57 protein-coding genes (1 of these 57 cut by a window edge) are annotated in these 54,409 nt (G+C 63.7%); 32 read left to right on the top strand and 25 right to left on the bottom strand.

The window, feature by feature from the left end:
• The 4 genes from addB to NKJ35_RS25830 all read left to right on the top strand — a co-directional run.
• A protein-coding gene (addB, locus tag NKJ35_RS25845; RefSeq protein WP_352650197.1) for a double-strand break repair protein AddB crosses the window boundary here: on the top strand, positions 1–2,087 show its 3' portion. 1,051 nt of this gene lie to the left of the window's left edge; only the last 2,087 of its 3,138 coding nucleotides appear in the window; the start codon falls outside the window, past its left edge; its stop codon occupies positions 2,085–2,087.
• Positions 2,084–5,596 (top strand): double-strand break repair helicase AddA, encoded by a 3,513-nt coding sequence (gene addA / locus NKJ35_RS25840; RefSeq protein WP_352650195.1) that lies wholly within the window; start codon positions 2,084–2,086, stop codon positions 5,594–5,596. The genes addB and addA overlap by 4 nt, the downstream gene beginning before the upstream one ends.
• A gap of 73 nt (positions 5,597–5,669) precedes the next feature.
• Positions 5,670–5,993 (top strand): thioredoxin, encoded by a 324-nt coding sequence (gene trxA / locus NKJ35_RS25835; RefSeq protein WP_352650194.1) that lies wholly within the window; start codon positions 5,670–5,672, stop codon positions 5,991–5,993.
• Positions 5,994–6,125: 132 nt separating this feature from the next.
• Positions 6,126–6,407, top strand: a complete 282-nt coding sequence (locus tag NKJ35_RS25830) for a cupin domain-containing protein (protein WP_023718287.1) — start codon at positions 6,126–6,128, stop codon at positions 6,405–6,407.
• 48 nt (positions 6,408–6,455) lie between these two features.
• On the opposite strand, the gene NKJ35_RS25825 is transcribed toward NKJ35_RS25830, so the two are convergent.
• From NKJ35_RS25825 to NKJ35_RS25800, 6 genes are all read right to left on the bottom strand, one after another.
• Entirely contained in the window at positions 6,456–6,875 is a 420-nt protein-coding gene (locus tag NKJ35_RS25825) for a VOC family protein (RefSeq protein ID WP_352650192.1), read from the bottom strand.
• A gap of 62 nt (positions 6,876–6,937) precedes the next feature.
• Positions 6,938–8,263 (bottom strand): bifunctional folylpolyglutamate synthase/dihydrofolate synthase, encoded by a 1,326-nt coding sequence (locus tag NKJ35_RS25820; RefSeq protein WP_352650190.1) that lies wholly within the window; start codon positions 8,261–8,263, stop codon positions 6,938–6,940.
• A gap of 62 nt (positions 8,264–8,325) precedes the next feature.
• Positions 8,326–9,252 (bottom strand): acetyl-CoA carboxylase, carboxyltransferase subunit beta, encoded by a 927-nt coding sequence (gene accD / locus NKJ35_RS25815; protein ID WP_352650188.1) that lies wholly within the window; start codon positions 9,250–9,252, stop codon positions 8,326–8,328.
• A 37-nt stretch (positions 9,253–9,289) separates the two neighbouring features.
• Entirely contained in the window at positions 9,290–10,129 is an 840-nt protein-coding gene (gene trpA / locus NKJ35_RS25810) for a tryptophan synthase subunit alpha (protein WP_352650186.1), read from the bottom strand.
• 2 nt (positions 10,130–10,131) lie between these two features.
• Complete coding sequence (gene trpB, locus NKJ35_RS25805; protein WP_254815954.1) at positions 10,132–11,382, bottom strand: tryptophan synthase subunit beta; 1,251 nt, start codon at positions 11,380–11,382, stop codon at positions 10,132–10,134.
• A 33-nt stretch (positions 11,383–11,415) separates the two neighbouring features.
• A complete protein-coding gene (locus NKJ35_RS25800; protein WP_352650220.1) occupies positions 11,416–12,075 on the bottom strand; it encodes a phosphoribosylanthranilate isomerase in 660 nt (219 codons plus the stop codon).
• Positions 12,076–12,239: 164 nt separating this feature from the next.
• Here NKJ35_RS25800 and NKJ35_RS25795 point away from each other — a divergent pair, with 164 nt between their 5' ends.
• Positions 12,240–12,458 carry a hypothetical protein gene (locus tag NKJ35_RS25795; RefSeq protein WP_254815955.1) on the top strand — a complete coding sequence of 73 codons (219 nt, stop codon included), beginning with the start codon at positions 12,240–12,242 and terminating at the stop codon, positions 12,456–12,458.
• A gap of 8 nt (positions 12,459–12,466) precedes the next feature.
• Here the strand turns inward: NKJ35_RS25795 and NKJ35_RS25790 are convergent, their stop codons facing one another.
• The 4 genes from NKJ35_RS25790 to NKJ35_RS25775 all read right to left on the bottom strand — a co-directional run bounded on the left by NKJ35_RS25790 (position 12,467) and on the right by NKJ35_RS25775 (position 15,830).
• The gene (locus NKJ35_RS25790) at positions 12,467–13,225 is read right to left on the bottom strand and encodes a M48 family metallopeptidase (RefSeq protein ID WP_352650183.1); all 759 of its coding nucleotides are present in this window, start codon (positions 13,223–13,225) and stop codon (positions 12,467–12,469) included.
• Between the two features lie 97 nt (positions 13,226–13,322).
• On the bottom strand, positions 13,323–13,799 hold the full coding sequence (locus NKJ35_RS25785) for a DUF2852 domain-containing protein (RefSeq protein ID WP_352650182.1): 477 nt from the start codon (positions 13,797–13,799) through the stop codon (positions 13,323–13,325).
• A gap of 116 nt (positions 13,800–13,915) precedes the next feature.
• On the bottom strand, positions 13,916–15,058 hold the full coding sequence (locus NKJ35_RS25780) for a benzoate/H(+) symporter BenE family transporter (RefSeq protein WP_352650180.1): 1,143 nt from the start codon (positions 15,056–15,058) through the stop codon (positions 13,916–13,918).
• Between the two features lie 4 nt (positions 15,059–15,062).
• On the bottom strand, positions 15,063–15,830 hold the full coding sequence (locus NKJ35_RS25775; protein WP_352650178.1) for an alpha/beta hydrolase: 768 nt from the start codon (positions 15,828–15,830) through the stop codon (positions 15,063–15,065).
• 214 nt (positions 15,831–16,044) lie between these two features.
• Between NKJ35_RS25775 and infC the strand changes: the two genes are divergently transcribed.
• From infC to NKJ35_RS25740, 7 genes are all read left to right on the top strand, one after another.
• Positions 16,045–16,581, top strand: a complete 537-nt coding sequence (infC, locus tag NKJ35_RS25770; protein WP_023677573.1) for a translation initiation factor IF-3 — start codon at positions 16,045–16,047, stop codon at positions 16,579–16,581.
• 202 nt (positions 16,582–16,783) lie between these two features.
• Positions 16,784–17,425, top strand: a complete 642-nt coding sequence (locus tag NKJ35_RS25765) for a methyltransferase family protein (RefSeq protein ID WP_254815960.1) — start codon at positions 16,784–16,786, stop codon at positions 17,423–17,425.
• A gap of 191 nt (positions 17,426–17,616) precedes the next feature.
• A complete protein-coding gene (rpmI, locus tag NKJ35_RS25760) occupies positions 17,617–17,820 on the top strand; it encodes a 50S ribosomal protein L35 (protein ID WP_006201248.1) in 204 nt (67 codons plus the stop codon).
• A gap of 37 nt (positions 17,821–17,857) precedes the next feature.
• Positions 17,858–18,259, top strand: coding sequence for a 50S ribosomal protein L20 (gene rplT / locus NKJ35_RS25755; protein ID WP_006201247.1), 402 nt, complete (start codon positions 17,858–17,860; stop codon positions 18,257–18,259).
• A gap of 96 nt (positions 18,260–18,355) precedes the next feature.
• Complete coding sequence (gene pheS / locus NKJ35_RS25750) at positions 18,356–19,441, top strand: phenylalanine--tRNA ligase subunit alpha (RefSeq protein WP_352650176.1); 1,086 nt, start codon at positions 18,356–18,358, stop codon at positions 19,439–19,441.
• A 142-nt stretch (positions 19,442–19,583) separates the two neighbouring features.
• Entirely contained in the window at positions 19,584–21,992 is a 2,409-nt protein-coding gene (pheT, locus tag NKJ35_RS25745) for a phenylalanine--tRNA ligase subunit beta (protein WP_352650174.1), read from the top strand.
• 39 nt (positions 21,993–22,031) lie between these two features.
• Complete coding sequence (locus tag NKJ35_RS25740) at positions 22,032–22,634, top strand: nucleotidyltransferase family protein (RefSeq protein WP_352650173.1); 603 nt, start codon at positions 22,032–22,034, stop codon at positions 22,632–22,634.
• A gap of 257 nt (positions 22,635–22,891) precedes the next feature.
• On the opposite strand, the gene NKJ35_RS25735 is transcribed toward NKJ35_RS25740, so the two are convergent.
• Positions 22,892–23,887, bottom strand: a complete 996-nt coding sequence (locus NKJ35_RS25735; RefSeq protein WP_352650172.1) for an aldo/keto reductase — start codon at positions 23,885–23,887, stop codon at positions 22,892–22,894.
• Between the two features lie 105 nt (positions 23,888–23,992).
• Here NKJ35_RS25735 and NKJ35_RS25730 point away from each other — a divergent pair, with 105 nt between their 5' ends.
• The 5 genes from NKJ35_RS25730 (at position 23,993) to NKJ35_RS25710 (ending at position 27,728) form a co-directional block, all read left to right on the top strand.
• Positions 23,993–24,883 carry a LysR family transcriptional regulator gene (locus NKJ35_RS25730; protein WP_352650171.1) on the top strand — a complete coding sequence of 297 codons (891 nt, stop codon included), beginning with the start codon at positions 23,993–23,995 and terminating at the stop codon, positions 24,881–24,883.
• 148 nt (positions 24,884–25,031) lie between these two features.
• The gene (locus tag NKJ35_RS25725; protein WP_352650169.1) at positions 25,032–25,610 is read left to right on the top strand and encodes a cytochrome b; all 579 of its coding nucleotides are present in this window, start codon (positions 25,032–25,034) and stop codon (positions 25,608–25,610) included.
• 68 nt (positions 25,611–25,678) lie between these two features.
• Entirely contained in the window at positions 25,679–26,254 is a 576-nt protein-coding gene (locus NKJ35_RS25720; protein WP_352650168.1) for a YceI family protein, read from the top strand.
• Positions 26,255–26,396: 142 nt separating this feature from the next.
• The gene (locus tag NKJ35_RS25715) at positions 26,397–27,383 is read left to right on the top strand and encodes a Gfo/Idh/MocA family protein (protein WP_352490432.1); all 987 of its coding nucleotides are present in this window, start codon (positions 26,397–26,399) and stop codon (positions 27,381–27,383) included.
• A gap of 54 nt (positions 27,384–27,437) precedes the next feature.
• A complete protein-coding gene (locus NKJ35_RS25710; protein ID WP_352650167.1) occupies positions 27,438–27,728 on the top strand; it encodes an FAD-dependent oxidoreductase in 291 nt (96 codons plus the stop codon).
• Between the two features lie 29 nt (positions 27,729–27,757).
• Here NKJ35_RS25710 and NKJ35_RS25705 read toward each other — a convergent pair whose 3' ends face one another.
• The gene (locus NKJ35_RS25705) at positions 27,758–28,504 is read right to left on the bottom strand and encodes a GntR family transcriptional regulator (RefSeq protein ID WP_352650165.1); all 747 of its coding nucleotides are present in this window, start codon (positions 28,502–28,504) and stop codon (positions 27,758–27,760) included.
• A 99-nt stretch (positions 28,505–28,603) separates the two neighbouring features.
• On the opposite strand from NKJ35_RS25705, the gene NKJ35_RS25700 reads away from it, so the two are divergent.
• From NKJ35_RS25700 to NKJ35_RS25690, 3 genes are all read left to right on the top strand, one after another.
• Positions 28,604–29,152 (top strand): autotransporter, encoded by a 549-nt coding sequence (locus tag NKJ35_RS25700; protein WP_254815970.1) that lies wholly within the window; start codon positions 28,604–28,606, stop codon positions 29,150–29,152.
• A 175-nt stretch (positions 29,153–29,327) separates the two neighbouring features.
• Complete coding sequence (locus tag NKJ35_RS25695) at positions 29,328–30,113, top strand: DUF899 domain-containing protein (protein WP_352480219.1); 786 nt, start codon at positions 29,328–29,330, stop codon at positions 30,111–30,113.
• An 89-nt stretch (positions 30,114–30,202) separates the two neighbouring features.
• Positions 30,203–30,475, top strand: coding sequence for a hypothetical protein (locus tag NKJ35_RS25690; RefSeq protein WP_502904673.1), 273 nt, complete (start codon positions 30,203–30,205; stop codon positions 30,473–30,475).
• 46 nt (positions 30,476–30,521) lie between these two features.
• On the opposite strand, the gene NKJ35_RS25685 is transcribed toward NKJ35_RS25690, so the two are convergent.
• The 7 genes from NKJ35_RS25685 to bcoG all read right to left on the bottom strand — a co-directional run bounded on the left by NKJ35_RS25685 (position 30,522) and on the right by bcoG (position 38,273).
• Positions 30,522–31,463: an alpha/beta hydrolase gene (locus NKJ35_RS25685; RefSeq protein ID WP_352480221.1), complete on the bottom strand. Its 942-nt coding sequence runs from the start codon at positions 31,461–31,463 to the stop codon at positions 30,522–30,524.
• Positions 31,464–31,548: 85 nt separating this feature from the next.
• Complete coding sequence (locus tag NKJ35_RS25680; RefSeq protein WP_352650162.1) at positions 31,549–32,331, bottom strand: carnitinyl-CoA dehydratase; 783 nt, start codon at positions 32,329–32,331, stop codon at positions 31,549–31,551.
• Positions 32,324–34,402, bottom strand: a complete 2,079-nt coding sequence (locus NKJ35_RS25675; RefSeq protein ID WP_352650161.1) for an acetate--CoA ligase family protein — start codon at positions 34,400–34,402, stop codon at positions 32,324–32,326. The genes NKJ35_RS25680 and NKJ35_RS25675 overlap by 8 nt, the downstream gene beginning before the upstream one ends.
• A gap of 63 nt (positions 34,403–34,465) precedes the next feature.
• Complete coding sequence (locus tag NKJ35_RS25670) at positions 34,466–35,629, bottom strand: acyl-CoA dehydrogenase family protein (RefSeq protein ID WP_352650159.1); 1,164 nt, start codon at positions 35,627–35,629, stop codon at positions 34,466–34,468.
• A gap of 4 nt (positions 35,630–35,633) precedes the next feature.
• Positions 35,634–36,707, bottom strand: a complete 1,074-nt coding sequence (locus NKJ35_RS25665) for a 3-hydroxyacyl-CoA dehydrogenase NAD-binding domain-containing protein (protein ID WP_352650157.1) — start codon at positions 36,705–36,707, stop codon at positions 35,634–35,636.
• Positions 36,704–37,333: an HD domain-containing protein gene (locus NKJ35_RS25660; RefSeq protein WP_352650155.1), complete on the bottom strand. Its 630-nt coding sequence runs from the start codon at positions 37,331–37,333 to the stop codon at positions 36,704–36,706. The genes NKJ35_RS25665 and NKJ35_RS25660 overlap by 4 nt, the downstream gene beginning before the upstream one ends.
• Positions 37,334–37,361: 28 nt before the next feature.
• Positions 37,362–38,273 carry a 3-dehydrocarnitine:acetyl-CoA trimethylamine transferase BcoG gene (bcoG, locus tag NKJ35_RS25655; RefSeq protein ID WP_352650153.1) on the bottom strand — a complete coding sequence of 304 codons (912 nt, stop codon included), beginning with the start codon at positions 38,271–38,273 and terminating at the stop codon, positions 37,362–37,364.
• A gap of 76 nt (positions 38,274–38,349) precedes the next feature.
• On the opposite strand from bcoG, the gene NKJ35_RS25650 reads away from it, so the two are divergent.
• On the top strand, positions 38,350–39,330 hold the full coding sequence (locus tag NKJ35_RS25650; protein ID WP_352650151.1) for a GlxA family transcriptional regulator: 981 nt from the start codon (positions 38,350–38,352) through the stop codon (positions 39,328–39,330).
• Positions 39,331–39,391: 61 nt separating this feature from the next.
• Here the strand turns inward: NKJ35_RS25650 and NKJ35_RS25645 are convergent, their stop codons facing one another.
• Positions 39,392–39,601, bottom strand: a complete 210-nt coding sequence (locus NKJ35_RS25645; protein WP_352650150.1) for a hypothetical protein — start codon at positions 39,599–39,601, stop codon at positions 39,392–39,394.
• Between the two features lie 165 nt (positions 39,602–39,766).
• Positions 39,767–40,423 carry an O-methyltransferase gene (locus tag NKJ35_RS25640; protein ID WP_352650149.1) on the bottom strand — a complete coding sequence of 219 codons (657 nt, stop codon included), beginning with the start codon at positions 40,421–40,423 and terminating at the stop codon, positions 39,767–39,769.
• Positions 40,424–40,516: 93 nt separating this feature from the next.
• Between NKJ35_RS25640 and NKJ35_RS25635 the strand changes: the two genes are divergently transcribed.
• Positions 40,517–41,149 (top strand): TetR/AcrR family transcriptional regulator, encoded by a 633-nt coding sequence (locus NKJ35_RS25635; protein WP_352650147.1) that lies wholly within the window; start codon positions 40,517–40,519, stop codon positions 41,147–41,149.
• Positions 41,150–41,279: 130 nt separating this feature from the next.
• Here the strand turns inward: NKJ35_RS25635 and xylA are convergent, their stop codons facing one another.
• The gene (gene xylA, locus NKJ35_RS25630) at positions 41,280–42,605 is read right to left on the bottom strand and encodes a xylose isomerase (protein WP_352650146.1); all 1,326 of its coding nucleotides are present in this window, start codon (positions 42,603–42,605) and stop codon (positions 41,280–41,282) included.
• Between the two features lie 110 nt (positions 42,606–42,715).
• Here xylA and NKJ35_RS25625 point away from each other — a divergent pair, with 110 nt between their 5' ends.
• Entirely contained in the window at positions 42,716–43,078 is a 363-nt protein-coding gene (locus tag NKJ35_RS25625; protein ID WP_352505928.1) for a nuclear transport factor 2 family protein, read from the top strand.
• Between the two features lie 38 nt (positions 43,079–43,116).
• On the opposite strand, the gene xylB is transcribed toward NKJ35_RS25625, so the two are convergent.
• The 3 genes from xylB to NKJ35_RS25610 form a co-directional block, all read right to left on the bottom strand.
• Positions 43,117–44,571, bottom strand: a complete 1,455-nt coding sequence (xylB, locus tag NKJ35_RS25620; protein WP_352650144.1) for a xylulokinase — start codon at positions 44,569–44,571, stop codon at positions 43,117–43,119.
• Positions 44,572–44,762: 191 nt separating this feature from the next.
• Positions 44,763–46,088 carry a tetratricopeptide repeat protein gene (locus NKJ35_RS25615; protein WP_352650141.1) on the bottom strand — a complete coding sequence of 442 codons (1,326 nt, stop codon included), beginning with the start codon at positions 46,086–46,088 and terminating at the stop codon, positions 44,763–44,765.
• A gap of 9 nt (positions 46,089–46,097) precedes the next feature.
• Positions 46,098–46,721 carry a LysE family translocator gene (locus NKJ35_RS25610; RefSeq protein WP_352480235.1) on the bottom strand — a complete coding sequence of 208 codons (624 nt, stop codon included), beginning with the start codon at positions 46,719–46,721 and terminating at the stop codon, positions 46,098–46,100.
• A 188-nt stretch (positions 46,722–46,909) separates the two neighbouring features.
• On the opposite strand from NKJ35_RS25610, the gene NKJ35_RS25605 reads away from it, so the two are divergent.
• The 9 genes from NKJ35_RS25605 to NKJ35_RS25565 all read left to right on the top strand — a co-directional run bounded on the left by NKJ35_RS25605 (position 46,910) and on the right by NKJ35_RS25565 (position 54,295).
• Positions 46,910–47,674 (top strand): L,D-transpeptidase, encoded by a 765-nt coding sequence (locus tag NKJ35_RS25605; RefSeq protein WP_352650139.1) that lies wholly within the window; start codon positions 46,910–46,912, stop codon positions 47,672–47,674.
• A gap of 95 nt (positions 47,675–47,769) precedes the next feature.
• Positions 47,770–48,936, top strand: coding sequence for a diphosphate--fructose-6-phosphate 1-phosphotransferase (locus tag NKJ35_RS25600; RefSeq protein WP_352650137.1), 1,167 nt, complete (start codon positions 47,770–47,772; stop codon positions 48,934–48,936).
• Positions 48,937–48,952: 16 nt separating this feature from the next.
• Entirely contained in the window at positions 48,953–49,678 is a 726-nt protein-coding gene (locus NKJ35_RS25595; protein ID WP_352650136.1) for an MBL fold metallo-hydrolase, read from the top strand.
• Between the two features lie 365 nt (positions 49,679–50,043).
• The gene (locus tag NKJ35_RS25590) at positions 50,044–51,582 is read left to right on the top strand and encodes a DegQ family serine endoprotease (protein WP_352650134.1); all 1,539 of its coding nucleotides are present in this window, start codon (positions 50,044–50,046) and stop codon (positions 51,580–51,582) included.
• A 128-nt stretch (positions 51,583–51,710) separates the two neighbouring features.
• Entirely contained in the window at positions 51,711–52,322 is a 612-nt protein-coding gene (locus NKJ35_RS25585; RefSeq protein WP_352480239.1) for a molybdopterin-dependent oxidoreductase, read from the top strand.
• Positions 52,319–53,065 carry an FAD-binding oxidoreductase gene (locus NKJ35_RS25580; protein ID WP_352480240.1) on the top strand — a complete coding sequence of 249 codons (747 nt, stop codon included), beginning with the start codon at positions 52,319–52,321 and terminating at the stop codon, positions 53,063–53,065. Before NKJ35_RS25585 ends, NKJ35_RS25580 begins: the two co-directional genes overlap by 4 nt.
• Positions 53,066–53,505: 440 nt before the next feature.
• A complete protein-coding gene (locus NKJ35_RS25575; RefSeq protein ID WP_352480241.1) occupies positions 53,506–53,709 on the top strand; it encodes a DUF680 domain-containing protein in 204 nt (67 codons plus the stop codon).
• 71 nt (positions 53,710–53,780) lie between these two features.
• Entirely contained in the window at positions 53,781–53,987 is a 207-nt protein-coding gene (locus NKJ35_RS25570) for a DUF680 domain-containing protein (RefSeq protein ID WP_352650132.1), read from the top strand.
• A gap of 68 nt (positions 53,988–54,055) precedes the next feature.
• On the top strand, positions 54,056–54,295 hold the full coding sequence (locus tag NKJ35_RS25565; protein ID WP_352480242.1) for a DUF680 domain-containing protein: 240 nt from the start codon (positions 54,056–54,058) through the stop codon (positions 54,293–54,295).
• Positions 54,296–54,409 lie beyond the last annotated feature (114 nt).

The following is a 54,409-nucleotide window of genomic DNA, read 5'->3' as shown; positions in this document are numbered from 1 at the left end:
CCGAGGCCTTCGCTGACGTGACGCTTCTCGAAGCCGCCAGCGAACGCGATGAGGCCGTGGCGATCGCCGTCGCGCTCAAACAGGCCGTCGAACGGCCCGGCCAGCGCGCCGCGCTGGTCACCGGCGATCGCGCGCTGGCGCGGCGCGTCTCGGTCGAGCTGTTGCGCTTCGGCGTCGCCGCCGACGATTCCGGGGGCACGCCGCTCATCAACCCGCCCGCCGCCCCCCTGCGCAGGCTGGCGCTTCAGGCAGCCTTCCGGCCGGGCGACCCGGTCGCCTTGCTGTCGCTGCTCAAGCATCCGCTGCTTGGCCTCGGCCGAGAGCGGGCAAGCGTGCGCCATGCGGCCGAAATCGTCGAACTCGTGGCGCTGCGCGGTGGCACCGGGCGTCCGGACGTCGCGTCGCTGCCGCAGCTCTTCGGCACGCGGCTCCTCGAATTCGACGGCGGCGGCAATCGCCGCCCGCCTTTCTGGCGATCGCGCCTCTCGGTCAGGCGCATCGAACAGGCGCGCGAGCTGCTGATCCGGCTAGCGGCTGCGCTGGCGCCGCTGGTTGCTTTTCGCGGCGAGGAAAATGCCGATCTTGCCACGCTTGTGCGTGCCAGCGTCGTTGCGCTCGAAAGCCTCGGACGCGCCGCCGACGGCAGCCTGAGCGAACTCTATGCCGGCGATGCCGGCGAAAAGCTTGCCGAGCTCTTGCGCGGGCTGGTCGCGGCCTCGGTGTCGTTCTCCTTCGCGGCTGACGAATGGCCTGACGTGATGGAGGCGCTGATCGCGCCCGAGATGGTCAAGCCGGCGCAAGGCACCGACAGGAACATCGCCATCTGGGGTGTGCTGGAAGCGCGGCTTCAGGATGTCGACACGCTGGTCGTCGGCGGGCTCAACGAAGGCGTGTGGCCGCGCAAGCCGGAGAGCGACCGCTTCATGTCGCGGCTGATGAAGACCGGCATCGATCTTGAACCGCCGGAGCGGCGCATCGGCCTTGCCGCCCATGATTTCCAGATGGCCATGGGCGCCAAGAAATTGGTGCTGGCCCGCTCCGCCCGTTCCGGCGACGCACCGTCGGTGCCCTCGCGCTGGCTGCAGCGTATCCTTACCTTCGTCGGCGAGGACCATGCTACGGGACTTCGCCGGCGCGGCGATGAACTGCTTGCCTGGGCGCGTGTGCTCGATGCCGGCGAAAAGCAGGACTTTGCGCCGCGGCCGCAGCCGAAACCGCCGCTCACCGTACGGCCGCACCACTTCTCGGTCACGGAGATCGAAACGCTGCGTCGCGATCCTTATGCGGTCTATGCCAGAAGGATACTCGGCCTGATGCCGCTCGATCCGGTCATTCGCGATCCGGGCGCTGCCGAGCGTGGCACGCTGTTTCACGCAATTCTGCACCTCTTCTCAGCGAGGGTGGCCGACCCGCGCGCGCCGGAGGCGCTGGACGGGCTTATCGCCGCAGGCCGCTCCTGCTTTGCCGAGGCTGCGCTGCCCGCCGATGTCGAGGCGGTGTGGTGGCCACGCTTCGAAAAGCTTGCCGCCGGCATCATCGAATGGGAGCGCGGCCGGGCCGCAGCCGTGGCACGGCGGCACGCCGAGGAACGCGCCGAAAAGACCGGGGTCGGCCGATCCGGCGTAACCCTGTCCGGCTATGCCGATCGCATCGATCTGCTGGCTGGCGGAATGGCCGACATCCTCGACTACAAGACCGGCTCGTCGCCATCCAAAGCACAGGCGCACACGCTGCTCGCGCCGCAACTGGCGCTGGAGGGCGCGCTGCTCAGGCGCGGCGCTTTCAAGGAGCTTGGCGCATGCGAGCCGTCGCAACTGGCCTTCGTGCGGCTGAGGCCGAATGGTGAAGTGTTCGAGGAATCCATCCTCGAATACAACCGCAAGCCGCGAACCGCCGCCGATCTCGCCGAAGAAGCGTGGGCGCGGCTGGAAAAACTGCTGATCCACTACGCCGACCCCGCGACCGGCTATCTGTCGCGGGCGCTGCCGTTCCGCGAGGGCGAGACCGACGGCGACTATGACCATCTCGCCCGCGTGCTCGAATGGTCCGCCGGCGGCGACGCCGACGACGAGGGAGGGGAGGCATGAAAAAGGCCTACCCCATTCCAAGCGACACTGCCGCGAGCCAGGCAAGCGCGTCCGACCCGCGCAATTCCGCCTGGGTGTCGGCCAACGCCGGATCCGGCAAGACCCATGTACTCGCCCAGCGCGTTATCCGGCTTTTGCTGCGTGGCACCGATCCGTCCAAGATCCTGTGCCTGACCTATACGCGTGCCGCAGCCGCCAACATGTCGAACCGTGTGTTTTCCACCCTGTCGCAATGGACGACCTTGGGCGATGCCGAGCTCTCGACACGGATAGAGGCGCTGGACGGCCGCCAGCCCGACCGCGAAACCATGCGCCGGGCGCGGCGGTTGTTTGCGGAGGCGCTGGAAACACCGGGCGGGCTGAAGATCCAGACCATCCACGCCTTCTGCGAATCGGTGCTGCATCAGTTCCCGCTGGAAGCCAATATCCCGGCGCATTTCGAAATGCTCGATCCGCAAATGGAGGCTTCGCTGTTCGCCGCCGCCCGCCGCGACATGATTTCGGGCGGCGTTGCAGGCGATGCGGCGTTGGCCGAGGCCTTCGCCACCGTGCTTGAGCGCGGCGGCGAACATGGGCTCGACGCACTGCTGGCCGAGATCGTGCGCAAGCGCGATGGTTTGCGTGCGTTCATCGCCGCGGCCGGCGGCGATGGTTTTCAGGCGCTGTTCGACGAGTTTCAGTTCCGCGCCGGCCAGACGCCCGAAGGCATAGCCGCCTCCGTCTGGCCGCTGCCCGGCTTCCTGCCGGATTATCTCGTCACCTTTTCGCGGGCGGCCGAGGCCGCCGATGCGCGCGTGGTGCTGAACAATATGCTGCCATACGCCCGTCTCGCCTTCGCCGAGGAGCATCCGGTCCGTCGCCTGAATTTGCTCTCCAAGGCTTTCCTGAGGGCCGACGGCGAGCCTTACGATCCGGCAAAGACGTTCAAAAGGGCATTGCTGGACCGGTTGCCCGATCTTGCTGAACGATATCTGGCGGCGGTCGACGCCATTCTCGAAATCTCCGACCGGCTGGCCTTGTTCAGGATGCTGGAGGGCACGCGTGCGGCGCTGACCATCGCCGACTGGCTGATCGCCCGCTACGAGCAATTGAAGCGCGCCCGCGGCTTCCTCGACTTCAACGACCTGATCACCCGCACGGTCCATCTACTGGCGCGGCCCGACGCCGGCCCATGGGTGCAATACAAGCTCGACCAGGGCATCGACCACATCCTCCTCGACGAGGCGCAAGACACCAGTCCCGACCAGTGGGAGGTGGTCAAGCGGCTGGCGGAGGAGTTCTTTGCCGGACTCGGCGCACGCGACGCCGTCCACCGCACCATCTTTGCGGTCGGCGACGAAAAGCAGTCGATCTATTCCTTCCAGGGAGCCGCCCCGGACTCCTTTGCCGACAGCCGGATTTTGTTTGCCGGCAAAGTCAGATCCGCCGCCGCCGCCTTCGCCGATCTCAAGCTGACCTGGTCGTTTCGCTCGACCGACGACGTGCTTGCGGCGGTGGATCGTGTCTTTGCCGACCCGGACGTGCGGCGCGGCATCAGCCACGATCCCGATCCGCTCGACCACAAGGCGATCCGCAACGATGCGCCGGGCTATGTCGAGGTCTGGCCCTCGCTCGGCGCCGACGCCGTCGACGAACCGGACGACTGGACGCAAGCGGTGGATCACGCCCACGCACCGGCGGTGCGCGTTGCCGAAAAGGTTGCAGCGACCATTGCCGGCTGGATCGGCGGCGGCGAGGTCATCGAAGGGCGTGGCAAGAGACTCCGGCCCGGCGACGTGCTGGTGCTGGTGCGCAAGCGCGACCGCTTCGTTCATGCCCTGACACGGGCGTTGAAGCGCCGCGGCATCCCGGTGGCCGGCGCCGACCGGCTCAGCCTGCCTGGCCATATCGCGGTGAAGGACCTGATCGCACTCGGTCATTTTCTCGTCCAGCCCGAGGACGATCTGTCGCTGGCCGCCGTGCTGCGCAGCCCGATCTTCGATGTCTCGGAAGAGCAGCTTTTCGCGCTTGCTGCGGAGAGGCCGTCGGGCGTCTCGCTGATCGCCTCGCTGCGCCGGCATGCCGGCGAAAGCGTGGCGTTGGCCGCCGTCGTCAGCCGGCTCGACACATGGTCGAACGAGGCCGCATTCAAGCCGGTGTTCGAATTCTATGCTGCAGCTCTCGCCCGCGATGGCCTGCGCAAGAAGATGATCGCGCGGCTCGGGCCGGAGGCCGGCGACATCCTCGACGAATTCCTGAATTTCTGCCTGGCCGAGGAGCGGACCGGCCTGCCGGGACTGGAATCCTTCCTGTCGACGTTGGAAAACGCCGGCCCCGAGATCAAGCGCGAAATGGACCAGACCCGCGACGAGGTTCGCGTCATGACCGTGCATGCCGCCAAAGGCCTGGAGGCGCCGGTGGTATTCCTTGTCGATGGCGGCTCCGCGCCGTTCAGCGACCAACATCTGCCGAGATTGATGCCGTTCGAAGGCTCGGGCGACTGCTGGGAGGGCAAGGGTTATCTCTGGCGTTCAGCCAGCGATGTCGCCAATGGATTTTCACGCGCCGCATCGGCCCGCGCCCGAGAGCTCGCCGACGATGAATATCGCCGGCTGCTCTATGTCGGCATGACCCGCGCCGAGGATCGACTGATCGTCTGCGGCTACCATGGCAAGCGGGCGCCGAATACCGGCACCTGGCATTCGATCGTCAGCCGCGCACTGGTCGGTGCCGCGGAGAGCGAAGCACGCCGGCATCCCGCCACCGGCGAGACCGTGCATCGTTTCCAGGCGACGAAACTGTCGCCCATGCCACTGGCGTCAGTGGATGAGGCACGACAGGCTGAACGCTTTGCGCCATTGCCGGAAACCCTGTTCCAGCCTCTGCCGCCCTTCGAGGAATTGCCGCGGCCGCTCTCGCCGTCCGGCGCCTCGGTGCTGATCGACGAGGCGCGGCAAGCGGTGGCCGACACGCGTTCGCCGGTGCTGGATGCCGACGCCGAGCCCGGCTTTGCCGTCGTGCGCGGGCTGGCGCTGCACAAATTGCTGCAGATGCTGCCCGGCATCGACGAGGGAAAACGCCGGGATGCCGCCGAACGCTATCTGGCAGGAGCCGGCGCGGCATGGCCCGACGACGAGCGCGACAAGGCACTGGCTGGCGTTTTCAGAATTCTTGCTGACAGCCGCTTCGCGCCGCTGTTTGCGCCAGACTCGCGCGCTGAAATCGCCATCATGGGCAGCCTGGAGGTGAGCGGCAAACTGCGCTCGATTTCCGGCAAGATCGACCGGCTGACAGTAACGCCGGACAAGGTTTCGATCGTCGACTACAAGACCAATCGGCCAGCGCCAGCTACGCTCGCCGAAGTCCCGCAAGCCTATGTTCTGCAGCTCGCACTCTATCGCGCGCTGCTTCAGCCGCTCTATCCGGGACGCGAGGTCTCGGCGGCGCTGCTGTTCACCGAGGCGCCGCGGCTGATCGAGCTGCCGGCAGCGGCCATGGACGACGCGCTTGCTAGACTCACGGGAGCGTGACACAACACTTGCTTGAAGACGGACGCGATCACCACCACATTTGGTGCGACGAACAAATCGAAAGGATCTCAGCATGGCCACCGTCAAGGTCGACAAGAGCAATTTCCAGGCCGACGTGCTCAATGCCAAGGAGCCGGTCGTGGTCGATTTCTGGGCGGAATGGTGCGGCCCGTGCAAGATGATCGCCCCGGCGCTCGAGGACATCGCCATCGAACTCGGCAGCAAGATAAAGGTCGCCAAGCTCAACATAGACGAGAATCCTGAGCTGGCCGCGCAGTTCGGCGTGCGCTCGATCCCGACGCTGATGATCTTCAAGGGCGGCGAAGTCGCCGACATGAAGGTCGGTGCTGCGCCGAAAACGGCATTGTCGCATTGGATCAACGGCAGCCTCGCCTGATCCGATCAGAATTTTGCAGAAAAGCCCGGCCTCGCGCCGGGCTTTCTTTTGCTGGCGTCATTGGTGGGGCGCTCTGGCACTCGCGGCTTGCCGCCCGGTATTCTTCTCTTCTGAATACAAAGGAGAAGCGACATGACCGGATCCGCCAAGGCCACCGTCTTCATCGACAATGAGCGCGTCATCGTCACCGAATACCGCTTCGCTCCCGGTGACAACACCGGCTGGCACCGCCACGGCCACGACTATGTGATCGTGCCGCTGACCGACGGCAAGGTGAAGCTCCTGACCAAGGATGGCGAATCCTTCGCCGAGATGAAGAAGGGCGCGCCGTATTTCCGCAACGAGGGCGTCGAACATGACGTTATCAGCGCAAACGATGGCGAATTCGCCTTCATCGAGGTCGAACTGAAGTAGTCCACCAACCACCGGCTGCGCCGCTACAATTGTCCGGCGCGGCGCTATTCACCAATCCGCGATACGATCGCCGCCGACGAATTGTGCGCTTTTCTCAGTGTATTCGAACAGTTCGATCTTCACACCGTTGGGGTCGCGGATCCAAGCTTGGTAGGTGTCATCGCACGCGCGTTTCTTGGAAGTGACATCGACCCCCTTTGACCTCAGATGGGCGATCGCGGCGTCGATGTTTTCCACTTCGAGGCAGAAGTGGTTGATCTGGTTCAAGTCGCTATAGCTTGCGCCGTCTTTCTGGAACACCTCGACGTGGCTACGGCTGCCGCAATTGAGGTAGAAGCCGAAAATCTTCGCCTCGCGCAGGAAATTGAACTGAGTGTCCATGCCGAGAACGTCCCGATAGAAGCTTCGCGTCATCTCCAGGTCATTCGCGAAAATGCAAACGTGTGCGAGCTGCTTTACCTTGATCATGACTGGCTCCTCGCGGTGATCTGACAGGTGTGGCGCCATCGCGGCCCGGGCGAACGCACGCCTCAGGTTGGCGGCGTGCCGTTTTCGGCCAGTACCGCGCCGGCCAGGTAAAGCGATCCGCCGATCAGGATGCGCGGCGGCGGTCCGTCCCATGTGTCGCGCAGCAGCATCAGTGCGCTTACAACGGAACTAACCGGTTCGGCCGACAAGCCTGCCTCAATGGCGCGGGTCGCCAGTTCGTCGTTCGGCACGCCGGCGTCGCTCAGGCTCACCGGCACGGTGTAGACGTGCCGCACCAGCCCTTTGAAGGCCCGGAAATAGCCGCTCTGGTCCTTGGTGTTGATCATGCCCGAGATCAGGAACAGCGGCCGCGGGTTCTTTTCCTCCTGCTCGGCCAGCGCCTCAGCGACGACCACGCCGGCGCCGGGATTATGGCCGCCGTCGAGCCAGATGTCGGCGCCCTTCGGCGCCAGTTCGCTCAACCGGCCTTGCGGCAGCTTTTGCATGCGGCCCGGCCAGGCGACATTCGCCATCGCCTTCTCGGCAGCGCGGTGGCTGATCTCGAAGCCGGCCGCCTTGACCGCCGCGATCGCAGCCGCCGCGTTGGCGAATTGATGGCGCCCCGGCAGGCGCGGCGGCGGCAGATCCATCAATCCATCTTCGTCCTGATAGACCATGCGGCCGTTTTCCTCATAGGCAAGGAAATCCTGGCCATAGACGAAGGCGGGGCAGTCGAGCCGTTCGGCGGTTTCGATGAGCACCTGCTGGGCCGTCTCGCTTTCCTGCGCGCCGATGACGACCGGGCACCCGCGCTTGATGATGCCGGCCTTTTCGGCGGCGATCAGCTCGACGCGGTCGCCGAGATAGGCTTCGTGGTCGAGCGAGACCGGCATGATCACCGACACGGCCGGCTCGGCGATGACATTGGTGGCGTCGAAGCGGCCGCCAAGGCCGACCTCGAGGATGACGGCATCGGCCGGATGTTCGGAAAACAGCAGGAAGGTGACGGCGGTGAGGATTTCGAAGACGGTGATCTTCTGGCCTTGATTGGCCTCGGCGACCCGGGCGATGGCTTCGGCGAAGACCTTGTCGTCAACCAGCCTGCCGCCGCCATCGGCGGCCAGCCGGTAGCGCTCGTGCCAGTTCACTAAGTGTGGCGAAGTGTGGACGTGGACGCGGTAGTCGGCTGCTTCGAGCAGCGCCCGTGAAAAGGCGGCACAGGAGCCCTTGCCATTGGTGCCGGCGATGTGGATGACCGGCGGCAGCTGGTCCTGCGGATTGCCGAGGCGTTCGAGCAGCCGCGAAATGCGGTCGAGCGAAAGGTCGAAGCCCTTCGGATGAAGCGCCATCAGGCTCTCGATTTCGCGGTCGGCGGCAAGCGTGGTCATGGGAGAATCCTAGGCGCGTGCGCAACGGCACACAACAGCCGCTCGCGCCGCGTGATGTCGCGTCAGGCGTGCGGCCGGGCTTCGGCCGGAATCAACGACGGCGGCAGGATCTCCGGCTCCTGCGGTTTTTGCTCCTCCGGCAGCTTGAGCAGCATTCTCAGCAGCCGCGCAATCGTCTGGCGCATCTCCAGCCGTGACACCACCATGTCGACCATGCCGTGTTCCATCAGATATTCGGCGCGCTGGAAGCCTTCGGGCAGTTTTTCCCTGATCGTCTGCTCGATGACACGCGGTCCGGCAAAGCCGATCAGCGCGCCTGGTTCGGCAATGTGCACGTCGCCCAGCATGGCGTAGGAGGCGGTGACGCCACCGGTCGTCGGGTTGGTCAGGACGACGATGTAGGGCAGGCCGGCCTCCTTCAGCCTGTCGACGCCGACCGTGGTCCGCGGCAACTGCATCAGCGACAGGATGCCTTCCTGCATACGCGCGCCGCCGGAGGCCGCAAACAGGATCAGCGGCCGCTTGCGCTGCAAGGCGACCTCGAAACCATGCACGATGGCGTCACCGGCCGCCATGCCGAGCGAGCCGCCCATGAAGGCAAAATCCTGCACCGTCACCACCACCGGAACGCCTTCGACCGTGCCCAGCGCATTGATGATGGCGTCTTCCATGCCGGTCTTGGCCTTGGCATCCTTCAGCCGGTCTACGTAGCGCTTCTCGTCGCGGAACTTGAGCGGATCCTGAACGACCTTGGGGTTTTCCAGCGTCTCGTATTTGCCGTCGTCGAGGAAGAATTTCAGCCGTTCCTTAGCCGATATCTTCATATGGTGGCCGGAGGACGGGATGACGAACTGGTTCTGCTCCAGATCCTTATGGAACACCATTTCGCCGGTCTCGGGATCCTTGATCCACAAGTTTTCCGGCATGTCGGTGCGGCGGCCGAGCATCGAATTGATCTTCGGACGGACGTAATTGGTGATCCAGTTCATCGCTTCGGCTCCTGTCCCTTAAGAAGACGTAGGAAGATTATTCGGCGGCAGCAAGGCGAGCCGCGCGAACCCCTTGCGAAAGTCCGCTGACCAGCGTGGCGACGGCCTCGGCCGGATCGGCGGTCTTTTCGCCCTTCGGCCCGAGCACGTTGGCGACGGCATTGACAATCGCGGTGCCGACAACGACGCCATCGGCCGACGCGCCGATGATGCGCGCCTGCTCTGCTGTCTTGACGCCGAAGCCGACGCAGACCGGCAGGTCGGTATGGCTCTTGATGCGCTTGACAGCTGCCGCCACCTTGCCGGTGTCGGCCAGCGCCGAACCGGTGATACCGGTCATCGACACATAATAGACGAAGCCGGAGGTGTTCTGCAGCACCTTGGGCAGGCGCTTGTCGTCGGTGGTCGGCGTCGCCAGCCGGATGAAATTGACGCCGGCCTTGAGTGCCGGGATACAAAGTTCCTCATCCATCTCCGGCGGCAGGTCGACGACGATCAGCCCGTCTATGCCGCTGGCCAGCGCGTCGCTCAGGAAGCGCTCGACCCCGTAGATGTAGATCGGATTGTAATAGCCCATCAAGACGATCGGCGTTTCACTGTCGCCGGCGCGGAATTCCGAGGCCATCTTCAGTGTCTTGACCAGTGTCTGGCCGCCCTTCAGCGCCCGCAAGCCGGCCGCCTGGATCGCCGGGCCGTCGGCCATCGGATCGGAAAACGGCATGCCGAGCTCGATGATGTCGCTGCCGGCGCCGGGCAGCGCCTTCATGATCGAGAGCGACGTGTCGTAGTCAGGGTCGCCGCCCATGAAATAGGTTACGAGTGCCGGTCGGCCCTCGGCCTTCAGCTTTGCCATGCGGCGGTCGATACGGGTGGCCATGATCAGATCTCCATGCCCAGCATATTGGCCACCGTATGCACGTCTTTGTCGCCGCGGCCGGACAGGTTGACGATGACGATCTGGTCCTTGTCCATGTCAGGCACGATCTTCACCGCCTGTGCGATGGCATGGGCCGATTCAAGCGCAGGAATGATGCCCTCGACGCGTGTCGTCAACTGGAACGCCTCCAGCGCCTCGCTGTCGAGGATCGGCACGTAGTCGACGCGGCCGGAATCGCGCAGCCATGAGTGCTCCGGTCCGACGCCGGGATAGTCGAGGCCGGCCGAGATCGAGTGGCCGTCCATGATCTGACCGTCGGCGTTCTGCAGGAGGTAGGTACGGTTGCCATGCAGCACGCCGGGCGCGCCGGCACTCATCGAGGCGCAATGCTCGATGCCGTCGAGGCCGCGGCCTCCGGCTTCTACGCCGATGATGCGCACCCCACTGTCGTCGAGGAAGGGATGGAACAGGCCGATAGCGTTGGAACCGCCGCCGACGCAAGCGATGATGGTGTCAGGCAGCCGGCCTTCCTGCTCGAGGATCTGGGCGCGCGCCTCGGTGCCGATCACCGACTGGAAGTCGCGCACCAGCTCCGGATAGGGGTGCGGGCCGGCGGCGGTGCCGATCAGATAATAGGTATCCTCGACGTTGGTCACCCAGTCGCGCAGGGCCTCGTTCATGGCGTCCTTCAGCGTGCCGTGGCCGGCCGTCACCGGCCGCACCTCGGCGCCCAGAAGCTTCATGCGAAAGACGTTGGGGCTTTGCCGGGCGACGTCGGTCGCGCCCATATAGACGATACAAGGAAGCCCGAAGCGCGCCGCGACCGTGGCGGAAGCGACACCATGCTGGCCGGCACCGGTCTCTGCGATGATCCTCGTCTTGCCCATGCGCTTGGCGAGCAGGATCTGGCCGAGGCAGTTGTTGATCTTGTGCGAGCCGGTGTGGTTCAGGTCCTCGCGCTTGAAATAGACCTTCGCGCCGCCCCCGAGGCCCTTCGCCAAGGACACCTCACGAAGATGCCTGGTCAGGCCTTCGGCGAAATAGAGCTTCGACGGCCGCCCGGCGTAATGCGTCGAGAGATCGGTCAGTTCGGCCTTGAAATCCGGGTCATTCTTGACCTCGTTCCAGTGCCGCTCCAGTTCGAGGATCAGCGGCATCAGCGTTTCGGCAACGAAACGACCGCCAAAAATGCCGAACATGCCCTGCTCGTCGGGGCCGGTGCGGAAGGAATTCGGTATCGCCGGCTTGTCCATCGCCGATCTCCTGGTCTGAGGTTTGAAGCGTGGTCAGGCGGCGCGGTTGTCGCGTGCTGCCCCGACGGCGCGGAAAAATTGTTCGATCAGCGCCGGTTCCTTGACGCCCGGCGCGCTCTCCACGCCCGAGGAAACATCTATTCCGGGCGGGTTCGCCAGCCGAAAGGCGTCGCCGATATTGCCGGCATTGAGCCCACCGGAAAGCATGTAATCGACGCCGGCGTCAAGGCCAGCCAGAATGCGCCAGTCGAAGGCAAGACCGTTGCCGCCCGGCAATTCCGAACCCTTAGGCGGCTTGGCATCGAACAGGAAGCGGTCGGCAATGCCGATGAAGGGTTTGACCCGCGCGAGATCGGCAGCCTCGCTGACCGGCAGCGCCTTCATCACCGGCAAACCGTAGCGGGCCTTCACCTCTGCCACCCGCTCGGGGGGCTCGGCGCCGTGAAGCTGCAGCATGTCGGGCTGCATCTTTTCGACGATCTCGTCCAGGAACGCATCGCTGGCGTCGACCGTCACGGCAACCGCCTTAGCCTTGCCGCGCGCCGCTTCGCGCAGGCGGCCGGCTTCCGCCGGCTCGACATAGCGCGGGCTTTTGGCAAAGAAAATGAAGCCGACATGGCTGGCGCCGCCGGCCAATGCCGCAGCCAGTGCCTTGTCGGTCTTCAACCCGCATATCTTGATGTCGAGCGCCATGGCGCGGGATTGGCACGAAACGGCCAAAGAGTCGAGAAAAAGCATCCTGTTTGCCGCCAGCGTGGAACGCGCTACCTTGCTAATGTAAGAGCGGAACGCGCTACCTCGCTAATCTAAGAGCGCAACGCTACTTGCTCAGGCACAAAGGCGGGAGAACAAAGATCATGCCGGAAAAGACCGTCGCGGAACTCAGGCAAAAGCTGGCGCAGGCCCATGAGGTCATCGCTCATTTGATGGACAAGGCGGCTTTCAACGGCGCCGAGGCGCACCGGGCGCTGGCTTATTTCAGCAACGAGACCTTCGAGAAGGATTTTCTGCCCTGGCCCCGCCATGTCGATGAGGGGTTGCGGCCGGAGGAGTTGAACGCGGCGAATGACGATTGATCGGACAACTACTCGAACGCGATCGCCTGCAGCGCGCCGCCATTGCGCTTGAGCCAATCCTTGCAGCGCTCGGTATCCGGGCAGAGCTGCTCGCATAACTTCCAGAATTTGGGCCCGTGGTTCATCTCCTTGAGATGCGCCACCTCATGCGCGACGAGGTAGTTTATCACCGGCCGCGGCGCCATCATGATGCGCCAGGAAAACGACAGATTGCCGTCCGACGTGCAGGACCCCCAGCGGCTCGACGTATCCTTGAAGCGGATCGCCTTGGCCCGTTTGCCGATCGCCGCGCTGTGCTTGGTCACCAGCGCTTCGATCTCGCGCTTGGCTTCGCGCTTGAGGAAATCAGCGATGCGGCGCGGCAGATGCAGGCGCTCGCCATGCACGATCATCAGCGGCCCGCGCTCGTCGCGCGACAGCGTGACGGTGCCGCGTTTCGACGGTTCATGGACGATGCGATGCGGCACGCCGCGCACCGGTATCTTGATGCCGGGCCGCACCTGCGGCCGGTTGGGCACTTTGGCTAGCCTTTGCTCCAGCCAGTCCTGATGGCGGTCGAGGAATTTTTCCACCTCGCCGCGCCGCAGCCCCGGCGGCACGGTGATGCGCAAGCCGCGGCCGCCGGAATCGATGCGCAGTGTAAGGCGGCGGGCACGGTCGTTCTCGACGATCTTGAGCGGCAGCGTGCGGCCGGCAACGCAATGCTCGCGCTCCACGACGGGCGTGGGCTTGGGTTTCGTCGGGGTGCGAAAGAAGCCGAAGGACATTCCGGGACGATACGTGATTCGAGGGAAACGAATAGAACAAAAAAGAAACGGCGCCGCTGACGCGACGCCGTTGGATTATCTATCTGGGCACGGGACCTTACTCGTCAAGCAGGCCCGGCGTGGATTTGCCGCTGGGTTTGTTGTTCGTCGCCGACCCGGTCGTGGGCGACGTCGACTTGTTGCGGTTGGCCATGAAGCGGTCGAACTCTTCCTGGTCCTTGGCGCGGCGCAATTCGCGGGCATATTCGTCGAACTCGCTCAGCATCTCGTCGAGCTTGCGGCGTTCCTCGGCAAGCCGCTCGAGTTCCTTTTCGCGCCAGTCGTCGAACGCGACGTTGCCGGTGCGGGCGGAGCCATGACCCCAGCGCGCGGCCTTGTCGGAACCACGGCGGCAGCCGGCGAAGATGCCGTCGGTGGCGCGGTTGACGTCACGCTTGAAGCCGTCGAGCCGGTCGCCCCAGATGATGTAGGCGAGCATGGCCAAGCCGAGCGGCCAGAACACCATGAACCCGATCACCATCAACGCGATGGTCGCCGGCGTCCAGGCCGGACGGATCAATGCAGATGTGTTCATTTCTCCCAATCCTTCAGTTGGAGACAGCCAAATCCGGCTGCGTCGAATCGAAATGGGATGGAGAAAACGGCGATTCAAGACAGCGATCGCCAAAACCGGACAAGCGGCTGAAATGATTATCGCTTTTTAAGATTTTCGAGGAAAAGCACGACTAATCCGGCAATCAGCCCCCAGAACGCCGCGCCGACGCCGAACAGCGTCAGCCCCGATGCGGTGACGGCGAAGGTGACCGTGGCGGCCATCCGCTCGTCCTCGTCTTTCAAGGCGATCGACAATGCATTGGCGAGCGGCGCCATCAGCGCCAGGCCGGCGACCAGCGCGATCAGGCTCTGCGGCAATACGGCGAAGATCGCCACCAGCGAGGCGCCGAACAGGGCAAAGACGAGATAGGCCAACGCATAGAACGGCGCGGTCTTCCAGCGCTCGGCCGGATCGGGATGCACGTCGGGCCCGGTGCAGATCGCCGCCGAGATTGCCGCCAGATTGGTAGTCGAGGCGCCGAACGGCGCCGTCAGCAGCGAAAACAGGCCGGTGACGCCGATCAGCGGCCCGGGTTCGGGATGATAGCCGGCTGCCCTCAGCACGGCGAGGCCGGACAGGTTCTGCGAGGCCATGGTGACGAGGTAGAGCGGCAAGGCGAGGCCGATGATTGCAGTGGCGGTGAACCGCGGCATCACCAGCATCAAGCTCGAGAGTTCCGGTGCCGGCAGACCGCCGACCCGGCCGGTGAGGAAGGCGGCGAGACCGCCGCCGATCAGCACCAGCAGCACCGACAGCGCCGGGTTGAACAGGCGGATGACGAAGAACGCCGCAACCAGCGGCAGGATCAGCCAGGGGTCGACGGGAACGGTCTTCACCGCATTGATGGCGAAGGTGACGACGATGCCGGCCAGCATTCCGGATGCGACGGACGCCGGTATTCTGGCGATCAGCTTGGTCAAGGGCCTGAACAGGCCTGTGGCGATCAGCAGGACCGCGGTGACGACGAAGGCGCCAACCGCCTCACCCATCGAAAAGCCGGTCGACGCGGCGATCAGCGCCACGCCTGGCGTCGACCATGCGGTAATGACCGGCATTTTTGTGCGCCAGGACAGCCACAGGCTCTCGATCGCCATCGCCAGGCAAAGCGCCGTCACCCAGCTTGCGGTCTCGACCTGCGTTGCGCCGACCGCCTTGGCGGCGGCAATGACGATGGCCAGCGTACCGCCGAAGCCGACGATCGCCGCGACGAAGGCGGACACCGGAATGGAAATGCGCATGCCTCTATCCCGCCTGCCGCACCATAGCGTCCACCGCCCGCACCAGCATGTCGAGATCCTGCGGCCGCGACAGGCGGTGGTCGCCGTCGGGGATGAGCGACAGCGTGACGTCGTCGGCCGGCAGTAGGCTGACCAGCTTCAACGCATGGCTCGACGGCACGTCGGGATCGGCCAGGCCTTGCAGGATGTGGACCGGACAGTGCGTGTCGATCGGCCCGGTCATCACCCGGTTGTTGCGGCCGTCCTCGATCAGTCCGCGCGTGTAGATGTACGGTTCGGCGGAATAGTCCGACGGCTCTTCGAAAAAGCCCTTTTTCCTGAGGTCGCGCTTCTGCGCCCCGGTCAGCACCGGCTCCACCAGTTCGAACGTGAAATCGGGCGCCGGCGCCAGCAGCACAAGGCCGGCGACGCTGTTCTCTCCCGCCTTGCGCAACTCCTGCACCATGCGCAGCGCGATCCAGGCGCCCATCGACGAACCGACCAGGATTTGCCTGCCCTGGGTGAAACGGCGGAAAACCGCCAGGCTCTCGCGCAGCCATTTCGAGATGGTGCCGTCGGCAAAGGCACCACTCGATTCGCCGTGGCCGGAATAATCGTGGCGCAGGAAGGCGCGGCCTTCTTTGCGCGTCCATTCCGACAAGGTTTCGGCCTTGGTGCCCAGCATGTCGGATTTGTAGCCGCCAAGCCAGACGATGCCGGGCTCGGCACCTGCCGCATGCCTGACGGCGATGCTCGTCCCGTCGACGTCCAGGAAGATCGGGGTGGTGCTCATGGTGTATTCCCTCACGCCGGTCTTTTGGCACAAGCGGGGGTTCAACGAAAAGTGCTCTGCTACTTTCTTCGCTTGGTGCAGAGGAGCATTCATCGGGCAGGTGATTTCCTGAGAATGCTGTGCTATTGACTCCGACCGCGCGCTCACCACATTGCGCGTTCGCAATTCTGAACTGAAGAACCCCTTAACGAAACGGCTCAAGGAGACCACGACCATTCGCAGACCTTTCAAAGCAGCGGCGCCCACCAAGGAAGGCCCGCGCTCCAACCGTGACATCCGGGTTCCCCGGGTCCAGCTAATCGACGCCGAAGGCCAGAACCGCGGCGATGTCTCCATCAACGACGCATTGCTGCTCGCCGAAGAGGCTGGGCTCGACCTGGTCGAGATATCGCCCAATGCAGTGCCGCCCGTGGTAAAGATCCTCGATCTCGGCAAGCTGAAATACGCCAACCAGAAGAAGGCGGCCGAGGCGCGCAAGAACCAGAAGGTCATCGAGATCAAGGAGATCAAGATGCGCCCGAACATCGACAGCCACGACTACGAGACCAAGATGAAGGCTGTCCGGCGCTTTTTCGAGGAAGGCGACAAGGTCAAGCTGACATTGCGCTTCCGCGGTCGCGAGATGGCGCATATGGAACTCGGCATGCAGCTTCTGAACAAGGTTCGCGAGGAAGTGGCGCCCATCGCCAAGGTCGAAGCCGAACCGAAGCTCGAAGGCCGCCAGATGATGATGGTGCTGGCGCCCCGCTAAAGCGCGTTGCGCTTTAGTTCTGTTTTGTGCATGTCGTTGTCGCAAAACCGCTGCGCACTTTTGGGCGACGTGCATAAAATCCGCCTGAATCATGTTGCAAGGCGTCCCGGCGATCGGCGGGGCGCCTGTTTTCTTAGCCAGACGCTGCGATCGCCGGCGAGAGCAAAGACGCTCTGGTTCCCTCGACGATCGGATTCCCGACATGGTCAATGACGTCAAGCATTCGGAAGCCAAATATGGGCTGGGCAGCTACCAGCACACGCGCAGGATGGTGCTTGCCGTCGTCGTCGTCGTCCTGTTCGCGATGCTTTTGTTCGGGCAGTCGGTTTTTCCGCCCGATACGCCCGTGCATGAAACGATCGAAATGGTTGGCGTCGTGCTGATCTTTCTCGGCATCGTCGGGCGCTTGTGGTCGACGCTCTATATCGGCGGTCGCAAATCCTCCGAAGTGGTGACCGGCGGCCCCTATTCGATCACCCGCAACCCGCTCTATGTCTTCTCTACGTTAGCTGCCGCCGGTGTCGGCGCACAGATCGGCTCGATCACCGCCACGATCGGCTTTGCAGCGCTCTGCGCGGGTGCCTTTTACATCGTTATCCTGCGCGAGGAGAAATTCCTCAAGGAGGTTCTCGGCGCGCCATACCAGGCCTACCTGGCGAAAGTGCCGCGCTTTTTTCCGAAGCTGTCGCTGTACCAGGAAGGCGACACCGGCGGCTTCAAGCCGCGCCTGCTGCGAACCACGCTGCTGGACGGTCTGGTCTTCCTGGTTGCCTTGCCGGCTTTCGAACTGATCGACGGCGCCCAGCAGTCCGGCATATTGCCGGTGCTGTTCCGTCTCCCCTGAGTGCAGTGTTGCTGAGTACAGTGTTGCTCGGTACGGGGTGTTGCGCGCCAGCCCGCTTTGACGTATAGGAGCGCCGTTCCCAAAAAACCGCCCGGCAGGGCATGCCGTGGCGGTTTCATTTGCTTTTCGGGCTTTGGTCGGCCTGAAGCGAACAAAAAGCGCATTGGTGCGCATATAAACGGAGTAGCAAAATGCCCAAGATGAAGACCAAGTCGGCCGCTAAGAAGCGGTTCAAGATCACAGGTACGGGTAAAGTTCTGTCGGCTGCGGCCGGCAAACGTCACGGCATGATCAAGCGTTCCAACAAGTTCATTCGAAATGCCCGCGGCACGATGGTTCTGGCTGAACCGGACGGCAAGAAGGTCATCAAGAATTTTCTGCCGAACGGCCTTTAGAGCATTCGGCCTGGACAACGTTTAAGGAGATCATGACATGGCACGCGTAAAGAGAGGCGTCACCTCGCACGCCAAGCACAAGAAGGTCCTGAAAGCCGCCAAGGGTTTTTACGGCCGTCGCAAGAACACCATCCGGATCGCCAAGCAGGCGGTGGAAAAGTCGCTGCAGTACGCCTATCGCGACCGCAAGAATCGCAAGCGTTCGTTCCGCGCGCTGTGGATCCAGCGCATCAATGCGGCGACGCATGAGCATGGCCTGACCTACGGCCGCTTCATCGACGGTCTCAACAAGGCTGGCATCGAGATCGACCGCAAGATCCTGTCGGACATGGCCATCCACGAGCCGCAGGCCTTCGCCGCACTCGTGGCCAAGGCCAAGGTCGCGCTCGAATATCTCAAGAACACCACGCCGAATGCTTTTGAAAGCGCTGTCGCTTAAGACCAGCGCTTCCCAAGCTATTCGACACTTGATTTGGGAAACCCGCGCTGGCAGGGCTGGCGCGGGTTTTTCTTTGCTTCCAATCGGATCTGGAACATGAGTGACATGGAAACTCTCGAACATTCCCTGATGGCCGAGATTGCCTCGGCCGCCGACGAGCAGGCGATCGAGGCGGTGCGTGTCGCGGCCCTCGGCAAGAAGGGCTCGGTTTCCGAGATGCTGAAGACGCTTGGCTCGATGAGCGCCGAGGAGCGCCAGGTCAAGGGCCCCGCGATCAACGGCCTCAAGAACCGCGTCACCGAGGCGCTTTCTGCTCGCCGCGCCGAGCTGAAGGACGCGGCGATTATGGCGCGTCTCGCCGCCGAGAAGGTTGACGTGACGCTGCCGGTCAGACAATCGCCGGCCGAGCGCGGCCGCATCCATCCTATCAGCCAGGTCATCGACGAGATCGCGGCGATCTTCGGCGATCTCGGCTTTGCCATCGCCGAAGGCCCCGACATCGAGACCGACTATTACAATTTCACCTCGCTGAACTTCCCGGAAGGCCACCCGGCGCGCGAGATGCACGACACCTTCTTTTTCCAGCCGGACGAGAAGGGCGAACGCAAGCTTTTGCGCACCCACACCTCGCCGGTGCAGATCCGCACCATGGAGATGCAGAAGCCGCCGATCCGCATCGTCATCCCCGGCAAGACCTACCGGCAGGATTCCGATGCCACCCACTCGCCGATGTTCCATCAGGTCGAGGGGCTGGTGATCGACAAGTCGGCCAACGTCGCCAACATGAAATGGGTGCTGGAGGAGTTCTGCAAGGCCTTCTTCGAGGTGCCGAGCGTGAAGATGCGCTTCCGGCCGTCCTTCTTCCCGTTCACCGAGCCCAGCCTCGAGGTCGATATCCAGTGCGACCGTTCGCGGCCGGGCGAGGTGCGCTTCGGCGAAGGCTCCGACTGGATGGAGATCCTCGGCTGCGGCATGGTGCACCCCAATGTGCTCCGTTACGGTGGCCTCGATCCTGACGAATATCAGGGCTTCGCCTGGGGCATGGGCATCGACCGCATCGCCATGCTGAAATACGGCATGCCGGATCTGCGCGCCTTCTTCGACGCCGATGTCCGCTGGCTTTCGCATTACGGTTTTAGGCCGCTCGACATGCCAACGCTGTTCGGGGGCTTGAGCGCGTGATGAGCGGGCTGCAGCAAATCCGCGGACAGCTCGCCTTCCTGCACATGTCGGACGCGCGGCCGCATAGCTTCAAGTGCGATGTGCCCAGACCAGTCAGCCTGGAAAGACCAGTCAGCCGGCAAAGACCAGACGGAACACAGTCATGAAACTCACCCTCTCCTGGCTCAAAGACCACCTCGAGACCGATGCCTCGCTGGCGGAAATCGTCGAGCGTCTCACCTCGATCGGCCTCGAGGTCGAGCATGTCGACGACCGGGCGAGCCTGGCCCCCTTCGTCATCGCCAAGGTGGTGACGGCGGTGCAGCATCCCGACGCCGACCGGCTTCGCGTGCTGACCGTCGACACAGGCGACGGCAAGCCGCCGGTGCAGGTCGTGTGTGGAGCGCCGAACGCTCGCGCCGGGCTGATCGGCGCCTTTGCAGCACCGGGCACCTATATCCCCGGCATCGACGTGACGCTGACCGTCGGCAAGATCCGCGGCGTTGAAAGCCACGGCATGATGTGCTCCGAACGTGAGCTCGAATTATCCGAAGAGCATGACGGCATCATCGACCTGCCGGCCGATGCGCCGGTCGGCACCAGTTTCGCCGCCTATGCCCATCTCGACGACCCGCTGATCGAGATCAATCTGACGCCGAACCGGCCGGATGCCGCCAGTGTCCATGGTATCGCCCGCGATCTGGCGGCGAGCGGGCTCGGTACGCTGAAGAGCGCGCCGATAGAGCCGATCCCAGGCAGGGGCGCGACGCCGGTCAAGGTGACGATCGAAGCGCCGGAGCTCTGCCCCGGCTTTGCGCTGCGCCTGGTGCGCGGCGTCAAGAACGGACCGTCGCCGAAATGGCTGCAGCAAAGGCTTCTCGCCATCGGCTTGAGGCCGATCAGCGCGCTCGTCGATATCACCAATTACGTCACCTTCGACCGCGGTCGGCCGCTGCATGTTTTTGACGCTGGGAAGGTCACCGGCAATCTCACCGTGCGCCGGGCGCGTGACGGCGAAAAGGTGCTGGCGCTCGACGGCCGCGAATACACGCTGACGCCTGAGATGTGCGTGATCGCAGACCAGGACGGCATCGAATCGATCGCCGGCATCATGGGCGGCGAGCATTCCGGGTGTGACGAGAACACCACCGATGTGCTGATCGAGTCGGCGCTTTGGGACCCGATCGCCACCGCCCGCACCGGCCGCACGCTCGGCATCATCAGCGATGCACGCTACCGCTTCGAGCGTGGCGTCGACCCGGAAATGATGGTTCCCGGCGTGGAGCTGGCAACGAAGCTGGTGCTCGATTTCTGCGGCGGCACGCCGGCGCAAACCGAGGTCGTCGGCTATGCCGGCCATCGGCCGAAGATCGTCTCGTTCCCTTTGTCGGAAGTGAAGCGGCTGACCGGCATCGAAGTGCCGCGCTCGACGAGCCTCGACATTCTTGCCCGCCTCGGCTTCAGGTCGGAGGGCACGGGCGATGTCGTCAATGTAGCGGTCCCGTCCTGGCGGCCGGATGTCGACGGCAAGGCCGACCTGGTCGAGGAGGTCATGCGCATCCACGGCGTCGACAATATCGCGCCGCAGCCGCTTGGTTCGCACGATGCGGTCAACAGCAAAATCCTGACTGTGCTGCAGATACGCACCCGCGGCGCCAAGCGGGCGCTTGCCGTGCGCGGCATGATGGAGGCCGTCACCTGGTCGTTCATTCCGGCAAAACACGCCGAATTGTTCGGCGGCGGCCAGCAGGCGCTAAAGCTCGCCAACCCGATCGCCGCCGATATGTCGGATATGCGGCCGTCGCTGCTCCCGGGGCTGATCGCGGCAGCGCAACGCAATGCCGACAAGGGCATCGGCGATGTCGCGCTGTTCGAAGTGTCGGGCACTTACGAGGGCGACGGCGCCGACCAGCAGCGGCGGGTTGCCGCCGGCGTGCGGCGCGGCACCGCCAAGCTCGAGGGCTCCGGCCGCCATTGGGCCGGCAACGCCGGCGCCGTCGGCGTCTTCGATGCCAAGGCCGATGCGATCGCAGCACTCGAAGCCTGCGGCGCGCCGGTCGAGCGGCTGCAGATCGAGGCCGGCGGCCCGGCCTGGTATCATCCCGGCCGCTCCGGCACGATCAAGCTCGGGCCGAAGGTCGTGCTCGGCACATTCGGCGAATTCCACCCGAAGACGCTGGAAGGGCTTGACGTCTCCGGCCCGCTCTGCGGCTTCGAAGTATTCATTGATGCGGTGCCCGAGCCGAAGGCCAAGCCGACGCGGACAAAGCCAAGGCTCGATCTGTCCGCCTTCCAGGCGGTCAAGCGCGACTTCGCCTTCGTCGTCGACAAGGCGGTCGAAGCCGGCACACTCGTTCGCGCCGCCCTAGCCGCCGACAGGAAGCTGATTTCCGGCGTCTCGGTGTTCGATGTTTTCGAGGGTGCCGCCCTCGGCGCGGCGAAGAAATCGATCGCCATCGAGGTGTCGATCCAGCCGGTCGAAAAGACGCTGACCGATGAGGATTTCGAGGCGCTGGCCAAGCGCATCGTCGAGAATGTGCACAAGCAGATCGGCGGTGTGCTGCGCGGCTGAGGGGTTGCGAGCGCCTGGCGAATCGCCGTCCAAAGGGCGATGGACCATTTGCGCTATTCAGGGCTGCCCTTCGAGGAACAGCGTGCAGTCTTTCTCGATATCGTCTCAGCCGATCCGCTGGTCAGTGAGACGCTGTCGCGGGTACGGGTGCTAGGCCTGCCGGACTGGCTGGTCGTCTCCGGCGCGCTTTACAACAGCGTCTGGAATCATCTGACCGGAAAGCCCTCGGGGTACGGCATCAAAGATGTCGACCTGTTCTATTTCGATGAGAGCGATCTGTCCTACGAGGCCGAGGATTTGGTCATTCGTTGTGCAGCGGAGCATTTCGAAGGGCTGAAGCTGCCGGTCGAGGTGCGCAATCAGGCACGGGTGCATCTGTGGTATCCGAGCAGGTTCGGGCAGGAATGCCCGCGTTATATGAGCGCTAGCGAATCGGTCAGCTATTTTGCGTCGAAGACGCATGCCGTCGGCGTCCGCTTCGATGCCGAGGGGCGCCTCGATCTGGTGGCACCGTTCGGGCTCGACGACATCTTTTCGTTCCGCATCACGCCTAACAGGGTGCTGGATAATCAGCGGACCCATGAGATGAAGGGCAGGCGGGCACAGGAGTGCTGGCCGGAGATTACTGTCGTGCCTTGGTAGAATGTCGGCGCGAGGCACCTGCCCTGCCGGGCATCTCCCGCAAGAAGGGAGATTGGCAGTTCCATCGCCCTGCCCGCCCTTCCGGCGCCGGTGATTGGCCAAGCCGAGGTGACGTCCAACTTCCCTCCTTGAGGGGGAGATGTCCGGCAGGACAGAGGGGAGTGTTTCGCGCCAATTTCTCGCAATTATTTGCACCGCTGCGGCACTCGAAACGGGGTGCCGAAACGCCCCGTTTCGATTGCACTGTCGATTGCCGTTCACCCGTCGACCAGGGCCAGCAGCTCCTCGGTATAGCGCTTGCCCATCACCTTTTCCGGCGACAGGGCGTCGCCAATAGATGCCACTTCGGCCGGGGTCAGCACGATATCGGCTGCCGCCGTATTCTGTTCGAGATGTCGGATCTTGCGAGCACCGGGGATCGGCACGATGAAGTCGCCCTGATGCAGCACCCAGGCGAGCGCCAGCTGCGCCGGCGCCACGTCCTTCTCGGCGGCCATCTTTTCCAGCACGGCGACAACCGCCGCATTGGCCGCCATGGCGTCGGCCTGGAAGCGCGGCAACCCGCGGCGCCAGTCGTCGGCGCCGAGAACATCGGGCTTGGTGATCGTGGCGGTAAGCAGGCCGCGGCCGAGCGGGCTATAGGGGACAAAGCCGATGCCGAGCTCGCGGCAGACGGCAAACACCTCCTCCTCCGGATCGCGGCTCCACAACGAATATTCGCTCTGCACCGCGGCGATCGGATGCACGGCATGCGCCCGGCGGATGGTCGCCGCACTCGCCTCCGACAGGCCGAGCGCCCGCACCTTGCCCTCGCGTACAAGCTCGGCCATGGCGCCGACCGTATCCTCGATCGGCACGCTGGGGTCGACGCGGTGCTGGTAGTAGAGATCGATGATCTCGGTATCCAGCCGCTTCAACGACGCTTCGGCCACCGCCTTGACATGCTCCGGGCGGCTGTCGACGCCGGCCATGCGCTCGGTGCCGCTGCCTTCTTCGAGGATCTTGAAACCAAATTTGGTCGCGATCGTCACATGATCACGCACCGGCTTCAGCGCCTTGCCGACCAGGATCTCGTTCTCGTAGGGGCCATAGACCTCGGCGGTGTCGAAGAAATTGACCCCGATCTCGACGGCGTGGCGCAGCGTGGCAATCGCCTCCGCCTCCGGCTGGCCACCATAAGCAAAGCTCATCCCCATGCAGCCGAGGCCGACTGGGTAGACGTCGAGTTCATTGCCGAGCTTGCGGGTTTGCATCACGTGTCTCCTTGTTGTGATGGTTGTGATGCCACAGAGATACCGTCTTGCGCAGTGTTCGATAATCGCCTCTTATTTGCACGGGCTGTTCCCAAAAATAGATCAATGAAGCGAACACATCTTTCACAGCTTGCCGTGCTGGCAACGGTCGCCCAATGCGGCAGTTTTCGCGGCGCCGCCAAGGAGCTGGCAATCGCGCCGTCGGCGGTCAGCCACGCGGTGTCCAGCCTGGAAGCGCGCCTCGGCGTGCGCCTTCTGGCGCGCAGCACGCGCAGCGTCGCTCCGACCGAGGAGGGCGCGCAACTGCTCGAGCGCCTCAGGCCGGCGCTGTCGGAAATCGACCTGGCGCTGGAATCGGCGATCGAGGCGCGCGACCGGCCGGCGGGCAATCTCAGGCTGACCGTGCCGCGCACCGCCGCCCACCTGGCGCTGACGCCAAGGCTCGGCGCCTTTGCCGCTGCCTATCCCGACATCGTGCTGGAGATCGTCATCGATGACCGCTTCACCGATGTGGTCGAGGGCGGCTTCGATGCCGGTGTGCGGCTGGGCGAGAGCCTGCAGCGCGACATGATCGCAGTGCGCATCGGGCCGAACCTTCGCGGCGCGGTGGTCGGCACGCCATCCTACTTCGAGACCAGGCCCAAGCCGCAGCATCCGCGCGATCTCGCCGCTCACCGCTGCATCCGCTTCCGCTTCTCCAGCGGCATCATCTATCGCTGGGAATTCGAGAAAAACGGCGAGGAGATCGAAATCCCGGTGCAAGGGCCATTGATCCTCGACGAGGACCATCTGATTGCCAATGCTGCGGTTGATGGCGCCGGGCTCGCCTTCGTGTTCGAGGACTATGTCCGCGACCCGCTCGCCGCCGGCAAGCTTGTTCGCGTGCTGGAGGACTGGTGCCCGCCCTTCGATGGTTTCTTCGTCTATTATCCGAGCCGACGCCAGATGCGGCCGGCGCTCAGGGCCTTTGTCGATTTCTTCAAAGTGAGTACATAGGGCACCGTCGGAACAGCGGAGGGCAATCTATTTCGGCGTGAATGCTCGTCTTACGGCCGTTGGCATCGGCAATTAGTCGTCTTCAAACATAAGTGGAAACCGCCTTTCCGGGGTGGAAGAAAGCCGACCTGGCATTCGTTCACAGACCATGTCAGCACTGCCCAAACACCAGCCGACCGGCTACGGCTGGACAGCGATCATCCTTCACTGGCTGATCGCGGCGCTCTTTATCGGCCAGTTCGTGCTCGGCTTCGTCATGGTGCGGCTGTCCAGCCAGCGCACCGCCTTCGAGCTGATTCAGCTGCATAAATCCTTCGGTTTCCTGCTGCTTGGGCTGGTCATCCTGCGCATCGCCTGGCGCCTTGGCAGACCGGCCCCGCCGCTGCCGCGCTCAGTCGGCTCTTTCGAGCGCCGCATGGCGCCGCTTGTCCATCTTGCGCTTTATGCTTTTCAGCTCGCTCTGCCGCTGTCCGGCTGGGCACTGGTCTCGGTCTCGGTGCTGGAGATCCCGAGCGTGCCGTTCAATCTGTTCGTAATGCCCAATCTGCCGCTTGGTGAATCGGACATGGCGGAAAGCTTCTGGGCAGCGACGCACTGGTATCTCGCTTATGCCGGCATCGGACTTGTCGCTTTGCATCTCGCCGCTGCGCTGCGTCATCATTTCTGGCTGAGGGATACCGTGCTGACGCGCATGATCACGGCTTCGTCACATCGCGAGACGGAATAGAGCGGGCGGCTCATTCGTTCATGGGGCGAGGACGCAAGAAAGCGTTGCCTGCCAAGAGGACCATTTCCATGTACGCGCGCATCTTCGGATTTGCGGCAGCCGCCGCTTGTTTTGCCATGCCTGTTTTCGCCGCCGTTGCCCTTGGCGAGGCGGCCGGCAGCTACACGATCAGCCCAGGGAGTTCCAGCATCCACTTCTCCATCGCCAAGCTCGGCGGCGGCGGGCTCGACGGTGCCTTCTCCCGCTTCAAGGGCAATATCCTTATCGACAACAGCGATGTCGGCCGGTCCCAGGTCAATTTCACCATCTTCCCCGAAAGCGTCGGTACCGGCCAAAGCCGCATCGATGCCTTTCTCCGCTCGGACGCGGTTTTCGACGCGACCAACAATCCGGAGATCCAGTTCCGTTCGACCAGCGTCAAACGCACCGGCGACACGTCGGCCCTTGTCACCGGCCGGCTGACGGCGCGCGGCAAGACCTTTCAGGAAAAGTTCACGGCCGAGCTCGGCGGCCTCAAGGCGGGCACGATAAAGTTCCACGTCACAGGCAAGGTGTTGCGGTCGCGCTATGGCATGGATGTCGGCACGCCGATTTATTCCAACGTCGTCGAATTCGACATGACGCTGACGGGTAGAAGGGGTTGAGCGGTTCTTCCTGCGATTTCACCGTCGCTGCAGGACCTGGGTTCCTCTCCCCACTTCGTGGGGCGAGGAACCATGCTCCCGCATTGGCTTTTCCGCCGATTTCAGGCAAACCTCCAGGCCTGCAATCGAGAGGAGAAATCTGATGTTCCGATGGGGTGTTTTGTCGACGGCCAAAATCGGCCGCGAGCAGCTTTTGCCGGCAATCGTCGAGGCGGAGAACGGCGTGCTGTCGGCGATCGCCAGCCGCGATCTGTCGAAAGCTCGGGCGCTGGGCGAACGCTTCGGGGCGCGCCATGCTTTCGGCTCCTATGAGGAGTTGCTCGCCTCCAGCGACATCGACGGCGTCTACATTCCGCTGCCGACCTCGCAGCATGTCGAATGGACAGCCAAGGCGATCGAGGCCGGCAAGCATGTTCTGGTCGAAAAGCCACTGGCTCTCGACGCCAAGGACATTCCGCCACTGATCAAGCTGCGCGATGCCAGGAAGGTGCTGGTCTGCGAAGCCTTCATGGTCGTCTACCACCCGCAATGGATCAAGGTGCGCGAGCTGATCGCCAACGGCGCCATCGGCCGGCTGCGCCATGTCCAGGGCGCGTTCTCCTACTACAATGTCGACCCCAACAACATGCGCAACAAGCTCGATCTCGGCGGCGGCGCGCTGCCCGACATCGGCGTCTATCCGACGGTATCGACGCGCTTTTCGACCGGCAAGGAGCCGCTGCGCGTCCAGGCGACGATCGAGCGCGACAAGACATTCGGCACCGACATCTATTCCTCGATCCGCGCCGATTTCGGCGACTTCGAGCTGTCGTTTTACCTTTCGACGCAGATGGCGGCACGCCAGGTGATGGTCTTCCACGGCGAGAAGGGCTTCATCGAGGTGTTCTCACCGTTTAACGCCGGACTCTACGACCATCACCGCGTCGAACTGCACAACCAGAACCACAGCGAGGCGCAGGTCTTCCGCTTTCCCGGCACGCAACAGTACCGGCTGGAAGTCGAGGCCTTCGCGCGGGCGGCACAGGGTGGCAAGGATCGTGTCTTCACCCTGGAAGAATCGGTGCTCAACCAGAAGGTCATCGATGCCATCTTCCGCGCCGGCGAGAAGGAAGGCTGGGAGGCAGTCTAGGCCGGCCGTGATCCTACAACTGGCCGGTTTTTGGACGAGATCATGGCCAAATAGATGTCCGACGATGCGGATGTGATCATCGTCGGCGCCGGCCTTGCCGGCCTTGTCGCGGCGGCCGAACTGACTGCGGCCGGCAAGAAGGCCATCATTGTCGAGCAGGGAGCCGGAGCAGTCGCTTGGCGACCAGGCATCGGCGGCCTCTTCCTCGGTGGGATGAAACAAGCCCCGCCGGCGGCCGTTGCGACAAGATGGCGGTCGCACCGAATGGCCAACTTCCCTTGGAGCATTTTGCAGCCAAATGGAATCATTCGGCGTCCGCATAAATGTGGCAAAACAGCTAGTTAGAGCGGGTTACCGGTTCCAGGAGAACCGCTCTAGGCGAAGGGCTGCAAATTGACGTCCTGAAGCTTGGAACCGGCAAGCAAAGCCTCGAGCACCTGCTTCTTGAGAAACAGGCACTGCGAACGGGCAAGTTTGACGATGCCGGAAACGTCGCCTGCCTCGCAGGCAAGAACCAGTTCTTTTTGCTGGGCGATGATCAACTGGGTGAAGTCGCGGGACTTGAACCCAAGGTGGAGAACCCGCGCCGACTGGTCGAGTATCTGGTCCAGTAGATGCGCCAGTCGTAAATTTCCCGAGAGCTCCGCAAGGACCAGACGAAACGCACGATCAGCCGCCAGGAATGCAACGTGACTACGCAACGTCTCCGGCTTCAGCACTTTTTTCGCTGCCAGCCCGATGTCCTCCAGCCCGCGCTCGGTAATGTTCGATGCCGCCACCCTGAACACTTCCGGTTCGATCAAGCTGCGGACATCGAAAATCTCGTTGACGTCCCGCAGGCTGAGCGTTGCAACGACGTAGCCGCGGCGCGGCTCGCTCCTGACCAGACCTTCCTGCATCAGACGGGCCAACGCCGCGCGGATGGTCGCCTTTTTGATCTGGTATCGATCGCCGATCTGTTTCTCGGTCAGCGCTTCGCCGGGGCGCAGCACGCAGGCAATGATGTCGTTCCTCAGCTGCTCATATGCCTGTTCCCTGCGAAGGACGTCGGCGGCTGACAGTGCTGTCGCCTCGACCGTGGCCGGCCTTGCCGGTTCGGCGGTCAACTTCGTCGTTTTCATATTTTGTCCGTTTGGCTGTCCGGTTGACGCTGGCATTGGCATTCGCTAGCGTGAGCACCTCAGGTTGGAAATCTGAGCATCTCAGGGAGGATGACTGATATGCCTTTACCCGCCAACTCGCCTCTCTACGCTGTTGCCGATGATATCGTCAATGCCGCGAAGGGACCAGATCCCCTCGAAGCGGTAAGGACGGTCCTGGGCGACTACACCAACCGTTTTCACGCATCGGGAACACTCGCCCACGAAGAAGACGACGACGAGGTTCTTTTGCATGCGAGCCCGAACCTGACGATCTATCACATCACGCTGTCGCCCGGCCTGCAGTACCCGCCCCACAACCACCTGATGGATGCCTTGATCGGCATCTACAAGGGCAGCGAGACGAACTTCATCTATCCCGTTGCCGGCAGCGAACTCGATGTTCCCGAAAGGCAGGACATCGCAGCGCCTGCCGTCGTGCACATGGCGTCAAATACCGTGCATGCGGTTGCGAATACGGGCAGCGCGCGATCCGGTGCGCTGCATGTCTATCTCGGCGATCTCACACGAACCCACCGGCAGCTGTGGAGCCCGGAAAGCAACCAGGCCGAACCGTTTGACAATGATCGCTACCTGGCCGGCGCACGGCCCATCCAGCAGTCCGGGTAGGAATGAGCAGAGGCGTCGCGGGCGGCGAATTTGGCCGGGATCAGCGGACCCGTCGGAATCGCGTCACACTTGTCACTCTCGCCAATCCGCTATCGCCCCTATCCTGGCTCACGACCAATCAGCAACACGTCGCGCCGGGAATGGTGCGACAACAGACCAGCAAGGGAGATGCACAATGACGGCACATCAGAATGGCACAGGCGAGCAGACGACGCGGCTCGCGATGAAGACACCACCGGTCGTTTCGCCTGATGCGTGGGAGGCCGCGCGCCAGCAGTTGCTCGTGAAGGAGAAAACCGTGACCCGGGCTCGCGACGCCTTGGCCGCCGAGCGTCGGCGGATGCCGTGGATGGCGGTGGAGAAGGCCTATACGTTCGAGGGCCCCAACGGAAAGGTGAGCCTGCTCGACCTGTTCGAGGGCCGCCGTCAGCTGATCGTCTACCGCGCTTTCTTCGAGCCCGGCGTATTCGGCTGGCCCGATCACGCTTGCCGCGGCTGCTCGCTGGGGGCAGACCAGGTCGGCAATCTTGCCCATCTGAACGCCCGCGACACCACGCTTGCCTACGCCTCGCGCGCACCGCAGGCCGACATTGCACGGCTGAAGGCGCGGATGGACTGGAAGATGCCCTGGTACACCATCACCGACAGCTTCGATGCCGATTTCGGCGTTGACGAATGGCACGGCCATAACGTGTTCATCCGCGATGGCGATCGCGTGTTCCGTACCTACTTCATCAACAACCGCGGCGACGAGGCGATGGGGACCGTATGGAGCTATCTCGACCTGTCGCCGCTCGGCCGCCAGGAGGTTTGGGAGGATTCGCCCGAAGGCTATCCGCAGACGCCGACGTACAAGTGGTGGAACTGGCACGACAATTACGGCGCCGAAACCGTTCCCGACAAAAAGTGGGTCGAGGTGTCGGACGCCGGAGAGGCCGCGTTCCGGAACCGCACCGAATAGAACGTTTGGCGTCGCGGAAATGCGGCTAGGACAATTGGAGGAGCGGGATGCACGTTCATTCGACCGCATCCCGCTCGCTATGCAGGACTATGGCCATGAGCGAGATTCATGCAGGCGGATCCACCGGCGATGCGAGCCCGGCCGGCGTTGGCGCAGCCGATTGGCTGTCCTTTGCGGCCGCGCCGACCTTCGCAACCATGGCGCTGCTGACGTTTCTCGGCGGAGCGCCGGATATGATGTGCTCGACCGGGCAAGATGCGTCGCCGCTGGGCGGCATGGTCCCGATGTACTTGCTGATGAGCGCCTTTCATTTGGGACCTTGGTTGAGGCGGGTCTCCGGCCGCCGACGCCGCCGCAAGTAGAGCTATAGCGGCCGATAAAGGCCCTTCGCGGCGAGGAGGGCAGCCCTCACCAGATCCATTCACCCTTCCCAAGTACCGTCACGGCATCGACAATCCGGGTAAAGCTCGAGCGGGCGCGGCCGGCCGTGTGCCTGGCTCTGAGATAGCCGTGCACCAGCCCCGGCTCCTCGAACCACCAGGCGCGTCCGTCTGCGGCAACGATGCGGTCGCGATAGGCTTCACCGTCTGACGACAGCGGGTCGCATTCGGCGGTGATCACGACGGTAGGCGGCAGATAGGCGAAATCGGCGTCCGCAAGCGGAGACAAAGTGATGTCGCCTGTGGCGTCCACTCCGCCCGTCCGGATGTTTTTATAGAACTCCAGATCGCGCATCGTCAGCATCGGCGCTTCGGCATGCGTGACATAGGAACCGCTTGAACGGTCGCCGCCAAGGCCAGGATAGATCAGCACCTGGCCGACCGGCTTTGTCACGTGGCCACGCGTCGCATGACTGACGGCACAGGCGAGATTGCCGCCGGCGCTGTCGCCGCAGAGCAGGACGGGGCATTCGTAAGTGGCGGTGGCCCATTCGAAGGCGCCAATCGCATCGTCGAAGGCGGCCGGGTGCAGATGTTCCGGCGCCAGCCGGTAGTCGACCGAGACCACCTCATAGCCGGTGCGGGCGCAAAGCTCGGCGCAGACATCATCATGGCTGTCGAGTCCGCCGAGGATGTAGCCGCCGCCATGGACATAGAGCACCATCGCAGAGGCGTTCGGCGCCGCGCTGCGATAAATGCGGATCGGGACGTCGTGCGCTGGCGCGGCAATGACGGTGGTTTCAGCCGTCACGCCATCCGGATAGCCGGCAGAGAATTCGCGGCACATCCGGTCGTAGATCGCGCGCTGCTCGGCGATCGTGTAGTCGATCGTATCCGGCGGATAATACGAATTGGTCCGTTCGATGAAGGCCCAGGTCTCGGCGTCGATGAGTTTCTTGTAGTTGGTCATGGAAACGGAACGGATCGTAACGAATCCGCCTGGCCGGCAGGCCGGAGGGGGGTGGGACGGAACGCCGTCGTTCCAGAGACACTCACTATCTGCCCTTCCACACCGGATCGCGCTTTTCGGCAAAGGCGCGAAAGCCCTCGAGATTGTCCTCCGAGCCGTAGAGCGCGTCAACCGTCGGCAGTTGCCGGCGCGTCACCCGGTTCATGGCGTCCTGGAAGGTCAGCGATTCTGCGACCCGGGCCGTTTCCTTGATCGCGGCGAAGACCAGCGGCGGGCCGCTGGCGAGCAGCCGGGCGATCTCCCAGACGCGGTCCTCCAGTCTTTCCTTGGGCAGCACCTCGTTGACCAGGCCCCAGCGATGCGCCTCGGCGACATCCATCCAGCGGCCGGTGAACAAAAGGTCCATGGCGACGTGATAAGGGATGCGCTTCGGCAGCTTGATCGTTGCCGCATCGGCCAGCGTACCGGCGCGGATTTCGGGCAGCGCGAAGGAGGAGTGGTCCGACGCATAGATGAGGTCGCAGGACAGCGCCAGCTCGAAGCCGCCGCCGACCGCCATGCCGTTGACGCAGGCGATCACCGGCTTGTTGAGATCGCGCAATTCCTGCAGCCCGCCGAAGCCACCGACGCCATAGTCGCCGTCGACGGCATCGCCGCCAGCCGCTGCCTTCAGGTCCCAGCCGGCGCTGAAAAACTTGTCGCCGGCGGTCTTGACGATGGCGACGCGCAGGTCGGGGTCGTCGCGAAACCCCTTGAACGTCTCGCCCATCAGCCGCGATGTCTTCAGGTCGATGGCATTGGCCTTGGGCCGGTCGAGCATGACTTCGAGGATCGTGCCCTTGCGGCGGGTGGTGATGACGTCAGACATTTTTGTTCTCTCCCAGCACCAGCAGCGCGTCGGCGATCCAGGCGCCCTTGCCCTCGGTGCAGACGATCAGAGGATTGATGTCGAGCTCCTCGATCTCGCCGGCATTTTGCTGCACGAAAGCGGCAATGCCCGATATCGCATCGATTGCAGCTGCGACATCGGCCTTGGGCCGACCGCGATAACCGTCGAGCAGCGGGAACAGCTTCAACCCGCGCAAAGCGGCCTCGATGTCGTCACGGGTCGCCGGCAGCATCAGTGTGACGCTGTCGCGCAACAGCTCGACCAGCACGCCGCCGGTGCCTAGCGTCATTACCGCGCCAAACATCGGGTCGCGGGTGAAGCCGACCAGCAGCTCGGCGACGCCGTCGCGCACCATGCGCTCGACATAAAGGCCGGTGCCGAGGGGGCCGAGATCATGGGCGGCGGTGCTGACCGATTCGGCATCCCTGAGGTTGAGCCGGACCGCGTCGAGCTCGGACTTGTGGATGACGCCAAGAGCCTTCAGCGCCACCGGGAAGCCGAGCGCCATCGAGGAGATCACAGCTTCGACCGCGTTGCCGGCGCGCTCGCCCTTCGGCACGGGGAGCCCGGCCTCGATGAGCCGCGCCTTCGCCTCGGCCTCGTCCGGCGTGACATGGTCGCCGGCCGGCGCGCCGGACGCCGAAGTGTCGATCGGCTGCGCCTGCGGCTCGCGCCACGCCCAGCCGATGAAGGCTGCCGCCTGGGCGGCGTCCATGGCCTCGGAAATGCCGAACAGCGGCACCATGCCCCGCGCCATCAGGCCGGCAGTGTATTCCTCGGGGAGGTTTTCCGGCAGCGAGGAGACGATCGCGCCCTGCGCGCTGTTGGTCTTCAGCGCCGATTCGAAGGCGCGCAGCGTCGCCCACCAGTCCGTGTCCGAGCAGCGGTCGGGACGCGGAAAGTCGAGCACCAGCATATTGAGGTCGAAGCCGCCAGACACCATGGCGGTGAAGGTGGCGGTCATCGCCGGCTCGTTGTTCCAGATGAAGGTGTGGTAGTCGAGCGGATTGGCCACCGCGACCAGCGGCCCGAGCGTCGATTTGACCCGCGCGCGGTGCTCGGGGGTGAGTGGCGGAAACGTCACCCAGCGGCCTTCGGCGCTGTCGGCCATGACCGACGCCTCGCCGCCCGAGCAGCTCATCGAGGACAGCCGATAGCCGGGCAGGGGGCCGGTGACGTGCAATAGCTTGAGCGCCTCGACGAAGGCGGGAATTGAATCGATCCGGGCGATGCCGAGCCGCCTCAGGAAGGCGCCGGACGCCGCGTCCGAGCCGGCCAGCGACGCGGTATGCGAGACGGTCGCCTGCCGTGCCTGCTCGGAGCGGCCGACCTTCATGGCGATAACAGGCTTCTTCAACTCGCGTGCCCGTGCCGCCAGCCTTTCGAAGCCGGCTACCGAATCGAAGGCCTCGATATGCAGGCCGAGCGCGGTGACGCGGTCGTCCTCGATCAGGCCGAGCGCCATTTCGGAAAGCCCGGTCTGTGCCTGGTTGCCGGCGGTCATCAGGAAGGCGATCGGCAGGCCGCGTTTCTGCATCGTCATGTTGATGGCGATGTTCGACGACTGGGTGATGATGGCAACGCCGCGACCGCCTTCCGGCAGCCTGATGCCGCCATGCTGGTCGGGCCACAAAAGCGCGCCGTCGGCGTAATTGATCAGCCCATAGCAGTTCGGCCCGATGATCGGCATTTGGCCGGCCGCCTCGACCAGTTCGGCCTGCAGCCGCTCGCCGTCTTCGTCATAGGCCTCGGTTTCGAGAAAGCCGGCGGCGAAGCAGACCGCACCGCCGGCGCCGCGCTCCGCCAGCCCCTTGACCACTTCGATGGTCAAGTGCCGGTTGACGCCGACGAAAGCGGCATCCGGCGCACTGGGCAATTCGGCCACCGAGCGATAGGCCTTGCGGCCGGCGACCTCGTCCTTGCTCGGATGCACCGGCCAGATCTCGCCGGCAAAGCCCATTTTGATCGATTGCGCGACGACGGCCGCCGCCTGCGCACCACCGAAGACGGCGATCGATTTCGGCCGTAAAAGACGTTCAAGCCTGTGCATTGTCATCTTTTCGTCTGAGCATGATCTTTTCCAAAGACCGGATTCCACTTTTTGGGGTCATGCTTAGGCCTCGAACGGGCGCAGCAGCGCGCGCGAGATGATGTGGCGCTGGATTTCCGAAGTGCCTTCCCAGATGCGCTCGACGCGGGCGTCGCGCCAGATGCGCTCCAGCGGCAAATCGTCCATCAGCCCCATGCCGCCATGGATCTGGATCGCCTCGTCGGCGACGAAGCCAAGCATTTCGGTGGCCTTCAGTTTGGCCATGGCCATGTCCTGGTCGGTGACGGTGCCCTGATCGTACTTCCAGCCGGCTTCGAACACCATCAGGTCGGCGGCTTTCAACTCGGTCGCCATGTCAGCGAGCTTGAACGACACGCCCTGGAATTTGCCGATCGGCTGGCCGAATTGCTGGCGCTGCGCGGCGTATTCGATGGCATGGCCAAGCGCCCGCTCGGCACGGCCAAGGCAGGTGGCGCCGACTTGCAGGCGCGTTGCGCCGAGCCAGGAATTGGCGACCTCGAAGCCCTTCTGGACCTCGCCGAGTACCTGGCTCGCCGGCAGCCGGCAATCGTCGAATTCGAGAATGGCATTGGTGTAGCCGCGATGCGAGACATTGCGGTAGCCGTCGCGCACGGTAAAGCCCTTGGTGCCCTTGTCGACGAAAAAGGCGGTGATCTTCTTGCGTTTTCCACGCGAAGACTCTTCCTCCCCTGAGGCCATGAAGACGATGGCGAAATCGGCGAGGTCGGCGTGGCTGATGAAATGCTTGGTGCCGTTCAGCACCCAGTCGTCGCCGTCTTGCACGGCGGTTGCCTTCATGCCGCGCAAATCGGAGCCGGCGCCCGGCTCGGTCATTGCCAGGCAATCCCATTTCTCGCCGCGAATGCACGGGAACAGATACTTCTCGCGCTGCTCCGGCGTGCCGGCAAGGAGGATGTTGGAAGGTCGCGCCACGCAGGTCCAGTGCAGCGCGTAATTGGCGCGGCCGAGCTCCTTTTCATAGAGTAGCCAGGTCACCGTATCGAGCCCGGCGCCGCCGACTTCCGTTGGCATGTTGGCGGCATAGAGGCCGGCTTCGATCGCCTTGGCCTTGATCTCCTCGATCAGCTCGCGACGCAGCACACCGGTGCGTTCAACCTCGCGCTCATGCGGGTAAAGTTCGTTCTCGACGAAGGCCCGCGTCGTCTCGACGATGAGCTTCTGCTCCTCCGAAAGACCAAAATCCATGGTCTCAGCCTTTCTTCTTTTTCTTCGGCTTTTCAGCCTTGGCCTTTTCGGCCGCCCTGGAGGCGCTGGGCTTCTTCGTCGCAAGCTTGGCCAACTGCCTGGTGTAGTCCCTATGCAAGGCGCCGGCACCCCAGCCTTTGCCTTTGTTCTGCTTCGACAGTGCCTCCATGATGGCGACCAGATTGTCGTCGCGGATCTTTTCGAGATCGCGGATCGACAGACCGTGCGCCTGGTCGTCCGACTGGGTCGCGATCAGCTCGACCAGCTCGTCGTTGAACTCCGGCACGTCCATCAGCTTGGTCCAGGGCCATTTCAGGCACGGGCCGAACTGCGCCATGAAGTGGCGCATGCCGGCCTCGCCGCCGGCGACGCGATAGACCTGGAACATGCCCATCTGCGCCCAGCGCAGGCCGAAGCCATAGCGCATGATGTCGTCGAGCTCCTCGACCGTGCAGATGCCGTCCTTGACCAGCCACAGCGCCTCGCGCCAGGCGGCTTCGAGCAGGCGGTCGCCGACGAATGCCTCGATCTCCTTGCGGATCACCACCGGCTTCATGCCGATCGAGGCATACATCTCCTTGGCGACCTCGATCGCCTCGGGAAAGGTCTGTTCGCCGCCGACGATCTCGACCAGCGGCAGCAGATAGACGGGGTTGAACGGATGGCCGACGACCAGCCGCTCCGGATGCTTCTTCATCGCCACCTGCATGTCGGTCGGCTTGATGCCGGAAGTGGAGGAGCCGACAATTGCGTTGGCCGGCGCATAAAGGTCGATTTCGGCCAGCACGCGGTGCTTCAGGTCGAGCCGCTCCGGCACGCTTTCCTGGATTAAATCGGCATCGGCCACCGCCTCGGCGAGCGTCTTGGCGAAGGTGAGCTTGCCCTCTTTCGGCAAGCCGCCGGGCAGCATCTGCTTGTAGGCGCGTCGCGCTCCCTTCATCACCTCGCCGACCTTGCGTGATGCCTCGGGGTCGGGATCGAAGATCGATACGTCGATGCCGTTGAGCAGCAGCCGCGCGACCCAGCCGGCGCCGATCACGCCACCACCGATGGCGGCCGCCTTGTTGATGATGCTCATGCGGAAGCTCCGGTTCTTGTGCTGGCTGTTGCGGGGTCCGTGAGGGCAACGCGTTCGCCGGCACGGATCACGGACGCGTCATAGGCCTTGCGCGCGAACACTTCGAGCACGAAGGGCCGGAAGAAATCGATCGGCAATGTCTCGTAGTCGGGATCGAAGCTCGACTGATCCCAGCGTTCGCAAAACTCATCGCAATCGTCGAAGTAGATGTGCCCGGCGAAACGGTCGCGGGCGTGCCGATTGCCGCCGAGGTGATGGGCGTAATAGAGGCGCTGGAAATCGCCGTGCTTTTCCACCACCCAGGTGCATTGCTCGCGAACGAAGGGTTTCAGGATCGACGCCGCATACTCGTCGTGATTATAGGGCGCGTAGATGTCGCCGATGTCGTGCAGCAAGGCGCAGGCAATCCAGTCGGTGTCGGCGCCGTCGCGCCAGGCCCGCGTTGCCGCTTGCAGCGAATGACCGAGCCGGGTGATCTTGTAGCCCGAGAGACCCGCATCAAGCTGGACGAGCGCGTCGAGCAGCCGTTCGCCGGTCTTTGCCGCGTAGTCGATCTCGTGCTCGGTGAGGAAGGCGTAATCCTCGCGGTCGCCGTCCTTCATGGCGGTGAATTTCACGGTCTTCATCGGCGGCTCCTCCCAACCGATTCCCCGTTCAAAGCGGTGCGCGCTTCGTCAGGTTGAGCTTCTTGCGGACTTTGTCCGGGCCGATGACCCTGGCGCCCATATTCGACACGATGCTGACCGCCCGCTCGACCAGCTGCGCATTGGTCGCCAGCACGCCCTTGTCGAGCCAGAGATTGTCCTCCAGCCCGACGCGGACATTGCCGCCGGCGAGCACCGCGGCAGCGACGTAGGCCATCTGGTTGCGGCCGATGGCAAAAGCCGACCAGTTCCACGTCGACGGCACATTGTTGACCATCGCCATGAAGGTGTTGAGGTCGTCCGGCGCCCCCCACGGCACACCCATGCACAATTGCACCAAGGCGTCCGGCTTCAGCACTTCTTCCTCGACCAATTGCTTGGCGAACCACAGATGCCCGGTGTCGAAAGCCTCGATTTCCGGCTTGACGCCGAGCGCCGTCATCATGCCGCCCATGGCACGCAGCATGCCGGGCGTATTGGTCATGACATAGTCGGCCTCGGCGAAATTCATCGTGCCGCAGTCGAGCGTGCAGATTTCCGGCAGGCACTGGCGGACGTGCTCCATGCGGTTGCTGGCACCGCCCACGTCGGTGGCTTTTTCGTTCAGCGGCAGCGGGTTTTCCGGCGGGCCGAACACCATGTCGCCGCCCATGCCGGCGGTCAGGTTCAAAACCACATCGACATCCGCCGCGCGGATGCGCTCCGTTACTTCGCGATAAAGGTGTACGTCGCGCCTGGGCTTGCCGGTTTCGGGATCGCGCACATGGCAGTGGACGATCGCCGCACCTGCCTTTGCCGCCTCGATGGCCGAATCGGCGATCTGCTTGGGCGAACGCGGCACATGCGGGCTGCGATCCTGCGAACTGCCGGACCCGGTCACGGCACAGGTAATGAAGACCTCACGGTTCATCGCTAACGGCATCGGACTCTCTCCCAATAGGACGCAGGGCAAGAATGCCTGACTTGCCGGAAACTGTTTTGCGTTTTACGAAGATCGTGTGACCAAAAACGAAAAACCGACGATCTTTCAGGCCGAGCGTTTGCCGCTCAAGGTAACGCTGCTGGTATTCTCCGGCTCATCGATCATGTGCGTCGCCTCGGCCGTCGATCCATTGCGCGCCGCAAACCGCGTTGCCGGTGAGACGCTGTTCGATTTCAGGCTGGTCTCGGTGACGGGCGAGGCGCCGGTTACCACATGCGGCCTGCCGGTGGCGGTCAGCGGCCGCTTCGATGCGGCTGACACAACCGACATGCTGGTCGTCGTCGCCGGATTCGGCACGCAGAACTATGCCACATCGGCCCTGCTGTCCGGACTGCGCCGGGCGGCGCGCGCGGCACGCGCCTGCGGCGGCGTCGAGGCGGGTACGTGGCTGGTGGCGCGCGCGGGCTTGCTGGAAGGGCGCAGCGCCACCACCCACTGGGAGGACATGGAGGATTTCTCGTCGGCCTTTCCCGGCGTCGACGTGCGCCCCGATCGCTATGTCATCGACGGCCCGGTGTTCACCTCCGGCGGCGCCTCGCCGACATTCGACCTGATGCTGCATCTGATTCGCACGCGGCTCGGCATGGCCGTGGCGCTCGATGTCGCGAGCGTCTTCATCTACGACCAGGCGCGCGCCGCGACCGACGCGCAGCCGCTGGTCTCGCTCGGCCGTCTCGACGGCTACGATCCCAGGTTGGCGCAAGCCATCCGGCTGATGGAAGCGCATATCGACCAGCCGCTGACCATAGCCGCGGTGGCCAAGCGCGCCGGGGTGACGGCACGAACGCTGGAAAGTATCTTTCGCAAGTCGATCGGCGAAACGCCCGGCGCCTATTATCTCAGGCTGCGCCTCGGCGCCGCGCGCCGGCTGGTGGTCGACACGCGCGTGGCTATGGCCGATATTGCCGGGCGAACGGGGTTTTCGTCCGCCGCGGCATTTTCCAGAGCGTTTTCAAGAGCGTTCGGCGAAGCGCCGGTCAGGCTGCGTCGGGGATAATGCATGTCGCCCAAAAGTCCGTAGCGGTCTTGGGACAACGGCATGCATAGACAAAGGTAGATCAGGCAGCGTCCTGGCGCTCGCTGTTGCCGTCGATCTGCGAGCGCATTTGTCTCGCAAGATGGGTCTCGAAGCGGCTGGCGACCGCGCGATCCCATTCGTTCGCACTCAGCGCACCTTGCTTCGGGTGCGGCAGCGCCATCAGCCGGTCGATGATCGATCCGGCGTCGCCAGATGAGAGCAGGGCGTCGATTTCGCGTTCGTGCTGCATATCGTTTCGCCTCCTTCTTTCCGTTCCCGCCACGAACCACACTATAGGAGGTTCGTGACGGCTGTTTGAAGGCAAGAGCGAGGCGATTGATGGGCGGCGCCGGGCAAAGTTTTATCCGCCGCCGCCCATCTTGGGCACGATCGTTCCCGCAAGTCAGGCAGTGCTTCAGCCAAGCCGCATCGACAGCTCGACATCCTCGCTGAACGACGTGGACATGTAGCCGCTTCCGGTCGAGCGCACCCGCTCGAGGTATTCGGGGCAAAGATCGGCGTTGTCGGCAACGACGAAGGCGCCCGGCCTGAGGCGGCTTTCGACCAGACTCAAGATCTCTGGATAGAGCGCTTTGGCGCCGTCGAGCAGAAGCAGGTCGATGGTTTCGGGAAGATCGACGCTTAATGTTTGCACCGCATCTCCTTCTCGGATTTCCACCAGGTCGATGAGACCGCCTGCCGTCAGATTGTTCCTGGCGCGCGCCACCTTGGATGGCTCGAACTCACTGGTGATGAGGCGGCCACCGCCATTGTCCCGCAAGGCTGCGGCAAGGTGCAGGGTCGAGATGCCGAACGAGGTTCCAAATTCAACGATCGTCCTTGCGCTGCTGCCCCGTGCCAGCATGTAGAGCAGCGTGCCGGTCTCTCGCGAAACGGGAAGCCAGAGGTCCTTTAGCCGCCCATAGAAATCGAGGTATTCGGTCTTGCTTCGAACGAGGCGGCTCCGCTCCTCGGCGGAGAATTCCGCCACTGCAGGGCTCGTCGCCGCAGCGGCTTCCTCGAACAGGCGGTCCAGCAGGGGCGCGAGCGGCGGTGTCGTCAGTGTGGTCATATCGGTCTCCAGTCAGAATGGAATGTGTTCTTGTGCGACATTCAAAATACGACTAATCATTCGCATTTACTAATCGCATCGGCGCGCCTCTCAATGAGCGATCACCGCAGTCCGCGGATTTCCTCGCGAAAACAGCCCAAGCAGGCCCGCTCGGCGGAGCTCGTTGCTGCGATTTTGCAGGCTGCTGTTCAGGTTTTGGCGAAGGAAGGCGCGCAGCGCTTCACCACGGCGCGGGTGGCCGAGAAGGCCGGTGTCAGTGTCGGATCGCTGTATCAGTATTTTCCGAACAAGGCCGCGATCCTGTTCCGGCTCCAGAGCGACGAATGGCGGCAGACGACCGATTTGCTGCGCGACATCCTCGAGGATGTCGGGAAACCGCCACTTGACCGGCTGAGCGGCCTGGTCCACGCCTTCGTCCGCTCGGAGTGTGACGAGGCCGCGGTGCGTGTGGCGCTCGACGACGCCGCACCGCTTTACCGCGACGCGCCTGAGGCGCAGGCGGCAAGGGCGTCCGGAGACCGCACCATCCAACTCTTCATGCAGGAGGCGTTGCCCAACGCCGCGCAAGCGACTCGCGAATTGGCCGGCGACCTGGTCATGACGACGCTCAGCACGGTGGGGAAGCAGTTCTCGGAGTTGCCCCGAACCCCCGCGGAGATCGAAGCCTACGCCGACGCCATGGCCGACATGTTCTGCGCCTACCTGAGAGGCCTCGATCACGGCTAAAGGCAAATGCCAGCCCGGTCAGCAATCAGACCAAAAGTTTCGCACGGGGCAAACCTTGTCGGTTTCAGCCCCGCGGAAAGTCGTCTTTATCCCGCGGCCGCTGAACAATGCGGCCGCGGGATGGTACGCCTCAGACGTACCGGTTGACGATGTTTTCGAGTAGTTCCTGGCGACCGGATCTAGGCTGCGGCTCGATCCTCTCCTTGACGACGCGCTCGGCGATTTCCTCCAGCGTGCGCTTGCCGGCAAGCATCGCCTTGGCCTCGGCCGAATCCCAGCCGGCATAGCGCTCGGCGAGCGGGCCGGACAGCGCCTTGTCCTCGACCATGCGCGCTGCCGCCTTGAGGCCGCGAGCGCAGCAATCCATGCCGCCGATATGGCCGATCAGCAGATCCTGTGGATCGAGCGACTGGCGCCTGAGCTTGGCGTCGAAATTGGTGCCGCCGGTCTTGAAGCCGCCGGCCTGCAGCACCTGATAGTAGGCGAGAGCCATCTCCGGCACATTGTTGGGGAACTGGTCGGTGTCCCAGCCCGACTGGTAGTCGTTGCGGTTCATGTCGATCGAGCCGAAGATTCCCAGCGCATTGGCCAGCGCCAGTTCATGCTCGAACGAATGGCCGGCCAGGATGGCGTGGCCCTGCTCGATGTTGAGCTTGACCTCATTCTCCAGCCCGAAACGCTTGAGGAAGCCATAGACGGTGGCGACGTCGTAATCATACTGGTGCTTGGTTGGCTCCTGAGGCTTCGGCTCGATCAGGATGGTGCCTTCGAAGCCGATCCTGTGCTTGTAATCGACGACCAGATTGAGGAAACGGCCCGCCTGTTCCTGCTCGCGGGCAAGGTCGGTGTTGAGCAGCGTCTCATAGCCCTCGCGGCCGCCCCACAGCACGTAATTCTCGCCGTTCAGACGCTTGGTGACGTCGATGCAGTGTTTCACCGTCGCCGCCGAATAGGCAAAGACGTCCGGATCGGGATTGGTGGCGGCGCCTGACATGAAGCGGCGGTTGGAGAACAGGTTGGCCGTGCCCCACAACAGCTTGACGCCGGTCTGCTTCATCTTTTCCGAGAAATAATCGGCGATCTCGTCGAGCCGCGCCGCACTTTCGGAAAAGTCCCGGCCCTCCGGCCGCACGTCGGCATCGTGGAAGCAGAAATAAGGCGCGCCCAGCAACGAAAACATCTCGAAGGCGACGTCGGCCTTGAGCTTGGCCAACTCCATCGTGTCGGTGCTGCCGGCCTTCGGAAACCACGGCCGGTCAAATGTCTGGCCGCCGAACGGATCGCCGCCCGGCCAGGCAAAGGAATGCCAATAGGCGACGGCAAAGCGCAGATGGTCTTCGAGCCGCTTGCCGGCGACAATCTCGTCGGGATTGTAGAACCGGTAGGCCAGCGGATTGGTCGAATCCGGTCCCTCGTATTTGATCTGTTGGATGTCGCCGAAAAAACCGCTGCTCATGTTCTTTTCCTCTCGCATGGTTCGGCCTGATTACCTCAGGCGTAATTGGTTTCGCGCTGGCGCTGGTCGAAAAGGCTCATGTCAAAGCCACCCAACGAAGGAGACAGACCATGACCGACCTCAACACCATTGCCGAAAACTACATCGCCGCCTGGAACGAGAGCGACGCCGCACGCAGGAAAGCCTTGCTCGAGGCGACCTTCACCGAGGACGTCGGCTACCGCGATCCGATCATGCAGGGCGACGGCCATGACGGCATCGCTGCGCTGATCGAAGGCGTGCAGCAGCGCTTTGCCGGCTTCAGGTTCTCGCTGAAAGGCAAGCCGGACGGCTTCGCCGATACCATCCGTTTCTCCTGGAATCTCGGGCCGGAAGGCGTCGAGTCCGTCATCGAAGGCACCGATATCGGCGTCATCGAAAATGGCCGGCTGAAAAGCGTCACCGGCTTTCTCGACAAGGTGCCGGCACAGTGAGGCCTTCTCGGCAGGCCACGGCGAGGGTGGGAAACCGCTCACGCCGTGGCGCTCCTGATCGCCGGGTAAAGCTGGCGGTAGCGCTGATAGGCATCTGCATAGGCACCGCCGAGGGCGGCGACCGGCTCGACCGTGGCGTCCGTCGCCGGCGCCGTGCACACGGCGCGCGGATCGGCGCCGGTCGCCGCGATCAGGCCAAGCCGGGCGGCGCCAAAGGCGGCGCCGAAATCGCCGTCGGCTGGAATATCGACTGGCAGGCCAAGCGCTGTGGCGATGGCCTTCAGCCAGTATCGCGAACGCGAGCCGCCGCCGATCGCCGTCACCCGGGTCAGCGTCGTGCCGGCTTTGGCCAGGGCTTCGAGACTGTCGCGGAAGGCGAAGGCGACGCCTTCGAGCACGGCCTGGGTCAGCGCCGCGCGGCCCGACTCGTGGGCAAGCCCGGTAAAGGCGCTCCGAATGACGGAATCATTGTGAGGCGTCCGCTCGCCTGACAGGTACGGCAGGAAGGAGACACCGGTCGGCGCCTGCAGCGCATCACCGAGTTCGGCGGTCAACTCGACGGCGCTTTTTCCCGCAATTGCCGACAGCCAGTTGAGTGAATCGGTTGCCGACAGGATGACGCCCATCTGGTGCCAGGTGCCGGGCAGTGCGTGGCAGAAGGTGTGCACCGCACTTTCCGGATTGGGCAGATAGGACGCGTTGGCGGCAAAAAGCACGCCCGATGTGCCGAGCGAGACGAAAGCCTGGCCGGCGCCGACCGTGCCCATGCCGCAGGCCGAGGCCGCGTTGTCGCCGGCGCCGCCGGCGATCGGGATGCCCGTCTGGATGCCCCATTTCGCAGCCAGTTCGCCGCGCAAGGCACCGGCCTTGGCCGTGCCTTCGACCAATGACGGCATCTGCCTTTCGTCCAGCGACGTCGCTGCTAGCAGTTCGGAGGACCAGGCGCGTTTGCCGACGTCGAGCCACGACGTGCCAGCCGAATCCGACATTTCCGAAATATGGTCGCCGGCGAGCCAGAGCCGCAAAAAGTCCTTCGGCAGCAGGACCTTTGCCACCTTGGCAAAAACAGCCGGTTCGTTGTTTTTCACCCAGGCGAGCTTTGGCGCGGTGAAGCCGGGAAAGACGATGTTGCCGGTCAGCTTGCGAAAGCGTGGGTCGGCATCGAGTGCAGCCGCCTCGGCGTGGCTGCGTGTGTCGTTCCACAGGATGCAGGGGCGCAGCACCTGGTCGGCGGCATCGAGCAGGGTGGCGCCATGCATATGGCCGGAAAGGCCGATGCCTTTAACCGCCGCGAGCTCCTTCGCATGCATGGACCTCAGCTCGGCGATCGCCGCTTCGCAGGCGCGAATCCAGTCGGCCGGGTTCTGCTCGGACCAGCCGGGATGCGGGCGCGACACATCGAGCGGCGCATGGCCGGAGCCGACGATGCCCTGCCTTGCATCGATCAGCAGCGCCTTGACGCCCGACGTGCCGAGATCGAGGCCGAGATACATGCTTCCTCCCATATCCGTCAGGCCTGGCGGCGACGGTCTTTCTTGCTCCCCGGCCCAGTCCTGCGACACGGACGGCGAAGATATCCCGGCAATCGTGCTGCCGGAAAAACGCTCCAGTCAACACGCGAAGATTTTTTCGACACTCGAAAAAATCTGGCCGGGGCAGTTTTTAAGGCAAGATTTAATCTTGGTCAATTCGCCGTGAGAGCGATTGCGCGCCGTGAAAACAGTGCCGACAACGGGCTGTCCGGCCGTGCCAGCGCGCGTTCCGCCGCCAGCGCCCTTGCCAGCGCGCCATCACCGGAACGCAATGCCGCCTCGATCAGCGTCAGGTCGATGACGTCGCGTTGGGCGTGGCTGCCGCCGAAGCGGTGGGCGATCGCCCGGATCGGCCGGATCAGGCGTATCGTCCCGGCATAATTGCCCTCGCCGAATGCCTTGATGGCGAGCGTCAGGGGATGGCCGACATCCCGGGTGAAAGCGGCGTTGTCGTCTTTGCCGCGCATCGCCTCGCGCTGCGCCTCGAGCAAGCCGCTGGCCGGCGCGTCGAGGCCGGCACCGACAAACGCCATCATTGCGTGGGCGTCGTTGAAGGCATAATGGCCGGCGCTGGCCTTGGGCAACCAGTTGGCGGCGAGCGCCGCCCAGCGGCTGCCGACATCGACGCCGCCGAGATGCAGCCGCCACAGGATCGCCGAGGCATCGACCATGTTGAGCGCCAGCGTCGAGCGCTCGCCATAGATCGGCCCGTCATAGAGCGCCAGCACCTCGTCGATTTCGCCAAGATCGTAGTGGAACAGCGCCAGGTGCCACCAATTGTGCACCTGCAGGAAACTTTCCCGCGTCCACGCTTCGGGATTGGCGCGCATCCACAGAATGCCGTCCTTTTGCCGGCTCTGCATCTCCATGACATGGGCCACCGCATGCTGGGCCCAGCCGTCGCGCGGCTCGAGATCGACCGCCGTGCGGCCAAGTTTTTCGGCGCGCGCGTAATCGCCCATTTCCTCCAGGCCAAAGGCCTGCATGCCGAGTATGGCGTGATAGCCCGGCATGCCGCTCTGCCAGGACGGCAGCGCGCGGCCGATGCGGTCGCGCAGCATGCGCGCGTTGCCGGTGAAGAAGTCGATCTGGTGCCCGGTCTGCAGCGCCAGCGCATCGAGCGGAAACTCGATGGCGATATCCTCCAGCACGCGGGCGGCCTCGTGCCAGCGTCCCTCCGCAAGGTGGCCAAGGGCGGCGACATGCGCCTGCTCACGTGTCGTCGCGGCAAGCGGCAGCGCCGCCTCGTGACATGCCTTGGCCACCGCCGTCGCCTCACGCTCGGTGGCGAGGCCAAAGAGATAACCCTTGAACACCTGCGCCATGACGAAGCCGGGATCGTCGGCGATTGCCCGGTCAATGGAGCCGACCGGATCGCCGATGAAGCACTGCAATTCGCGCACGGCCTGGCTGTAGGACGAAAACCCGGCCTCCGTCGCGCCAGACAGTGTCAGGCCGAATGCATCCCTGACCGCCATGGCGTGTCCTCAGTTACCCGATCGCATCGCCACCGTGGCGATGCCTGCGCCGACCAGCAGCGTGCCGCCGGTGCGGTTGAAGATGCGGATCGCCTTTGGATTGCGCACGACGTTGCGCGCCCTTGCGGCGATCAGCGCATAACCGAGCGCGTTGGCGAAGGCGAGCGTCAGGAAGGTCGTCTCGAAGATCAGCATCTGTGTCCAGAAATCCGCGTGCCGGTCGAGGAACTGCGGCAGGAAGGCGACGAAGAAGGTGATGCTTTTCGGATTGAGCGCAGTAACCAGCCAGGCATGCGCCGCCATTTTCGCCGATGACACCGCATCGGTGCGCGGTTCGGCCCGGAGCGCGCCGCCGGCGCGAAACAGCTTGATGCCGAGATAGATCAGATAGAGGGCGCCGATCACCTTCAGCACCGTGAATACGGTGGCCGACGCCGCCAGCAGCGCGCCGATGCCCAGCATCGACAGTGTCATCGCGGTGAAGTCGCCGAGCGCCACGCCGACTGCCATCGGCAGCGCGGTGCGCCAGCCTTGGCCGAGTGCATAGGAAACCACCAGCAGGATGGTCGGGCCTGGAATGACCAGAAGGACTGCCGAGGCGGCGGCAAACGCGGCCCAGTTTTCGAAGGACATTTTCTTCTCCTTGAGCTTAAAGAAGAGGATAAATCCTTGGCCTCGCGCAGATGTAAAGAGGCAAGAATCGAAAAAGCGCGTCGTTAACGCCAGGCGGCTGGCCTTCACGCTTTTTCAACCATGATTGGTGAAAATGCCTGCTATCCGGCCGGACCGTGTTTCCCGCCGACAGCGTAGGGTTTGGGTAAATGCGTGAGTTGCCGCACGGTCTGTCGCTGCCGCATAATGGCGACGCAATCGAAACCGAACTACAGCTTTCCCGCCGCACGGTGCTGTCCGGCGCCGGCGCGTTGGCGCTGCTCGGCGTCACAGGCTGCAGCCAGACGCTGGATCTGCCGTCGCTCCAGCTCGACGACGTCACCACCGGCTCGATCCGGCCCGTCCGTCCGAGCATCAGCGTCGACAAGAACATCACCAGCCCCGACGTGATGTACGCTTCGCTTACCGACGGTGGCTTCAACGTGCCGGAGGTGCCCTACCTCAAGATCAAGCCGGAGTTTCGCCGCCAGATTGTCGTCGATCCGACCGGCGAGCAGCCCGGTACCATTGTCGTTCACTCGCAGGAACGGCTGCTCTATCTCGTGCAGCCCGGCGGCGAGGCGATCCGTTACGGCGTCGGTATCGGCAAGGACGGATTCCGCTGGTCCGGCCGCGCCAACATCCAGTACGGCAAGGAATGGCCGGTCTGGACCCCGCCGCCCGAGATGATCGCCCGCAGGCCGGAACTGGTGAAGTGGCAACGCGGACAGCCGGGCGGCCTCGACAATCCGCTCGGCGCGCGTGCCCTCTACATCTATCAGAACGGCAGCGACACCGGTTATCGCATCCACGGCTCGCCCGAATGGTGGAGCATCGGCCAGGCGATGTCGTCGGGCTGCGTGCGCCTGATCAACCAGGACATCATCGATCTCTACAGCCGCGTCTCCAAGAAAAACCCGGTCGTCGTCGTCTGAACGGCGGCTTCGCCTTCAGCGATCACTCTGCCGTTGCGCGATGCCGCAAGACAGGCGAATGTGCCTGCGATTTCATCGCCCGGGAGACGTGAACAATGGCCGGAACTTTTGTCATCGCGCAGGGCGGCGGCCCGACCGCCGTCATCAACCAGACCGTGGTGGGTGCTGCGCTCGAAATCCGCAAGCGGCATCCCGGCGCCAAGGTGCTGGGATCCATCCACGGCGTGCGCGGCATTCGTGACGGCAATTACGTCGATCTTTCCGCCATCCCCGAGGACCGCCTGCGGCTGATCGCGGCGACGCCGAGCGCCGCGCTTGGTTCGACGCGCGACAAGCCGGATGCCGCCTATTGCGACCTCGTCCTCAATGGCCTGAAGAAAGCCGGCGCCGACGCCTTCATCTATATCGGCGGCAACGACACCTCGGGCACGCAGCAGATCCTCACCGACGCCGCCGGCGGCAAGATCGCCTTCGTGCATGCGCCGAAAACCATCGACAACGATCTCGAGGAGAACGATCACACGCCCGGCTTCATGTCGGCGGCCGAGTTCGTCGCTGGAGCATTCCTTTCGGTCGATCTCGATTTCCGCGCTCTGCCGGGCATCTATGTCGGCATCGTCATGGGGCGGCATGCCGGTTTCCTGACGGCCGCATCCGCGGCCTGGCAGCTCGACCAGGACAGCGGCCCGCATCTCGTCTACGTGCCGGAGCGGCCGTTCTCGGCGGCCGGTTTCATTGACGACGTGCGCGCCACGCTCGACCGCCACAAGCGCTGCATCGTTGCCGTCTCCGAAGGCGTCAGCACCGCTGACGGCAAGGCGCTGGTCGAAAGCCTGGTGCCGCCGGAAAGGCTGGAGCGCGACCAGCACGGCAACGTCAAGCTGTCGGGCAGCGACCTGCCGGCAGCCTTGGAGCGCGCGCTCGCCGAAGGATTGCCGGGCAAGCGGGCGCGCGTTGATGCGCTCGGCTATATGCCGCGCGGCTATGTCGGCGCCATCAGCGCGGTGGACGCGCGGGAGGCCTTCGATGCCGGCGCTTTCGCCGTCACCGTGGCCGACGAGGGCGGCGGTTCCGTGGCGCTGCAATATGACGGCAAAAAAACCGTGCTGAAGAAGGTGCCGCTGAAGAACGTCGCCGGCAAGACACGCCATATGCCGGATGATTTCATGCTGCCCGACGTCAACCGGCTGTCCAATGCGGGCATGGCCTATCTGAAGCGGCTGGTTCCGCGAAAGTACAAGGTCGGTAAGCCGTTCGTCTGATGCCGGCCTTTATCTGATGGACAGCTGGTTCAGCAAAACCATCGTCGACGCCAAGACGATGATGCTGACCGAGCCCTTCGTGCATGATTTCGTGCGCGCCAACATCTGGCATGTGCGCGGCCGCGATGTCGACCTGCTGGTCGACACCGGCATGGGGATCTGCCCGCTGGCGCCGCAGATCGACACGCCGGCCGGCAAGCCGCTGCTCGTCGTCACCACGCATATCCATCTCGATCATGTCGGCTCGCTGCACGAGTTTCCGTTGCGGGCAGGTCCGCGCCACAGCGCCACGCAGTTCGACAGCATGGACGAAGCGGTGACCTACGCCTACATGTTCCATGATCTCGAAGGCGCCGTCTCCAGACTGCCGGCAAACGGCTGGAAAGCGGCCGATTACAGGATTCCACCGGCGCCGCTGGACCGGACCCTGGACGAGGGCGATAGGATCGACCTCGGCGACCGGCAATTCCGCGTCCTGCACCTGCCCGGCCACTCTCCGGATTCGATCGCGCTGTTCGATGAGGCAGACGGCCTGTTCTTCGCCGGCGACGCCATCTATGACGCGACGCTGATCGACGACCTGCCGGATTCCGATCGTGCCGCCTACCGCCGCACCATGCAGCGGCTGCTCGACTTGCCGATCCGGATCGGCCATGGCGGTCATGGACCGAGCTTCGACGGCAGGCGGATGCGTGAGATCGCCTCGGCGTATCTCAGGCGAACGGACGGGACAGCGGCATAGAAGCCTTGGCGGGGCAGTGAGGGGCGGCCTGAAGCGATTTGGCTTGGGCAACTATTTTGTTCTTGCTTTGTGCCGGCAGCTATGCTAGTAATCTGGGTATGGTGCTGATTTGCCCCAACGACCCGCCGTCAGGCGGGTTTTTGTTTTCGGGTTTCGGCGCAAGCCCGGCACGGCGGTTGCCAGCCGAAAATTAAATCTTCGTAACATTATCTGGAAACCATGATCGGCGCCCTAGATGCGGGGCTGTCGATCCGGTCGGCTGCCTGACAGGCGAGACAGGCAAGGCCGACGACCGACGCGCCGATGAATTGTTCCGGTGACGGAACGTTAGGGCGCTTCACCAATCTCTCGCCCGGACAACGGCCATGTCACCAATTCAGACCCTTCGCAGACATCGCGTCGCCGCTCTGCTGGGCGCAGCGTTGATCGTCAGCCCTTTCGCCCTGCCTCTCGCTCCCAGGCTGAATGATGTCCTGGCGGCAACGGTCACCCCTCCCGTCACCGGCATGACGGCGCCGAGCGGCTCGTTCGCGCCGGTCGTGGCGGCCGATAAGCCGGCGGTGGTGACCATCACGACGGTCATGAAAGTACAACAGCCCGACACCATGAGCGACGCCTCTCCCTTTGGCGGAACCTCCCCTTTCGACGACTATTTCCGCCATTTCTTCGGTGACCAGGGATTGCCCGCTCCCAAAACACCGCCGGAACAGGCGCCGCGCACCGAGGCGCTCGGTTCAGGCTTCATCGTCGCCAGCGACGGCACCATCGTCACCAACAATCACGTTGTCGATGGCGCCCAATCGATCAAGGTGACGCTCGACGACGGCACCGAGCTTCCCGCCAAATTGATCGGCCATGACGCCAAGAACGATCTTGCCGTGCTCAAGGTCAAAGCCGGCAAGCCCCTGCCGACCGTCAGATGGGGCGATTCCGACAAGCTCATGCCGGGTGACCAGGTGCTCGCCTTCGGCAATCCTTTCGGCCTTGGCACCACGGTCACGGCCGGCATCGTCTCGGCGCGCGGCCGCGACCTGCACAGCGGGCCGTTTGACGACTTCATCCAGATCGACGCACCGATCAACCGGGGCAATTCCGGCGGCCCGCTGACGGATGTGAACGGCAATGTCGTCGGCATCAACACGGCGATCTTTTCGCCGAATGGCGGCAGTGTCGGCGTCGGCTTCGCCATCCCCTCCGACCAGGCGCAAAAGGTCGTCGCCAAGCTGATGAAGGGCGGCTCCATCCAGTACGGCTACCTGGGCGTCCAGATCCAGCCGGTGACGCCTGATATGGCGAGCGCCATCGGCCTCGATCACCCCGCCGGCGTGCTCGTCGCGCAGGTCAGCGACGGATCGCCGGCCGCCAAGGCCGGCATCGAGACCGGCGACGTCATCACCAGCTTCGCCGATCGCGACATAAAGGACCCAAGGGACCTGTCGCGCGCTGTCGCCGACGTTGCGCCCGGCACGAGGGAAACCCTCAATGTCTGGCGCAAGGGCCAAAGCCTGCAGATCTCCGTCGAGATCGGGCGCAACGAAGACGACATGGCAACGGGATCGGTGACCGGCGATCAGGGTCAGCCGTCGACGGAGCAGGGCCTCCGTGCACCGGCGCTCGGTCTCCGCCTGATGGATGTCACCCCGGATGTACGCCAGGCAATGAACCTGGCAGGCAACCAGCACGGCGCACTGGTCGAGCGCGTCGACCCGAACAAGGCGGCATCGGCTTCCGGCATCCAGCCCGGCGACATCATCGTCGCCGTCGACCAGCATCCGGTGAGAAGCGCCAGGCAGGCTAACCAGGCGATTGTGCAGGCTGCCAAATCCAGCAAGAAATCGGTGCTGCTGCTTGTCCAGCGCGGCGACGCCCAGATGTTTGTCGCCGTCCCCTTCGCCAGTGGCTGAGGCAGGCGCCGCGCTGCCAAGATCGATGGAGGGCATTGCCGGCCGAGCCAAGATTTCGGTTGCCCGAGCGCGCGTCTTCGAGAAAACTGACAAAGGTCGATTGGACCTTGCGCAAACGGATATTCTCGATGGCTACCCGAGGTTTCTCTTCCGGACGAAAGCCGCCGACAGATACGGGTGCACGTATCCCGCCGGGGCAATATCTCGAGCAAGGTTTCCCGGTCCTGTCGGCCGGCCCGACGCCGCATGTGCGCACCGAGGATTGGTCGTTCACGCTTAAGCACGGGCCGCGGCCGATCAAGAAGTGGAACTGGGCCGAGTTCAACGCGCTGCCCCTGACCAAGATGACGCGCGACATCCATTGCGTCACCGCATGGACCAAGTTCGACACGGCGTGGCAGGGCGTGCTGGTCGACGACATCCTTGCCGACGCCGGCATCGAGCCGCCCACCGCCTTCACGCTGGCGTTGGGTTTCGACGGCTATTCCACCAACGTGCCAACGAAGGATCTCACCGGCGGCAAGGCGATGGTGGCGCTGCTTTACGAGGGCAAGCCGATCACCCCCGACCATGGCGGCCCGGCGCGGCTGCTCGTTCCGCATCTCTATTTCTGGAAATCGGCCAAATGGCTGAACGGGCTGCAGTTCACCGAGCGTGACGAGCCGGGTTTCTGGGAGTTGCGAGGCTATCATATCTATGGCGACCCGTGGCGCGAGCAGCGCTACACGAACGATCCATGAGCGACGCACCGGCGGCGCAGTCGCCCTGGCAGATAGTCACCATCACCCGCATCCAAAAGCGCACGCCGCGCGTCACCAGCTTTTTCCTGCAGCCGTCGCGGCCCTTCGCCTACCGTGCCGGACAGCATGTCGATGTCAGGCTGACGGCGCCTGACGGTTATCAGGCGCGGCGCTCCTACTCCATCGCCTCGGCACCGGAGACCGGCGAGACCATCGAGCTGGCGATTGAAAAACTCGAGGACGGCGAGGTCTCGCCGTTCTTTCACGAGATCGCGGCGGTGGGCGACGAGTTCGAATTGCGCGGGCCGCTCGGCGGCCATTTCGTCTGGTCCGACGGCGATGGCGGACCGCTCCTGCTCGTCGGCGGTGGGTCGGGCGTGGTGCCGTTGATGTCGATGGTCCGTCACCGGGCGATGCGGGGGTCGCTGGTTGCCGCCGCCCTGGTGGTTTCGGCGCGGGTCTGGGACGAGGTGATCTTTCGCGATGAGCTGATCGACCTCGCCGAGCGCCGGGATGGCTTCGACCTGGTGCTGACGCTGACGCGCGAGCCGGCCCGCCGTCCGGCGGATTATGCGCGGCGGGTCGACGCCGCGATGATGGTGCAAGCCATGACCAGGTTGCCCGCGCCGCCGAAGCTGGCCTTTGTCTGCGGCTCGAACGCATTCGTGACGGCCGCCGCCGAGGCACTGATCGATGCCGGGGTGCCTGCGGCTCTCATCCGCACCGAACGCTACGGGGTCTGACCCGGTTCTGCTTGCCCGGTTGCTGCCTTTGCCGGCCGGCCTAAACGGGCCGAAAACCGGCAGAACGGCGAGGCCGCGCTTGGCTGAAATGGTTAACGATTCGACAAACAACCCCGGCTGCGACTTTTATCGGTTTAAAAAATCGAACCGAACGGTTCGTTTCTGTTGACAATGCGTGCAGGACGCTGTGAACGCTGCCTTCCAAGTCCCCTTGCAGTCAGACCGAGGCGATGGGCTATCTTGTTGGCATTAAACGGTAAAAATGTGGCGGAGGGAGTCCGTGGCACAATTTCAAGGTGTAGATTCTTGGTCCACACCAAACAACTTCGTGATTGGAAACTGGCCATTGGCTTTCCCACATCGGGGCGGTCCGAACGACGCGAACTCCTCCCAAGACACGCCGCTAGACGGACTGAGACTAAGATACTGGAGTACTAAAAATGAAAAAGATCGCTCTTGCCGCCGTCGCCGTTTTGGCCATCACCGGCAGCGCCTTCGCCGGCAGCGACAATTATGGTTCCAATGGTGCGAACCAGCCTGCCGCCTCGGGCGACAGCTCGTACACGGCTTCCATTCAGAAGCCGGCTGATGCTGACAAGCAGCCTGTCCAGGGCGCCGACCGGAACCTCTTCGGCAACAACTAACAGCCGATCCCAGCATCAGGGCGGCGGGCATATCCGCCGCCCGGGATCTGAAAAAATTCAGGAGTATTGAAATGAAAAAGATCTTTCTTGCCGCCGTCGCCGTTTTGGCCATCACCGGCAGCGCCTTCGCCGCCAGCGACAATTATGGTTCCAACGGAGCCAACCAGCCGGCTGTCGCGGTCGACAGCTCGTACACGGCCTCCCTCAAGAAGTCAGATCAGGCTGAAAAGCAGCCGGTCGGCCAAGGCGCCGATCGCAACCTCTTCGGCAACAACTAACAGCCGATCCCACCATCAAGGCGGGCGGGCATGCCCGCCGCTTTGATCCGAAATCCAGGAGTATCCAAATGAAAAAGATTGTTCTTACTGCCGCCGCTCTCTTGATTACCGCCGGCGGCGCCTATGCCCAAAACGACAATGTTGGCGGGAGCGACATCAATAAGCAGTCGACCGTCAATGTCGACAAGACGCAGACGTATTCGGTGCGTGACAGCAACTCGCCGATCTACAAGTTGCTGAATTCGTCCGGCGATGTGCCCAAGTCCGCGCCTCAGGGCGCCGACCGCAACCTCTTCGGCAACAACTAACAGCCGAATTGGAATTCCAGACAAGAGCGGCCGGGCCACCCCCCCGCGGGTGTGGTTTTGGGTGGGGGAAAACCCCAGCCCCAAACCCCCGATTAGTTTGGTTTAATGAGCGCG

Origin of the sequence: Mesorhizobium sp. M0136 (assembly GCF_040322515.1) — a bacterium.
GTDB lineage: Bacteria > Pseudomonadota > Alphaproteobacteria > Rhizobiales > Rhizobiaceae > Mesorhizobium.
This window is presented reverse-complemented; position numbering and strand designations above follow the sequence as displayed.

Bases quoted from the DNA above. Each gene is read 5' to 3' on its own strand.
- pheS (WP_352650176.1), top strand. From the start codon at position 18,356: ATGAGTGACATGGAAACTCTCGAACATTCCCTGATGGCCGAGATTGCC.
- NKJ35_RS25790 (WP_352650183.1), bottom strand. From the start codon at position 13,225: ATGTCCTTCGGCTTCTTTCGCACCCCGACGAAACCCAAGCCCACGCCC.
- NKJ35_RS25825 (WP_352650192.1), bottom strand. From the start codon at position 6,875: ATGATCAAGGTAAAGCAGCTCGCACACGTTTGCATTTTCGCGAATGAC.
- NKJ35_RS25665 (WP_352650157.1), bottom strand. From the start codon at position 36,707: ATGAGCATCATCAACAAGGCGGCCGCCATCGGTGGTGGCGTGATCGGC.
- NKJ35_RS25605 (WP_352650139.1), top strand. From the start codon at position 46,910: ATGCGTGAGTTGCCGCACGGTCTGTCGCTGCCGCATAATGGCGACGCA.
- NKJ35_RS25725 (WP_352650169.1), top strand. From the start codon at position 25,032: ATGTCAGCACTGCCCAAACACCAGCCGACCGGCTACGGCTGGACAGCG.
- NKJ35_RS25625 (WP_352505928.1), top strand. From the start codon at position 42,716: ATGACCGACCTCAACACCATTGCCGAAAACTACATCGCCGCCTGGAAC.
- NKJ35_RS25710 (WP_352650167.1), top strand. From the start codon at position 27,438: ATGTCCGACGATGCGGATGTGATCATCGTCGGCGCCGGCCTTGCCGGC.
- NKJ35_RS25610 (WP_352480235.1), bottom strand. From the start codon at position 46,721: ATGTCCTTCGAAAACTGGGCCGCGTTTGCCGCCGCCTCGGCAGTCCTT.
- NKJ35_RS25580 (WP_352480240.1), top strand. From the start codon at position 52,319: ATGAGCGACGCACCGGCGGCGCAGTCGCCCTGGCAGATAGTCACCATC.
- NKJ35_RS25720 (WP_352650168.1), top strand. From the start codon at position 25,679: ATGTACGCGCGCATCTTCGGATTTGCGGCAGCCGCCGCTTGTTTTGCC.
- NKJ35_RS25765 (WP_254815960.1), top strand. From the start codon at position 16,784: ATGGTCAATGACGTCAAGCATTCGGAAGCCAAATATGGGCTGGGCAGC.
- trpB (WP_254815954.1), bottom strand. From the start codon at position 11,382: ATGGACAAGCCGGCGATACCGAATTCCTTCCGCACCGGCCCCGACGAG.
- NKJ35_RS25705 (WP_352650165.1), bottom strand. From the start codon at position 28,504: ATGAAAACGACGAAGTTGACCGCCGAACCGGCAAGGCCGGCCACGGTC.
- NKJ35_RS25570 (WP_352650132.1), top strand. From the start codon at position 53,781: ATGAAAAAGATCTTTCTTGCCGCCGTCGCCGTTTTGGCCATCACCGGC.
- NKJ35_RS25660 (WP_352650155.1), bottom strand. From the start codon at position 37,333: ATGAAGACCGTGAAATTCACCGCCATGAAGGACGGCGACCGCGAGGAT.
- NKJ35_RS25785 (WP_352650182.1), bottom strand. From the start codon at position 13,799: ATGAACACATCTGCATTGATCCGTCCGGCCTGGACGCCGGCGACCATC.
- NKJ35_RS25565 (WP_352480242.1), top strand. From the start codon at position 54,056: ATGAAAAAGATTGTTCTTACTGCCGCCGCTCTCTTGATTACCGCCGGC.
- trpA (WP_352650186.1), bottom strand. From the start codon at position 10,129: ATGGCCACCCGTATCGACCGCCGCATGGCAAAGCTGAAGGCCGAGGGC.
- rplT (WP_006201247.1), top strand. From the start codon at position 17,858: ATGGCACGCGTAAAGAGAGGCGTCACCTCGCACGCCAAGCACAAGAAG.
- NKJ35_RS25615 (WP_352650141.1), bottom strand. From the start codon at position 46,088: ATGGCGGTCAGGGATGCATTCGGCCTGACACTGTCTGGCGCGACGGAG.
- NKJ35_RS25585 (WP_352480239.1), top strand. From the start codon at position 51,711: ATGGCTACCCGAGGTTTCTCTTCCGGACGAAAGCCGCCGACAGATACG.
- NKJ35_RS25645 (WP_352650150.1), bottom strand. From the start codon at position 39,601: ATGCAGCACGAACGCGAAATCGACGCCCTGCTCTCATCTGGCGACGCC.
- NKJ35_RS25640 (WP_352650149.1), bottom strand. From the start codon at position 40,423: ATGACCACACTGACGACACCGCCGCTCGCGCCCCTGCTGGACCGCCTG.
- NKJ35_RS25635 (WP_352650147.1), top strand. From the start codon at position 40,517: ATGAGCGATCACCGCAGTCCGCGGATTTCCTCGCGAAAACAGCCCAAG.
- xylA (WP_352650146.1), bottom strand. From the start codon at position 42,605: ATGAGCAGCGGTTTTTTCGGCGACATCCAACAGATCAAATACGAGGGA.
- NKJ35_RS25590 (WP_352650134.1), top strand. From the start codon at position 50,044: ATGTCACCAATTCAGACCCTTCGCAGACATCGCGTCGCCGCTCTGCTG.
- accD (WP_352650188.1), bottom strand. From the start codon at position 9,252: ATGAACTGGATCACCAATTACGTCCGTCCGAAGATCAATTCGATGCTC.
- NKJ35_RS25740 (WP_352650173.1), top strand. From the start codon at position 22,032: ATGGACCATTTGCGCTATTCAGGGCTGCCCTTCGAGGAACAGCGTGCA.
- NKJ35_RS25730 (WP_352650171.1), top strand. From the start codon at position 23,993: ATGAAGCGAACACATCTTTCACAGCTTGCCGTGCTGGCAACGGTCGCC.
- NKJ35_RS25600 (WP_352650137.1), top strand. From the start codon at position 47,770: ATGGCCGGAACTTTTGTCATCGCGCAGGGCGGCGGCCCGACCGCCGTC.
- rpmI (WP_006201248.1), top strand. From the start codon at position 17,617: ATGCCCAAGATGAAGACCAAGTCGGCCGCTAAGAAGCGGTTCAAGATC.
- NKJ35_RS25695 (WP_352480219.1), top strand. From the start codon at position 29,328: ATGACGGCACATCAGAATGGCACAGGCGAGCAGACGACGCGGCTCGCG.
- NKJ35_RS25675 (WP_352650161.1), bottom strand. From the start codon at position 34,402: ATGCACAGGCTTGAACGTCTTTTACGGCCGAAATCGATCGCCGTCTTC.
- pheT (WP_352650174.1), top strand. From the start codon at position 19,584: ATGAAACTCACCCTCTCCTGGCTCAAAGACCACCTCGAGACCGATGCC.
- NKJ35_RS25820 (WP_352650190.1), bottom strand. From the start codon at position 8,263: ATGACCACGCTTGCCGCCGACCGCGAAATCGAGAGCCTGATGGCGCTT.
- NKJ35_RS25685 (WP_352480221.1), bottom strand. From the start codon at position 31,463: ATGACCAACTACAAGAAACTCATCGACGCCGAGACCTGGGCCTTCATC.
- NKJ35_RS25780 (WP_352650180.1), bottom strand. From the start codon at position 15,058: ATGCGCATTTCCATTCCGGTGTCCGCCTTCGTCGCGGCGATCGTCGGC.
- NKJ35_RS25575 (WP_352480241.1), top strand. From the start codon at position 53,506: ATGAAAAAGATCGCTCTTGCCGCCGTCGCCGTTTTGGCCATCACCGGC.
- NKJ35_RS25670 (WP_352650159.1), bottom strand. From the start codon at position 35,629: ATGGATTTTGGTCTTTCGGAGGAGCAGAAGCTCATCGTCGAGACGACG.
- addA (WP_352650195.1), top strand. From the start codon at position 2,084: ATGAAAAAGGCCTACCCCATTCCAAGCGACACTGCCGCGAGCCAGGCA.
- NKJ35_RS25800 (WP_352650220.1), bottom strand. From the start codon at position 12,075: ATGGCGCTCGACATCAAGATATGCGGGTTGAAGACCGACAAGGCACTG.
- NKJ35_RS25775 (WP_352650178.1), bottom strand. From the start codon at position 15,830: ATGAGCACCACCCCGATCTTCCTGGACGTCGACGGGACGAGCATCGCC.
- NKJ35_RS25700 (WP_254815970.1), top strand. From the start codon at position 28,604: ATGCCTTTACCCGCCAACTCGCCTCTCTACGCTGTTGCCGATGATATC.
- NKJ35_RS25690 (WP_502904673.1), top strand. From the start codon at position 30,203: ATGGCCATGAGCGAGATTCATGCAGGCGGATCCACCGGCGATGCGAGC.
- trxA (WP_352650194.1), top strand. From the start codon at position 5,670: ATGGCCACCGTCAAGGTCGACAAGAGCAATTTCCAGGCCGACGTGCTC.
- xylB (WP_352650144.1), bottom strand. From the start codon at position 44,571: ATGTATCTCGGCCTCGATCTCGGCACGTCGGGCGTCAAGGCGCTGCTG.
- NKJ35_RS25735 (WP_352650172.1), bottom strand. From the start codon at position 23,887: ATGCAAACCCGCAAGCTCGGCAATGAACTCGACGTCTACCCAGTCGGC.
- NKJ35_RS25680 (WP_352650162.1), bottom strand. From the start codon at position 32,331: ATGTCTGACGTCATCACCACCCGCCGCAAGGGCACGATCCTCGAAGTC.
- NKJ35_RS25595 (WP_352650136.1), top strand. From the start codon at position 48,953: ATGGACAGCTGGTTCAGCAAAACCATCGTCGACGCCAAGACGATGATG.
- NKJ35_RS25715 (WP_352490432.1), top strand. From the start codon at position 26,397: ATGTTCCGATGGGGTGTTTTGTCGACGGCCAAAATCGGCCGCGAGCAG.
- bcoG (WP_352650153.1), bottom strand. From the start codon at position 38,273: ATGCCGTTAGCGATGAACCGTGAGGTCTTCATTACCTGTGCCGTGACC.
- NKJ35_RS25830 (WP_023718287.1), top strand. From the start codon at position 6,126: ATGACCGGATCCGCCAAGGCCACCGTCTTCATCGACAATGAGCGCGTC.
- NKJ35_RS25795 (WP_254815955.1), top strand. From the start codon at position 12,240: ATGCCGGAAAAGACCGTCGCGGAACTCAGGCAAAAGCTGGCGCAGGCC.